At 60.0% G+C, this 57428-nt stretch carries 53 protein-coding genes (2 of these 53 only partly in view); 39 read left to right on the top strand and 14 right to left on the bottom strand.

Going from position 1 to position 57428, the window contains the following annotated elements:
• Positions 1-689: the 5' portion of a CYTH domain-containing protein gene (locus B0D71_RS17255; RefSeq protein WP_103395852.1), read on the bottom strand. Its footprint begins 679 nt before the window's first position; only the first 689 of its 1368 coding nucleotides appear in the window; the start codon lies at positions 687-689; its stop codon lies beyond the left edge, outside the window.
• Between the two features lie 157 nt (positions 690-846).
• Here B0D71_RS17255 and argE point away from each other — a divergent pair, with 157 nt between their 5' ends.
• Both argE and argA read left to right on the top strand, forming a co-directional pair.
• Entirely contained in the window at positions 847-1995 is a 1149-nt protein-coding gene (gene argE / locus B0D71_RS17250) for an acetylornithine deacetylase (RefSeq protein WP_103395851.1), read from the top strand.
• Between the two features lie 245 nt (positions 1996-2240).
• Complete coding sequence (argA, locus tag B0D71_RS17245) at positions 2241-3539, top strand: amino-acid N-acetyltransferase (RefSeq protein ID WP_007978929.1); 1299 nt, start codon at positions 2241-2243, stop codon at positions 3537-3539.
• 162 nt (positions 3540-3701) lie between these two features.
• On the opposite strand, the gene tauA is transcribed toward argA, so the two are convergent.
• Positions 3702-4691: a taurine ABC transporter substrate-binding protein gene (gene tauA / locus B0D71_RS17240; RefSeq protein WP_103395850.1), complete on the bottom strand. Its 990-nt coding sequence runs from the start codon at positions 4689-4691 to the stop codon at positions 3702-3704.
• Between the two features lie 363 nt (positions 4692-5054).
• Here tauA and B0D71_RS17235 point away from each other — a divergent pair, with 363 nt between their 5' ends.
• The 9 genes from B0D71_RS17235 to B0D71_RS17195 all read left to right on the top strand — a co-directional run bounded on the left by B0D71_RS17235 (position 5055) and on the right by B0D71_RS17195 (position 14034).
• Entirely contained in the window at positions 5055-6386 is a 1332-nt protein-coding gene (locus tag B0D71_RS17235; protein WP_103395849.1) for an OprD family porin, read from the top strand.
• A 412-nt stretch (positions 6387-6798) separates the two neighbouring features.
• The gene (locus B0D71_RS17230; RefSeq protein WP_103395848.1) at positions 6799-8139 is read left to right on the top strand and encodes an OprD family porin; all 1341 of its coding nucleotides are present in this window, start codon (positions 6799-6801) and stop codon (positions 8137-8139) included.
• Positions 8140-8430: 291 nt separating this feature from the next.
• Positions 8431-9069 carry a peroxiredoxin gene (locus B0D71_RS17225; RefSeq protein WP_103395847.1) on the top strand — a complete coding sequence of 213 codons (639 nt, stop codon included), beginning with the start codon at positions 8431-8433 and terminating at the stop codon, positions 9067-9069.
• Between the two features lie 297 nt (positions 9070-9366).
• Positions 9367-9960 carry an NADPH-dependent FMN reductase gene (gene ssuE, locus B0D71_RS17220; RefSeq protein ID WP_103395846.1) on the top strand — a complete coding sequence of 198 codons (594 nt, stop codon included), beginning with the start codon at positions 9367-9369 and terminating at the stop codon, positions 9958-9960.
• A gap of 90 nt (positions 9961-10050) precedes the next feature.
• Positions 10051-11016, top strand: a complete 966-nt coding sequence (locus tag B0D71_RS17215) for a sulfonate ABC transporter substrate-binding protein (RefSeq protein WP_103395845.1) — start codon at positions 10051-10053, stop codon at positions 11014-11016.
• A 25-nt stretch (positions 11017-11041) separates the two neighbouring features.
• Positions 11042-12190: an FMNH2-dependent alkanesulfonate monooxygenase gene (ssuD, locus tag B0D71_RS17210; RefSeq protein WP_103395844.1), complete on the top strand. Its 1149-nt coding sequence runs from the start codon at positions 11042-11044 to the stop codon at positions 12188-12190.
• Positions 12191-12199: 9 nt separating this feature from the next.
• Entirely contained in the window at positions 12200-12982 is a 783-nt protein-coding gene (gene ssuC, locus B0D71_RS17205) for an aliphatic sulfonate ABC transporter permease SsuC (protein ID WP_103395843.1), read from the top strand.
• Positions 12979-13785 (top strand): aliphatic sulfonates ABC transporter ATP-binding protein, encoded by an 807-nt coding sequence (ssuB, locus tag B0D71_RS17200; protein ID WP_103395842.1) that lies wholly within the window; start codon positions 12979-12981, stop codon positions 13783-13785. Before ssuC ends, ssuB begins: the two co-directional genes overlap by 4 nt.
• A gap of 33 nt (positions 13786-13818) precedes the next feature.
• On the top strand, positions 13819-14034 hold the full coding sequence (locus B0D71_RS17195) for a TOBE domain-containing protein (RefSeq protein ID WP_007967989.1): 216 nt from the start codon (positions 13819-13821) through the stop codon (positions 14032-14034).
• 168 nt (positions 14035-14202) lie between these two features.
• Here B0D71_RS17195 and B0D71_RS17190 read toward each other — a convergent pair whose 3' ends face one another.
• Entirely contained in the window at positions 14203-14841 is a 639-nt protein-coding gene (locus B0D71_RS17190) for a TetR/AcrR family transcriptional regulator (RefSeq protein WP_103395841.1), read from the bottom strand.
• 200 nt (positions 14842-15041) lie between these two features.
• Positions 15042-16418, bottom strand: a complete 1377-nt coding sequence (locus B0D71_RS17185) for a glutamine synthetase family protein (RefSeq protein ID WP_008026026.1) — start codon at positions 16416-16418, stop codon at positions 15042-15044.
• A 278-nt stretch (positions 16419-16696) separates the two neighbouring features.
• On the opposite strand from B0D71_RS17185, the gene B0D71_RS17180 reads away from it, so the two are divergent.
• The 8 genes from B0D71_RS17180 (at position 16697) to B0D71_RS17140 (ending at position 25526) form a co-directional block, all read left to right on the top strand.
• On the top strand, positions 16697-17047 hold the full coding sequence (locus B0D71_RS17180; protein WP_103395840.1) for a hypothetical protein: 351 nt from the start codon (positions 16697-16699) through the stop codon (positions 17045-17047).
• Between the two features lie 38 nt (positions 17048-17085).
• The gene (locus tag B0D71_RS17175; RefSeq protein WP_103395839.1) at positions 17086-18444 is read left to right on the top strand and encodes a glutamine synthetase family protein; all 1359 of its coding nucleotides are present in this window, start codon (positions 17086-17088) and stop codon (positions 18442-18444) included.
• Between the two features lie 58 nt (positions 18445-18502).
• Positions 18503-19867, top strand: a complete 1365-nt coding sequence (locus B0D71_RS17170; RefSeq protein ID WP_103395838.1) for an aspartate aminotransferase family protein — start codon at positions 18503-18505, stop codon at positions 19865-19867.
• Between the two features lie 187 nt (positions 19868-20054).
• Positions 20055-21167: a polyamine ABC transporter substrate-binding protein gene (locus B0D71_RS17165; protein WP_103395837.1), complete on the top strand. Its 1113-nt coding sequence runs from the start codon at positions 20055-20057 to the stop codon at positions 21165-21167.
• A 242-nt stretch (positions 21168-21409) separates the two neighbouring features.
• On the top strand, positions 21410-22507 hold the full coding sequence (locus tag B0D71_RS17155) for a polyamine ABC transporter substrate-binding protein (protein ID WP_103395835.1): 1098 nt from the start codon (positions 21410-21412) through the stop codon (positions 22505-22507).
• Positions 22508-22579: 72 nt separating this feature from the next.
• Positions 22580-23722, top strand: a complete 1143-nt coding sequence (locus B0D71_RS17150) for an ABC transporter ATP-binding protein (protein WP_103395834.1) — start codon at positions 22580-22582, stop codon at positions 23720-23722.
• 35 nt (positions 23723-23757) lie between these two features.
• Entirely contained in the window at positions 23758-24639 is an 882-nt protein-coding gene (locus B0D71_RS17145) for an ABC transporter permease subunit (protein ID WP_240635715.1), read from the top strand.
• Positions 24636-25526 (top strand): ABC transporter permease subunit, encoded by an 891-nt coding sequence (locus B0D71_RS17140; protein ID WP_103395832.1) that lies wholly within the window; start codon positions 24636-24638, stop codon positions 25524-25526. Before B0D71_RS17145 ends, B0D71_RS17140 begins: the two co-directional genes overlap by 4 nt.
• 135 nt (positions 25527-25661) lie before the next feature.
• Here the strand turns inward: B0D71_RS17140 and B0D71_RS17135 are convergent, their stop codons facing one another.
• Positions 25662-26303 carry an HD domain-containing protein gene (locus B0D71_RS17135; protein WP_103395831.1) on the bottom strand — a complete coding sequence of 214 codons (642 nt, stop codon included), beginning with the start codon at positions 26301-26303 and terminating at the stop codon, positions 25662-25664.
• A 306-nt stretch (positions 26304-26609) separates the two neighbouring features.
• On the opposite strand from B0D71_RS17135, the gene B0D71_RS17130 reads away from it, so the two are divergent.
• Positions 26610-27575 (top strand): GlxA family transcriptional regulator, encoded by a 966-nt coding sequence (locus B0D71_RS17130; protein ID WP_103395830.1) that lies wholly within the window; start codon positions 26610-26612, stop codon positions 27573-27575.
• A 146-nt stretch (positions 27576-27721) separates the two neighbouring features.
• On the opposite strand, the gene B0D71_RS17125 is transcribed toward B0D71_RS17130, so the two are convergent.
• Complete coding sequence (locus B0D71_RS17125) at positions 27722-30121, bottom strand: penicillin acylase family protein (protein WP_103395829.1); 2400 nt, start codon at positions 30119-30121, stop codon at positions 27722-27724.
• A gap of 103 nt (positions 30122-30224) precedes the next feature.
• On the bottom strand, positions 30225-30806 hold the full coding sequence (locus B0D71_RS17120; protein WP_103395828.1) for a DUF6436 domain-containing protein: 582 nt from the start codon (positions 30804-30806) through the stop codon (positions 30225-30227).
• A gap of 96 nt (positions 30807-30902) precedes the next feature.
• On the opposite strand from B0D71_RS17120, the gene bipL reads away from it, so the two are divergent.
• On the top strand, positions 30903-31850 hold the full coding sequence (gene bipL, locus B0D71_RS17115; RefSeq protein WP_103395827.1) for a phospholipase BipL: 948 nt from the start codon (positions 30903-30905) through the stop codon (positions 31848-31850).
• A 129-nt stretch (positions 31851-31979) separates the two neighbouring features.
• On the opposite strand, the gene B0D71_RS17110 is transcribed toward bipL, so the two are convergent.
• Positions 31980-32732 (bottom strand): DUF2059 domain-containing protein, encoded by a 753-nt coding sequence (locus tag B0D71_RS17110; protein WP_103395826.1) that lies wholly within the window; start codon positions 32730-32732, stop codon positions 31980-31982.
• A 108-nt stretch (positions 32733-32840) separates the two neighbouring features.
• On the opposite strand from B0D71_RS17110, the gene B0D71_RS17105 reads away from it, so the two are divergent.
• Entirely contained in the window at positions 32841-33473 is a 633-nt protein-coding gene (locus tag B0D71_RS17105; protein ID WP_103395825.1) for a 2OG-Fe(II) oxygenase, read from the top strand.
• Positions 33474-33475: 2 nt separating this feature from the next.
• Entirely contained in the window at positions 33476-33961 is a 486-nt protein-coding gene (locus tag B0D71_RS17100; protein WP_103395824.1) for a 2-thiouracil desulfurase family protein, read from the top strand.
• A 109-nt stretch (positions 33962-34070) separates the two neighbouring features.
• Here the strand turns inward: B0D71_RS17100 and B0D71_RS17095 are convergent, their stop codons facing one another.
• A complete protein-coding gene (locus tag B0D71_RS17095; protein WP_103395823.1) occupies positions 34071-34655 on the bottom strand; it encodes a transporter substrate-binding domain-containing protein in 585 nt (194 codons plus the stop codon).
• 135 nt (positions 34656-34790) lie between these two features.
• On the opposite strand from B0D71_RS17095, the gene B0D71_RS17090 reads away from it, so the two are divergent.
• Positions 34791-35216 carry a DUF4399 domain-containing protein gene (locus B0D71_RS17090; RefSeq protein WP_103395822.1) on the top strand — a complete coding sequence of 142 codons (426 nt, stop codon included), beginning with the start codon at positions 34791-34793 and terminating at the stop codon, positions 35214-35216.
• 120 nt (positions 35217-35336) lie between these two features.
• Here B0D71_RS17090 and serA read toward each other — a convergent pair whose 3' ends face one another.
• Complete coding sequence (gene serA / locus B0D71_RS17085; protein WP_007976393.1) at positions 35337-36566, bottom strand: phosphoglycerate dehydrogenase; 1230 nt, start codon at positions 36564-36566, stop codon at positions 35337-35339.
• Between the two features lie 204 nt (positions 36567-36770).
• Between serA and B0D71_RS17080 the strand changes: the two genes are divergently transcribed.
• The 4 genes from B0D71_RS17080 to B0D71_RS17065 all read left to right on the top strand — a co-directional run bounded on the left by B0D71_RS17080 (position 36771) and on the right by B0D71_RS17065 (position 41107).
• Positions 36771-38165 (top strand): FAD-binding oxidoreductase, encoded by a 1395-nt coding sequence (locus tag B0D71_RS17080; RefSeq protein WP_033052123.1) that lies wholly within the window; start codon positions 36771-36773, stop codon positions 38163-38165.
• 38 nt (positions 38166-38203) lie between these two features.
• Positions 38204-38869 (top strand): fumarylacetoacetate hydrolase family protein, encoded by a 666-nt coding sequence (locus B0D71_RS17075; protein WP_103395821.1) that lies wholly within the window; start codon positions 38204-38206, stop codon positions 38867-38869.
• 269 nt (positions 38870-39138) lie between these two features.
• The gene (locus B0D71_RS17070) at positions 39139-40065 is read left to right on the top strand and encodes an SdiA-regulated domain-containing protein (RefSeq protein ID WP_103395820.1); all 927 of its coding nucleotides are present in this window, start codon (positions 39139-39141) and stop codon (positions 40063-40065) included.
• A gap of 118 nt (positions 40066-40183) precedes the next feature.
• Complete coding sequence (locus B0D71_RS17065) at positions 40184-41107, top strand: SdiA-regulated domain-containing protein (protein ID WP_103395819.1); 924 nt, start codon at positions 40184-40186, stop codon at positions 41105-41107.
• 145 nt (positions 41108-41252) lie between these two features.
• Here the strand turns inward: B0D71_RS17065 and rpiA are convergent, their stop codons facing one another.
• On the bottom strand, positions 41253-41927 hold the full coding sequence (gene rpiA, locus B0D71_RS17060; protein WP_015097253.1) for a ribose-5-phosphate isomerase RpiA: 675 nt from the start codon (positions 41925-41927) through the stop codon (positions 41253-41255).
• A 267-nt stretch (positions 41928-42194) separates the two neighbouring features.
• Between rpiA and ilvA the strand changes: the two genes are divergently transcribed.
• Entirely contained in the window at positions 42195-43709 is a 1515-nt protein-coding gene (ilvA, locus tag B0D71_RS17055; RefSeq protein WP_103395818.1) for a threonine ammonia-lyase, biosynthetic, read from the top strand.
• 39 nt (positions 43710-43748) lie between these two features.
• Positions 43749-44174: a DUF2269 domain-containing protein gene (locus B0D71_RS17050; RefSeq protein WP_007976406.1), complete on the top strand. Its 426-nt coding sequence runs from the start codon at positions 43749-43751 to the stop codon at positions 44172-44174.
• Between the two features lie 104 nt (positions 44175-44278).
• Here B0D71_RS17050 and B0D71_RS17045 read toward each other — a convergent pair whose 3' ends face one another.
• Positions 44279-44935 (bottom strand): histidinol-phosphatase, encoded by a 657-nt coding sequence (locus tag B0D71_RS17045; protein ID WP_103395817.1) that lies wholly within the window; start codon positions 44933-44935, stop codon positions 44279-44281.
• 143 nt (positions 44936-45078) lie between these two features.
• On the opposite strand from B0D71_RS17045, the gene B0D71_RS17040 reads away from it, so the two are divergent.
• Together B0D71_RS17040 and ptsP are read left to right on the top strand one after the other, a co-directional pair.
• Positions 45079-45558: an RNA pyrophosphohydrolase gene (locus B0D71_RS17040; RefSeq protein WP_003229203.1), complete on the top strand. Its 480-nt coding sequence runs from the start codon at positions 45079-45081 to the stop codon at positions 45556-45558.
• Between the two features lie 22 nt (positions 45559-45580).
• Complete coding sequence (ptsP, locus tag B0D71_RS17035; protein WP_103395816.1) at positions 45581-47860, top strand: phosphoenolpyruvate--protein phosphotransferase; 2280 nt, start codon at positions 45581-45583, stop codon at positions 47858-47860.
• 59 nt (positions 47861-47919) lie between these two features.
• Here the strand turns inward: ptsP and B0D71_RS17030 are convergent, their stop codons facing one another.
• Positions 47920-48666: an NRDE family protein gene (locus B0D71_RS17030; RefSeq protein ID WP_103395815.1), complete on the bottom strand. Its 747-nt coding sequence runs from the start codon at positions 48664-48666 to the stop codon at positions 47920-47922.
• Between the two features lie 134 nt (positions 48667-48800).
• Here B0D71_RS17030 and B0D71_RS17025 point away from each other — a divergent pair, with 134 nt between their 5' ends.
• The 3 genes from B0D71_RS17025 to B0D71_RS17015 all read left to right on the top strand — a co-directional run bounded on the left by B0D71_RS17025 (position 48801) and on the right by B0D71_RS17015 (position 51514).
• Positions 48801-49583: a sulfite exporter TauE/SafE family protein gene (locus B0D71_RS17025; protein WP_103395814.1), complete on the top strand. Its 783-nt coding sequence runs from the start codon at positions 48801-48803 to the stop codon at positions 49581-49583.
• Positions 49584-49680: 97 nt separating this feature from the next.
• Entirely contained in the window at positions 49681-50493 is an 813-nt protein-coding gene (gene lgt, locus B0D71_RS17020) for a prolipoprotein diacylglyceryl transferase (RefSeq protein WP_103395813.1), read from the top strand.
• Positions 50494-50542: 49 nt separating this feature from the next.
• Positions 50543-51514, top strand: coding sequence for a thymidylate synthase (locus B0D71_RS17015; protein ID WP_103395812.1), 972 nt, complete (start codon positions 50543-50545; stop codon positions 51512-51514).
• 135 nt (positions 51515-51649) lie between these two features.
• Here the strand turns inward: B0D71_RS17015 and cadR are convergent, their stop codons facing one another.
• Positions 51650-52099, bottom strand: a complete 450-nt coding sequence (gene cadR / locus B0D71_RS17010) for a Cd(II)/Pb(II)-responsive transcriptional regulator (protein WP_103395811.1) — start codon at positions 52097-52099, stop codon at positions 51650-51652.
• A gap of 93 nt (positions 52100-52192) precedes the next feature.
• On the opposite strand from cadR, the gene B0D71_RS17005 reads away from it, so the two are divergent.
• The 4 genes from B0D71_RS17005 to B0D71_RS16990 form a co-directional block, all read left to right on the top strand.
• Positions 52193-54454: a heavy metal translocating P-type ATPase gene (locus B0D71_RS17005; protein ID WP_103395810.1), complete on the top strand. Its 2262-nt coding sequence runs from the start codon at positions 52193-52195 to the stop codon at positions 54452-54454.
• Positions 54455-54470: 16 nt separating this feature from the next.
• Positions 54471-55334, top strand: a complete 864-nt coding sequence (locus tag B0D71_RS17000) for a LysR family transcriptional regulator (protein WP_103395809.1) — start codon at positions 54471-54473, stop codon at positions 55332-55334.
• Positions 55335-55554: 220 nt separating this feature from the next.
• Positions 55555-56631 carry a putative 2-aminoethylphosphonate ABC transporter ATP-binding protein gene (locus B0D71_RS16995; protein ID WP_103395808.1) on the top strand — a complete coding sequence of 359 codons (1077 nt, stop codon included), beginning with the start codon at positions 55555-55557 and terminating at the stop codon, positions 56629-56631.
• Positions 56631-57428: the start of a putative 2-aminoethylphosphonate ABC transporter permease subunit gene (locus B0D71_RS16990; RefSeq protein ID WP_103395807.1), read on the top strand. It continues 927 nt past the right edge of the window; only the first 798 of its 1725 coding nucleotides appear in the window; the start codon lies at positions 56631-56633; the stop codon falls past the right edge of the window. The genes B0D71_RS16995 and B0D71_RS16990 overlap by 1 nt, the downstream gene beginning before the upstream one ends.

Here is a 57428-nt window from a genome sequence, read left to right as displayed (position 1 = left end):
GCGGCGAAGGCGTCGTCCAGCGGCGTTTCGGCGGTGATCTGCGGTGCCGGCAGGCTCAACGAATAGCTGTGGGCGTCGTACAGGCGATAACCGCGCTCGGCCTTGCTGATGTCGCATGGCATCAGGGCCAGTTTCTCGGCCAGTTCGGCGGCCAGTTCCAGCAGGGCTGCTGGCTCACCTTCGCGCAGTTCCAGTTCCAGCTCGCAGATTTCTTCTTTCTGCTTGCCGACCACAACGTGACCCAAGTCCAGCGCAGCTTCGATGACCACTTTGGTCTTGCCGCGACCCCAAGCGATTTCCGCGCGTTCGCGGACGAAGTCGGTGGTGAAGATCGGCTTCAGGGTTTTTTTGTCCAGTTCGGCCAGTTCTTCGGGCCAGCATTCGCCGTCGAGTTTCTTCAGGTCGAGCTTGGCTTTGGGCAGGTTCCAGTCGTACTCGTTACGTACTGACAAGCCAGCGACGCTCTGGCCGCGGGTCTTGAGGGTCTGAATCACTTCTTCGCCATCCTTGCGCAGGCGCAGGGCGACTTTGGCCTGCGCCAGGTCGCGCTCTGGCGTGTCGAAGTACTGGTTCATCAACTCACGGCGTTCCCAGCCACTTTTGTTGCGTTTTTTCAGTAACGGATGCTCGCGCAGGGCGGCGAGGGTTTCGCGGCTGACGCGGAGTTTGATTTCGGTTTCTTTCTGCATGGCCGGAAAATCCAGGATCGGGAGCGCAGCCGGGGGAATGTGTGGCTGCCAAGGTCGTGCAGTGTACAGGACTCAAGGTTAGTCCGCGCCGCGACGGTTTATTCCTGTCACCGGTTGGTTCTATGATGGACTTCAATTCGGGTGCCGGGAGTCAGCGATGCCATTGCCGTCTATGAAAGAACAATTCGCTGCGTTGATCGCTGCACCGTCCGTCAGTTGCACCCAACCCAGTCTCGATCAGACCAACCGCCCGGTGATCGATCTGTTGGCGACCTGGCTCGGCGAGCTGGGTTTTTCCTGCGAGATCCAGCAGGTCAGCCACGGCAAGTTCAATCTGCTGGCCAGTTTCGGTTCCGGCCCCGGCGGCCTGGTGCTGGCCGGGCACAGCGACACCGTGCCGTTCGACGGTGCGCTGTGGCAAACCGACCCGCTGAAACTGACTGAAGTCGACGGTCGTTGGGTCGGCCTGGGCAGTTGTGACATGAAGGGCTTTTTCGCCCTGGCCATCGAGGCGGTCAAACCGCTGCTCGATCAGCCGTTCAAACAGCCGTTGCTGATTCTCGCCACCTGCGATGAAGAAAGCTCGATGTCCGGCGCCCGTGCGCTGGCCGAAGCGGGGCGACCGCTGGGGCGGGCGGCGGTGATTGGCGAGCCGACAGGGCTCAAGCCGATCCGCATGCACAAAGGCATTATGATGGAACGCATCGACATCCTCGGTCAGAGCGGTCACTCCTCCGATCCGCGCCTGGGCCATAGCGCCCTGGAAGCCATGCACGATGCCATCGGTGAACTGCGAGGCCTGCGCTTGTTATGGCAGCGCGAATTCCGCAATCCACAGTTTGGCGTGCCGACGCCAACGATGAATTTCGGCTGCATTCATGGCGGCGACAACCCCAACCGCATCTGCGGCCAGTGTTCGCTGGAATTCGATTTGCGGCCGTTGCCCGGCATGGACCCCAAGGTCCTGCGCGCCGAGATCCTGCAGAAACTCAACCCGATAGCCGAACGACATCAGGTCAAGATCGATTACGCGCCGTTGTTCCCTGAAGTACCGCCCTTCGAGCAGGCCGAGGACGCAGAGTTGGTGCGAATTGCCGAAAAGCTCACCGGCCACAGCGCCGAAGCAGTAGCGTTCGGCACCGAAGCACCTTATCTTCAGCGCCTTGGCTGTGAAACGCTGGTGCTTGGCCCGGGTGATATCGCCTGCGCCCACCAGCCGGGGGAATACCTCGAAATGTCACGTTTGCAGCCTACGGTGCATCTATTAAGGCAACTGATCGAACACTATTGCCTGAACCCCCTGTAGGAGCGAGCTCGCTCGCGATGGACGTTAACGATGACGAGGGCTGCCTGGATAAACGCGGTGCCCTCACATCCATCGCGAGCAAGCTCGCTCCTACAGGGTTTTGCAGTTAAATTGCCGGTGTCCAAACCCGTATTCATGAGGAGAGCGCGCGTGTCGCCAAGCCTGTTCCGACGATAACCATCAGCCCGCTGTGCGTTTTCAGTTTCGCCCTTTTTTCGGCTGCTATTTATTACAGGCCCAGGTTCATGCCCGAATACGTTAATTGGCTTCGTCACGCTTCGCCTTACATCAACGCCCACCGCGATTGCACCTTTGTCGTCATGCTGCCCGGCGACGGCGTTGAACACCCGAATTTCGGCAATATCGTCCACGACCTGGTGCTGCTGCACAGCCTGGGTGTGCGGCTGGTGCTGGTTCACGGTTCCCGGCCGCAAATCGAAGCGCGCCTGGCGGCCCGTGGCCTGACTCCGCATTACCACCACGGCATGCGCATCACTGATGCCGCGACCCTGGAGTGCGTGATCGACGCGGTCGGCCAGTTGCGGATTGCCATTGAGGCTCGCCTGTCGATGGACATGGCTTCGTCGCCGATGCAGGGCTCGCGCCTGCGGGTGGCCAGCGGCAACCTGGTGACGGCGCGGCCGATCGGCGTGCTTGAAGGTGTCGACTACCACCATACCGGCGAAGTGCGCCGGGTCGATCGCAAGGGCATCAACCGTCTGCTGGACGAGCGCTCCATCGTGCTGCTGTCGCCGTTGGGCTATTCGCCGACCGGGGAGATTTTCAACCTCGCTTGCGAAGACGTCGCCACGCGAGCGGCCATCGACCTGGGCGCGGACAAGCTGCTGCTGTTCGGCGCCGACCTGGGCCTGATCGACGAACACGGGCGCCTGGTGCGCGAGCTGCGTCCGCAGCAAGTGCCGGCGCATCTGCAACGGCTGGGCAGTAACTATCAGGCGGAATTGCTGGATGCCGCGGCCGAAGCGTGCCGTGGCGGCGTGGCCCGCAGCCATATCGTCAGTTACGCCGAAGACGGTGCACTGCTGACCGAGCTGTTCACCCGCGACGGTGGCGGTACGCTGGTGGCCCAGGAACAGTTCGAAGTGGTGCGCGAAGCGGCCATTGAAGATGTTGGTGGTTTGCTGGACTTGATCAGTCCGCTGGAAGAGCAAGGCATCCTGGTGCGCCGTTCCCGCGAGGTGCTGGAACGCGAAATCGAGCAGTTCAGTGTGGTTGAACGCGAAGGCATGATCATCGCCTGTGCGGCGCTGTATCAGATCGCCGATTCGGACGCGGGCGAGCTGGCGTGCCTGGCGGTCAATCCGGAGTATCGCCATGGCGGTCGCGGCGATGAGCTGCTGGAACGTATTGAAACCCGCGCCCGGGCGCAGGGGTTGAAAACCTTGTTCGTCCTTACCACCCGCACCGCGCACTGGTTCCGCGAACGTGGCTTCGAACCCAGCAGTGTCGACCGACTGCCGTCGGCGCGGGCGTCGCTGTACAACTATCAGCGTAATTCGAAGATCTTCGAAAAAGCCCTTTGATGTTGGAGCAGCAGAGGTCCCTGTGGCGAGGGGGCTTGCCCCCGTTGGGCTGCGGAGCAGCCCCAAAACCTGCCCGACCAAGTCGCATGGTTTGCGGCCGCTTCGCGACCGAACGGGGCGGTTCGGCGCTCCGACAAGCCCCCTCGCCACAAGGTTTTACATTCACTCCTGCACAAACTTCGCACTGACATACGGCGAGTAATCCGGCAGCACCGTTTCAACCTTCCCTTGCTCCTTCAAGAATTTCGCCGTCTCGCCAATGGCCTTGGCCGTACCGCCATCCAGCAGCGCGGTGCTCTGTTGCGCCTTGGCATCCGGGAAGGCGGAACCGGCCAACAGTTCAGGTACATCGGCGGCGTTGGCACCGGTCAGTTTGGCGATTTTCTGGACGGGTACCGAATCAACGGTCCATTGGTCCTTATGAGCGGCATAGTCGGCGAACGAATCCAGGGTAACCCGGGCGAACTTTGCCACGACCTCCGGATGTTTCTCGGCGTAATCCTTGCGCGCCACCCAGACCTCAAAGGTTGGCGCACCCCATTGGCCTACCTGCGCAGCGTCGGTCAGGGTCTTGCCGGTCTTGCGGATTTCCCCCAGGGCGGGTGACCAGACAAACGCGCCATCAATATCACCACGCTTCCAGGCTGCTGCGATTTCCGCTGGCTGCAGGTTCACCACTTTGACTTTCGAGCTGTCCAGGCCCCAGTGCTTCAGCGCGCCAAGCAGGCTGTAGTGGGAGGTTGAAACGAACGGGGTGGCGATGGTCTTTCCGATCAGATCTTGCGGTTTTTCGATGCCGCTGCCGTTGCGCACCACCAGCGCTTCGGCGGCATTGATCTGGGCCGAGACGATGAACGCGACAATCGGCAGGTTGCGCGAGGCGGCGGCGGCCAGCGGGCTGGAGCCCAGATTGCCGATTTGCACATCGCCCGAGGCTATCGCCGTGACCACTTCCGGGCCGCTGTTGAAGCGCCGCCAGTCGATGGGCTGGCCGATGGTTTTTTCATAAAGGCCATCGGCCTGGGGGACTTTGCTGGGGTCGATTCCGGTTTGGTAACCGACGGTGAGATTCGCCGCCTGAGCCGCGAAAGAAAATGCCAGGGATACACAAACTGTAACAATTGGTCTGGATAGTGCGCGTTTGGTCGTCATGGGGTCGCCTTTCGGTAAAGGATTTGTTTCCGAATTGCGTCTGAAACTAATCGATCTAAAAAAACTAAAATAAATACCGTTTAGGAATTAGCTTATGAGCCGAACCTTGTATTCCGGGGTGATCGAGCAGTGGGGAGCTAAATTCCTAAAGGGTATTAGAAAAGAGTCGGGTAATTCTTTTCAGGCTTATGACGAACTCATGACCTGCAGGGACCAAAAAATCGGGGGTTAGACCATGGTCGTAGACACACAAAGTTACGATTGACTTGTGGGTCACGGTCTGGCGCTAATCGCGCATCTTAGGATTTCGGGCGACGACTCGAGACCAGGAATACAAGAATTAGAATCGAGAGGAGCTACACAATGAACAAGTCCACCTTGGCTTTGGCCGTGGCCGTAGGGGTTTTGGCGCAGCAGGCAGGCGCCGCAGGTTTCCTGGAAGACAGCAAGGCTTCCATCAGCTCTCGCACCATGTATTACAACAACGATAACCGTGAAGGCGGTGCGGATCAGAAAGAGTCCGCAGAAGGCCTGAAATTCGATTATCTGTCCGGTTTCACTCAAGGCACTGTCGGTTTCGGTATCGACGCCCAGGCACTGCTGGGTATCCACTTGGACGGCGGCAAGGGTCACCACCCAGACAACAACACCTTCTTCCCAAGCGACAGCGATGGTTCGGCCGTGTCCGAATGGAGCCGTGCAGCCGCTAACGTCAAGGCGCGCTTCTCGAAGACCGAGGCCCACCTGGGTGGCGCCCTGGCACCCAACTTGCCGATCCTGGTCGCGAACGACAGCCGTCTGCTGCCACAGACCTTTGACGGTGGCACCATCACTTCGAAAGAAATCGACAACGTGACCTTCAACGCAGGTCAGTTGGAGCATTCGGCGGGGCGCGCCTCTTCGAACTCCACGGGCCTGGCCGTGGCTGGCGGTACAGAGGACAGCAACAAGTTCTACTACGGTGGTGCTGACTGGAAGGTCACCAAGGACCTGACCCTGCAGTACTACCACTCGAATCTGAAGGACTACTACAAGCAGGACTTCCTGGGCTTGATCCACGTGTTTCCGATCGATGCCACCCAGTCCTTCAAGACGGATATTCGCTACTTCGACAGCAGCTCCGACGGCAAGAACGGTGATCCGGGTTTCCGTTTCAACAACAACAACGGTTTCGCCAAGAACCCGGGCGAGGTCGATAACAAGACCTGGAGCGCCATGTTCACCTACACCCTGGGTGGCAACGCCTTCCTGCTCGGTCATCAGCGCGTCAACGATGACGGTGGTTTTGTCTACCTGAACCAGGGCAACGTGGTCGATGGCAATGGCCGTCCGGAAGGCAACGGCGGCGCCAGCTTCTACCTGTTCACCGACTCCATGATCAACGGTTTTGTTCGTGCCGGTGAAAACACCACCTTCGGTCAGTACTCCTATGACTTCGCCGGACTGGGCGTGCCGGGCCTGAAAACTTCGATCGCCTACCTGCATGGCGACAACATCAAGGCTACCAACGGCCGCGGCCCTGATGGCTCCGAGTGGGAACGCGACATGCGGGTCGACTACACCATCCAGCAGGGCGCTCTCAAAGGCTTCGGCGTAACGCTGCGTAATGGTGTCTACCGTGGCAGTGAAGTCTCCAACAACCCTGATGTTGACCAGACCCGCCTGATCTTCAACTACACCTACAGCTTCCTGTAACCAGCCTTGCGGAAAAACCTCGCCTGTCGGCGGGGTTTTTTTTGAGCTGACGTTTATATTCCATAATGATCTTTGCTGATTATTTATTATTCTTTTTAGTTTTTATCCATCCCGCTTAAAGTGCGTCTGTCCGACACTCATCCCTGAGCTCGGATTTGGCAATTTCGTCCCTCGACAATTGATCAGGTTAAGGAATCGGCCCTGCCGTCGATACCTCGGTTCTGCCGTGGGAAGTCATATTCCATAGTGGTATTAAAAACACTTAAAAAATACTTTTTGGCATTAAGGCCATGTATCCTGCGGCCCGCCAAACGACCGGCTTAGACGGTTTGTCGCGAATTTATGCATTCAGGATCCCGGGCAATCGATTCGGGACCAGGAACATCAGAATTAGAAACTAGAGGAGCGAAACATGAACAAGTCCACCTTGGCCATGGCTGTGGCCGTCGGGGTATTGGCCCAGCAGGCAAGCGCCGCGGGTTTTATCGAAGACAGCAAGGCAACACTGGGGCTGCGTAACTTCTACATCAACACCGACAACCGCGACGGTGCCGGTGCCAACAAAAACGAAGAGTGGGGCCAAGGCTTCGATCTGCGCTTCATCTCCGGCTACACCCAAGGCACCGTCGGCTTCGGTATCGATGCGATCGGCCTGTTGGGCGTCAAGCTGGATTCGGGCGGCGGTACCAACGGCGCCACGGCGACCTCTTACGGCGGCACGGTTTTCCCGAGCAAATCCAACGGCGAGGCGGTTGATGACTTCTCCAGCCTGGGCCTGACCGCCAAGGCCAAGGTTTCCCAGACCGAACTGAAACTGGGCACCCTGCAGCCGAAAAATCCGGTGATCGTGACCAACGATGGTCGTCTGCTGCCGCAAACCTGGCAGGGTGGCCAGATCACTTCCGCCGAGATCAAGGACCTGTCGCTGGTCGGTGGCCAGATCGAAGCCGTCAAAGGCCGTAACTCCAGCAACAATGAGCAGATGTCGATTTCGGGCGCGAACTCTCGCGGCACCAAGTTCCGCGACAGCAACAAGTTCATCTATGCCGGTGGCGACTACAAGATCACCAAGGACCTGACTGCCCAGTACTACTACGGCAACCTGGAAGAGTTCTACAAGCAACACTTCCTGGGTCTGGTGCACAACTGGGCCATCGGCCCGGGCGTGTTGAAGTCGGATTTCCGTTATTTCAACAGCTCTGATGATGGTGCCAACGGTCACGACCCGCTGTACTACACCACTGGCAACTACAACGCGCCAAACGGTAAAGGCAAGGTCGACAACAACCTGTACAGCGGCCTGTTCCTGTATTCGGTTGCCGGTCATACCTTCGGTGGCGGTTACCAGGTCAGCAACGGCAGTAGCGACTTCCCTTGGCTGAACCAGGGTGACGGTTCGTCGAACTACACCATCACCGATTCACAAATCCAGAAGTTCGGCCGTGCTGGCGAGCGTACCTGGCAGGCACGTTACGCGTATGACTTCGCCAAGGTCGGCGTACCTGGCCTGACGGCGGGTCTGGTGTATCTGCATGGCGACAACATCGACACCGTTAACTCTAAAGGTGGCGTGGCAGCCAATGGTGCTTCCGAGTGGGAGCGCGATCTGAGCGTGGCTTACGTCGTTCAGGAAGGTGCGTTGAAGAACCTGGGCCTGGCGTGGAAAAACGCTACCTGGCGCACCGACCTGCCGAACACCCGTTCGCAGGATGAAAACCGCCTGATCCTCAGTTACTCGATCCCGCTGTTGTAATAGCGCTCGCGTAACCGAGACAAAAAAACCCCGCCCGGTATTGCACCGGGCGGGGCTTTTACATGTTCAAGACGGGTTCACCCCCGTAATCCCGCCCTGAAGTTCCCTCTTTGCAGCAACTCAAGGCCTTCTCGAACCTTGTGGCCGATGTTCGGCGGGTTGCGCGTGCACGTCCAGTGAACAGATTTTTAATATTTCTTAATGATCTAAATAAATCGATATTTATTCTTTTTAATAGATAAAAAACACAGGCACAGTTGAACCCATCAAGCACTCACAAGGAGCAGCACCATGGGTCTCAGACTTGGCGATATCGCCCCCGATTTCGAACAGAACTCCAGCGCCGGCATCATCCGTTTCCATCAGTGGCTGGGCGATAGCTGGGGCGTGCTGTTCTCCCATCCGGCGGACTTCACCCCGGTGTGCACCACCGAACTGGGTTTCACCGCCAGACTCAAGGATGAATTCGCAGCGCGCGGCGTCAAGGCTATCGCACTGTCCGTGGACCCTGTCGAGTCGCACCACAGGTGGATCGAGGACATCAATGAAACCCAGGTCACCGTGGTCAACTTTCCGATCCTCGATGACGCCGACCGCAAGGTCTCGGACCTCTACGACCTGATCCACCCCAACGCCAACGACACCTTGACCGTGCGCTCGCTGTTTGTGATCGACCCAAACAAAAAGGTCCGGCTGACGATTACCTACCCGGCGAGCACCGGCCGCAACTTCAATGAAATCCTGCGGGTGATCGACTCGCTGCAACTCACCGACAACTACAAGGTGGCCACGCCGGCCAACTGGCAGGACGGTGATGAAGTGGTGATCGTGCCGTCGCTCAAGGATGAGGATGAAATCAAACAGCGTTTTCCCAAGGGTTATCGTGCGGTCAAGCCTTACCTGCGCCTGACGCCGCAGCCTAATCGCTAATCGCTTTTGTAGGAGCTGGCTTGCCGGCGAACCAGGCGACGCGGTGATTCAGGCACACCGCAATCGCTGGCAAGCCAGCTCCTACAGGTATGTGTTCGGATGTTCTCTAAGCAGGGGATTTCAGGCCGTTTCGACGGCCTGTTTTTTTGCCTGGAAGAAGTGAACTTGCATATCTCTTAAATGCATAACCAAATGAATAAATATGATTTATGGATATATAAATCAGCTGTTAAGGTCACTCCATTGAAGCGAGATCGCAAACCGCGAATCGCCAACGCCGAGCAAGGAATCCTCTGAATGTTGGTTGTCTCACTCGGTGGCAGTCCCAGTCAGCGCTCTCGTTCAGGGGTGCTGCTGGACCGCTCCCGGCAATGGTTACAAGAGCAGGGCGTGGAAGTAGTGAGTTATCAGGTACGTGACTTCCCGGCCGAAGACCTGCTGCACGCACGCTTCGACAGCCCCAAGGTGATCGACCTGCTGCAACAGATTGAAAACGCCGATGGCCTGCTGATCGCCACACCGGTTTACAAGGCATCGTTTTCCGGGGCACTGAAAGTCCTGCTGGATCTGCTGCCCGAACGCGCCTTGAGCCACAAGGTGGTTTTGCCGATGGCCACGGGTGGCAGCATCGCCCACATGCTGGTGGTGGATTACGCGCTCAAGCCGGTGCTGTCGGCATTGAAGGCCCAGGAAATGCTGCAGGGGATTTTCGCCGTCGACAGCCAGATCGCCTACGGTGAAGGCAGCGCCCAGGCGCAGTTGGCGCCGGAGCTGGAGCAACGTTTGTATGAAGCGCTGGAGCAGTTCTCCGGTGCCATGGCGCGACGGCCCAGGCCGCTCGATCCGAACCTGTTGAATGAACGTTTGTTGAGTGCTCGCTGGAGCATTTAAGCCCCACCGAAAAATTGAAGTACTGGCCTTACTCGCCCGCCAACGGGCAAGCAGGTGCAGCCAAAACCCAACTGCAAAAAGGAGAGCGCCATGCGCCCTGTCATTTTGCGTCGTGGTCTGGTCGCTCTGTTTGCTGCGGCTGTCACCTTCGGCGCCATTACTCAAGCTCAGGCCGAGACATTACGAATCGGTTATCAGAAGTACGGCACCCTGGTGCTGCTCAAAGCCAAGGGCACCCTGGAAAAACGCCTCGCCGCCCAAGGCGTTGACGTGCAATGGACGGAATTCCCCGGTGGCCCACAACTGCTTGAAGGCTTGAACGTCGGCTCCATCGACTTCGGCGTGACCGGTGAGACGCCGCCCGTGTTCGCTCAAGCGGCTGGCGCAGATTTGCTCTACGTCGCTTATGAACCGCCAGCGCCGCACAGTGAGGCGATCCTGGTGCCGAAGGACTCGGCGATCAAGTCGGTGGCAGAGCTCAAGGGCAAGAAAGTCGTGCTCAACAAGGGCTCCAACGTGCACTACCTGCTGGTGCGCGCACTGGAAGACGCCGGCCTCAAATACACCGACATCCAGACTGTATTCCTGCCGCCGGCCGATGCCCGCGCCGCGTTCGAGCGTGGCAGCGTCGACGCCTGGGTGATCTGGGACCCATACCAGGCTGCCGCCGAACAACAACTGCAAGCGCGCACCCTGCGTGATGGTCAGGGCATCGTCGACAACCATCAGTTCTACCTGGCGACCAAGCCTTATGCGCAGAAAAATCCCGAGGTGATCAAGACCCTGGTGGAAGAAGTGCGCGCGGTCGGTGAGTGGTCCAAGGCTAACCCGCAAGACGTGACCCAACAGGTTTCGCCGCTGCTCGGCCTGCCGACGGATATCACCCTGACCTCGGTGAAACGCCAGGGCTACGGCGCGTTGTTCCTCACCCCGGAAGTGGTCGCCGCGCAGCAGAAAATCGCCGACAGCTTCTACCAGCTCAAGCTGATTCCCAAGCCGTTGAGCATCAAAGACGTGATCTGGACGCCGCCGGCTGCCGTTGCAAAAGCCCAATAATTCGATTCCCCAAGGAGACCACTCCATGAGCCTCAATATCTTCTGGTTCCTGCCAACCCACGGCGACGGCCATTACCTTGGCACCGCCGAAGGCGCCCGCGCCGTCGATCACGGTTATCTGCAACAAGTCGCACAGGCAGCGGATCGCCTGGGGTTCGGCGGGGTACTGATCCCTACCGGCCGTTCGTGCGAAGACTCGTGGCTGGTGGCGGCATCGCTGATTCCGGTGACCCAGCGCTTGAAGTTCCTTGTCGCCCTGCGCCCCGGGATCATTTCCCCGACGGTGGCGGCGCGTCAGGCCGCGACCCTGGATCGACTGTCCGGCGGGCGTGCATTGTTCAACCTGGTGACTGGCGGTGATCCGGAAGAATTGGCTGGTGATGGCCTGTTCCTCAGCCACGAAGAGCGCTATCAGGCCTCGGTGGAATTCACCCGCATCTGGCGCCGTGTGCTGGAAGGAGAAACCGTCGATTACGACGGTCAGCACATCAGCGTGAAAGGTGCGAAGTTGCTCTATCCGCCGATCCAGCAACCGCGTCCGCCGCTGTACTTCGGTGGCTCCTCGGAAGCGGCACAAGACCTCGCGGCAGAGCAGGTGGAGATGGTTTTGACCTGGGGCGAACCACCGGCCGCCGTCGCGGAAAAAATCGAACAGGTCCGCGCCAAAGCCGCCAAGCTTGGCCGCACCGTGCGCTTCGGTATTCGCCTGCATGTGATCGTGCGCGAAACCAATGAAGAGGCCTGGAAAGCCGCCGACCGGTTGATCTCGCATCTGGACAACGACACCATTGCTCGTGCCCAGGCCTCGCTGGCACGTTTCGATTCGGTTGGTCAGCAACGCATGGCCGCCTTGCATGGCGGTAGCCGCGACAATCTGGAAGTCAGCCCGAACCTGTGGGCCGGTGTCGGCCTGGTGCGCGGTGGTGCCGGTACGGCGCTGGTGGGCGATGGTCCGACGGTAGCCGCTCGCGTGAAGGAGTACGCGGACCTGGGCATCGACACGTTCATTTTCTCCGGTTATCCACACCTGGAAGAGTCGTACCGCGTCGCTGAACTGCTGTTCCCGCACCTCGATGTCGAGCGTCCCGAGTTGCCGAAAAGTGCCGGTTACGTCAGCCCGTTCGGCGAGATGGTGGCCAACGACATTCTGCCCAAAGCCTTGTCCCAGAGCTGAGGCGCGGTCATGAAGAAAATCATCCACAGCCTGGCGCCCTGGGCGTTGCCGGTGTTGCTGCTGGCGGTGTGGCAGTTGAGTGTGTCGGCGGGCTGGTTGTCGACGCGGATCCTGCCGGCACCGATCGCCGTGATCGAAGCCGGCGTGAGCCTGGTGCGCAGCGGCGAAATCTGGACGCACCTGGCCATCAGCGGCTGGCGTGCCGCGCTGGGTTTCACCATTGGTGGCGGCATCGGTTTGACCCTGGGCTTTATCACTGGCCTGTCGAAGTGGGGTGAGCGCCTGCTCGACAGTTCGGTGCAGATGATCCGCAACGTGCCGCACCTGGCGCTGATTCCACTGGTGATCCTGTGGTTCGGTATCGACGAGTCGGCGAAGATTTTCCTGGTAGCGCTGGGCACCTTGTTCCCGATCTACCTCAACACCTATCACGGCATCCGCAATGTCGATCCGGCGCTGGTGGAGATGTCGCGAAGTTATGGCTTGTCCGGTTTCAGCCTGTTCTGGCAGGTGATCCTGCCGGGGGCGCTGCCTTCGATCCTGGTCGGCGTGCGCTTCGCTTTGGGTTTTATGTGGCTGACGTTGATCGTGGCGGAAACCATTTCCGCGAGTTCCGGCATCGGCTATCTGGCCATGAATGCCCGGGAGTTTTTGCAGACTGACGTGGTGGTGCTGGCGATTCTGCTGTACGCGGTGCTCGGCAAATTGGCCGACCTCGCGGCCCGTGGGCTTGAGCGTGTGTGGCTGCGCTGGCACCCGGCGTATCAGGTTACCAAGGGAGGTGCGGCATGATCGCGGAGCAACCTCTACGCCTGCTGCGCGGGATTCCGCTGGCGGTGCGCAAGCTGCAAAAAACCTTTGGCTCGCGGCAGGTGCTGCGCGAGATCGACCTGCACATTCCGGCGGGCCAGTTTGTCGCCGTGGTGGGTCGCAGTGGTTGCGGCAAAAGTACCTTGCTGCGATTGCTCGCCGGCCTCGACCAGCCCACGGGCGGTGAATTGCTCGCCGGTGCCGCGCCATTGAGTGAGGCGCGGGAGGACACGCGGTTGATGTTTCAGGAAGCGCGTTTGCTGCCCTGGAAAAAGATCATCGACAACGTCGGTCTGGGCCTCAAGGGCAACTGGCGGCCGCAAGCGCTTGACGCGTTGGAAGCGGTGGGCCTGGCCGATCGCGCTAACGAGTGGCCGGCAGCGTTGTCCGGTGGACAGAAACAACGCGTGGCTTTGGCTCGTGCGTTGATTCATCAGCCGCGCTTGCTGTTGCTCGACGAACCCTTGGGGGCTTTGGATGCCCTGACCCGAATCGAAATGCAGCAGCTGATCGAACGGCTCTGGCAGCAACACGGTTTCACGGTGTTGCTGGTGACCCATGACGTCAGCGAAGCGGTGGCGATTGCCGATCGGGTGATCCTGATCGAAGACGGTGAAGTCGGCCTCGACCTGCACGTCGAACTGCCGCGCCCTCGGGTGCGCGGCTCCCATCGGCTGGCGGCGCTGGAAACCGAAGTGCTCAATCGCGTGCTGGCGCTGCCCGGCCAGCCGCCGGAACCGGAACCTGTTTCACCCTTGCCCACGCAACTGCGCTGGGCTCAATAACTCAAGTCTTATCCCACGACAGGAATCAACATCATGACTATCAAGGCCATCAACGTTCGCAACCAGTTCAAAGGCTCCATCAAGGAAATCGTCCTCGGCGACGTGCTGTCGGAAATCGACGTGCAGACTGCATCCGGCATCGTCACTTCGGTGATCACCACGCGCTCGGTGAAAGAGCTGGAGCTGGCGGTCGGCAGTGAAGTGATCGCGTTTGTGAAATCCACTGAGGTGTCGATCGCCAAGTTGTAAACCACATGCGTAAACAACAACCCCGAAGGGTTTGAGCCCTTCGGGGTTTTTTGTGTGTGCTTGTCTTGAACTGAGCGGTGCTGCCGTCGCTCACAGAATCTGATTTCACTGAAGATCCTTGTGGGAGCGAGCTTGCTCGCGATGAGGCCAGAGGGACTAGCACAAGAGTCAGGCTGGAAGGCTGCGCTTTGGCAGGTAAGGCGGCAAATACAACCCCACATAAGCATCAAACACCCGCATCCCTTCCTCTGCCATGCGCGGCGTAATCTGCCCATGCTGCTGGACCGAACGCGCATACACCCGGTCGCCAAGCTCCATGGCCAGGGCGAACACGTCGACATCACTCGGCAATGTCGGCAGTTCGAAGTGATGGTCGAACAGCTTGTGCATCAAGTCGCCCAGTTCGATGTCGTGCTGACGGTCGGCCTGGGTCACTTCGGTCAGGCCGTGCTGGGCCAGGATGAGTTGGCGGGCGGCAGCGTCCTCTGCGTAGATGTCCAGCATGCGTTGTTCCACCAGTCGCGACAGATCGCGCCAGCCGTTCAAGGCATGGTGATCGATGGGGGCTTGCAGGCAGGCGCGGAACGCGGCGTGGATGTCGGCGGTCAAGGCCTCCAGTAACGCCGGCACGCTGGCGAAGAAATGGTAGACCGAGGAGGGCGGAATCTCCGCGCGCTCGGCGACGCTGTAGATCGACAGACTGGCCACGCCCTCGGCCGCCAGCAATGTGCGGGCCGCATCGAGTATCGAATCGATCCGCGCCTGGCTGCGGGCGCGGGGTTTGCGGGGGGTGGCAACGCGTGTCATTGGAGTCTCCTGCGGGGCAGCGGGCATTGTACGAGCAGGGTTTGATGTTGTCTGCCCGGACGCCATCGCCGGCAAGCCGGCTCCTACAGTTGAATGCATTCCCCCTGTAGGAGCTGGCTTGCCAGCGATCCGCCGAAGGCGGCCATAAAAAAACGCCGCCGACTGTGAGGCCGGCGGCGTTTCTTCACGACTGCAACCGATTAAACGGTATGCAGGTACCAGTTGTACTCGAGGTCGGAGATGGAGTGTTCGAACTCCTCCAGCTCGCTCTCTTTACAGGCCACGAAGATATCGATGTATTTCGGATCGATGTACTTGGCCATGACTTCGCTGTCGTCCAGCTCGCGCAGGGCATCGCGCAGGTTGTTCGGCAGGCTCTGCTCGTTTTGCTCGTAGCTGTTGCCTTCGACCGGAGCGCCCGGCTCGATCTTGTTGGTCAGGCCGTGGTGCACGCCTGCCAGGACCGAAGCCATCAGCAGGTACGGGTTGGCATCGGCGCCGGCCACACGGTGTTCGATACGCACGGCATCGGCGGCACCGGTCGGTACGCGAATCGCTACGGTGCGGTTGTCCAGGCCCCAGCACGGCGAGTTCGGCACGTAGAACTGTGCGCCGAAACGACGGTAGGAGTTGACGTTCGGGCAGAGGAAAGCCATCTGCGCCGGCAGGGTCTCGAGCACACCGCCGATCGCGTGACGCAGTGCGGCGTTCTGCTCGGGATCCTCGCTGGCAAAGATGTTCTTGCCGTCTTTGTCGAGAATCGAGATGTGGACGTGCAGACCATTACCCGCCTGGCCTGGGTAAGGCTTGGCCATGAAGGTGGTGTCCATTTCATGGTCGTAGGCGATGTTCTTGATCAGGCGCTTGAGCAGGACCGCGTAGTCGCAGGCCTTGATCGGGTCGGCCACGTGGTGCAGGTTCACTTCGAACTGCGCCGGGGCACTTTCCTTGACGATGGCGTCGGCCGGAATGCCTTGCTCTTTGGCACCTTCCAGAATGTCCTGGAGGCAGTCGACGTATTCGTCGAGGTCGTCGATCAGGTAGACCTGTGTCGAGTGTGGACGTTTGCCGGAAACCGGCGAGCGAGGTGGTTGCGGTCGACCGTTCACGTTCTCCTGGTCGATCAGGTAGAACTCCAGTTCGAACGCGGCGCAGATGGTCAGGCCCATTTCGTCGAACTTGCGTACCACGTTGGCCAGCACTTCACGCGGGTCGGCGAAGAACGGCTCGCCTTCGAGTTCGTGCATGGTCATCAGCAGTTGCGCGGTCGGGCGCTTCTGCCATGGCTCGTTGCATAGGGTATCGGGAATTGGATAGCAGATTCGGTCAGCATCGCCGATGTCCAGGCCCAGGCCGGTGCTTTCCACCGTGGAGCCATTGATATCCAGAGCAAATAGAGAGGCCGGCAGGTTGATGCCTTTCTCGTAAACCTTGTGGAGGCTGGTGCGTTCGATGCGCTTGCCGCGCACCACACCATTCATATCCGCAATCAGAAGGTCAACGTACAGAACCTCAGGATGTTCCTTAAGGAACGCGTTCGCTTCGTTAAGCTGAACGGCACGCGGGGGTACCGACATGATGCAACACCTTTGTTGTTAAAAATATCAATCATTGATCTTTTCTGGTTTCAGTCAACCCGAACGGCATGCCGAAGTCAAGCGAGGCCTTTTTTGCCCTAAAAAAGCGCCCGTGTGGCTTTTTTGAGGCACTTTGGGGCGTTTTTATGCCCTTGGCCTCTATGGCGCCCGCAGGCTTGAGCGGGCCGTGTTGTATTTTTTACGGGGGTGTTGTGTAAAAAAATGAACAAGGCTAAGCTCGAATCAAACCCATAACAGCAATAATACCGGGGTGCTTCATGTCTCGCCTGCCGATAATCGGCATCATCGACTGCTCAAGACAGGTCGGTCGGCATGTTTATCACATCAGTGATGACACGACCGTACGCTCCGTGGCTTCAGCGGTTGCGATGATCCTTCCGTCCCTGACGGTTCGACCGTCCCCGTCCGATATTCTGGACGGTCGCGATGGCACCCCCATTACGGTTACTCCATTCAATATAGAACCGATTCACAATAGCGGCCTGACCATCGTTCAGGGCACCGCTCGCGATTCTGCACGCCCGGCCTCTGCAGCAGTGTTGGCACACACGATAATCTGCCGCAGAAACGCTCTACAACGCGACGCCGATGCGTCAAACAACGCCTGACCTTAAAAAGGTCAGACAACTCAAGCCTAGAGGCATTTATGAGTAACAACCTCGACCAGCTCACCGATTGGTTGAAAAACCACAAGATCACAGAAGTCGAATGCATGATCGCCGACTTGACCGGGATTACCCGGGGCAAGATTTCGCCGACCAACAAATTCATCGCCGAAAAAGGCATGCGTCTGCCAGAAAGCGTGCTGTTGCAGACCGTGACCGGCGATTACGTCGAAGACGACATCTATTACGAGCTGCTCGACCCGGCCGACATCGACATGATCTGCCGCCCCGACCAGAGCGCGGTGTACATGGTGCCTTGGGCCATCGAGCCGACCGCCATCGTCATCCACGATACCTACGACAAGCAAGGCAACCCGATCGAGCTGTCGCCGCGTAACGTGCTCAAGAAAGTCCTGAAACTCTATGCCGACAAAGGCTGGCAGCCGATCGTGGCGCCGGAAATGGAGTTTTACCTGACCAAGCGCAGTGACGACCCCGACTACCCGCTGCAACCGCCGATCGGTCGCTCCGGTCGTCCGGAAACCGGTCGCCAGTCGTTCTCCATCGAAGCGGCGAACGAATTCGATCCGCTGTTCGAAGACGTATACGACTGGTGTGAACTGCAGGAGCTGGACCTCGATACGCTGATCCACGAGGACGGCACCGCGCAGATGGAAATCAACTTCCGTCACGGCGATGCCCTGTCCCTGGCCGACCAGATCCTGGTGTTCAAGCGCACCATGCGCGAGGCCGCGCTCAAGCACAACGTGGCCGCGACCTTCATGGCCAAGCCGATGACGGGCGAGCCTGGCAGTGCCATGCACTTGCACCAGAGCATCATCGACATCGAGACCGGCAAGAACATCTTCTCCAATGAAGACGGGACCATGAGCCAGCTGTTCCTGCACCACATCGGTGGCTTGCAGAAACTCATTCCCGAGCTGTTGCCGCTGTTCGCCCCGAACGTGAACTCGTTCCGCCGCTTCCTGCCGGACACTTCGGCACCGGTGAACGTGGAGTGGGGCGAGGAGAACCGCACCGTGGGCCTGCGGGTGCCGGATGCGGGGCCGCAGAACCGTCGGGTGGAAAACCGCCTGCCGGGCGCCGATGCAAACCCGTACCTGGCGATTGCCGCGAGCCTGCTCTGCGGTTACGTCGGCATGGTCGAAGGCCTGAACCCGAGTGCGCCAGTGGTGGGGCGTGGCTATGAACGCCGCAACCTGCGCCTGCCGCTGACCATCGAAGACGCGCTGGAACGCATGGAAAACAGCGCGACCATCGAGCGTTACCTTGGCAAAAATTTCATCACTGGCTACGTCGCGGTCAAACGGGCCGAGCATGAAAACTTCAAGCGCGTCATCAGTTCGTGGGAAAGGGAATTCCTGCTCTTTGCCGTCTGATACGCCGGGCGCCGCCGCTGCCTGGCGGCGCTTTCACCTGATTTTTTAGGAGATTCGTATGACCAGCAACAATCCGCAAACCCGTGAATGGCAAACCCTGAGCAATGACCACCACCTGGCTCCGTTCAGCGACTTCAAGCAGCTGAAAGAGAAAGGTCCGCGGATCATTACCAACGCCAAGGGCGTTTACCTCTGGGACAGCGAAGGCAACAAGATCCTCGACGGTATGGCCGGCCTGTGGTGTGTCGCGATTGGTTATGGTCGCGATGAACTGGCCGATGCCGCCAGCAAACAGATGCGCGAGCTGCCTTACTACAACCTGTTCTTCCAGACCGCGCATCCACCGGTACTTGAGCTGGCCAAGGCCATCGCCGACATCGCGCCGCAAGGCATGAACCATGTGTTCTTCACCGGTTCCGGTTCCGAAGGCAACGACACCATGCTGCGCATGGTCCGTCACTACTGGGCGATCAAAGGCCAGCCAAACAAGAAAGTCATCATCAGCCGCAAGAACGGCTATCACGGTTCCACCGTGGCCGGCGCGAGCCTGGGCGGCATGACCTACATGCACGAACAGGGCGACTTGCCGATCCCGGGCATCGTCCACATTGCCCAGCCGTACTGGTTCGCCGAAGGCGGCGACATGACCCCGGAAGAATTCGGTGTATGGGCGGCCAACCAGCTGGAAGAAAAAATTCTGGAAGTCGGTGTCGACAACGTCGGAGCCTTTATTGCCGAGCCGATCCAGGGTGCCGGCGGCGTGATCATTCCGCCAGACACCTACTGGCCGCGCATCAAGGAAATCCTCGCCAAGTACGACATCCTGTTCGTGGCTGACGAAGTGATTTGCGGTTTCGGCCGTACCGGCGAGTGGTTCGGTGCCGATTTCTACGACCTCAAGCCCGACATGATGACCATCGCCAAGGGCCTGACCTCGGGTTACATCCCAATGGGTGGCCTGATCGTGCGTGACGAAGTGGTGGACGTGCTCAACGAGGGCGGCGACTTCAACCACGGTTTCACCTACTCCGGTCACCCGGTTGCCGCTGCAGTGGCGCTGGAAAACATCCGCATCATGCGCGACGAGAAGATTATCGAGCGCGTTCATGCAGAAACGGCACCGTATTTGCAGAAGCGTCTGCGGGAACTGAATGATCACCCGCTGGTGGGTGAAGTTCGTGGGGTGGGTCTGTTGGGGGCCATCGAACTGGTTCAGGACAAGGCCACTCGCAAGCGTTACGAAGGCAAGGGCGTCGGCATGATCTGCCGTCAGTTCTGCTTCGACAACGGCCTGATCATGCGCGCGGTCGGCGACACCATGATCATCGCTCCGCCACTGGTGATCACACCGGCGGAAATCGATGAACTGGTGACCAAGGCTCGCAAGTGTCTTGACCTGACCCTGAGTGCATTGCAGGGCTAAGTGCTAGGCTCTGAGCGTGAGTTGCTGAGGTTTGTATCAAAACAGCTACTTTCGCTCAGAGCTGTCAGAAAGCGTGGCCTTTCCTTGAAAGACCGATGTGGATCTTGCCAGACTAGCCGCGGTTCCAGTTGCCCGGGTTCGGTCGCTGAACAAGTGGTTCAAAAAAGAAAAATTTGGAGCATTACGCATGAAGGCACTAGGTAAAAAGCTCGCTGGTAAGACTCTCCTTGCCATGTCGCTGATGGGGTTGATGGCGGGCGCGGTTCAGGCCGATGACAAAGTACTGCACGTGTACAACTGGTCCGACTACATTGCACCGGACACCATCAAGAAGTTTGAAGACGAGTCGGGCATCAAGGTTGTCTATGACGTCTTCGACAGCAACGAAACGCTGGAAGCCAAGTTGCTGGCAGGCAAGTCCGGTTACGACATCGTTGTACCGTCGAACAACTTCCTGGCCAAGCAGATCAAGGCCGGCGTTTACCAGAAGCTGGACAAGTCCAAGCTGCCTAACTGGAAGAACCTGAACACCGACCTGCTCAAGGCCGTTTCCGTGAGCGACCCGGGTAACGAGCACGCCTTCCCGTACATGTGGGGTTCGATCGGTATCGGCTTCAACGCCGAGAAGGTCAAGGCTGCACTGGGTGCCGACGCACCGGTCGATTCCTGGGACCTGATCTTCAAGCCTGAAAACGCCGCCAAGTTGAAATCGTGCGGTATCAGCCTGCTGGACTCGCCAACCGAGATGATTCCGGTGGCGCTGCATTACCTGGGCCTGCCAACCGACAGCCAGAAGAAAGAAGACATCGACAAGGCTGAAGCGCTGATCATGAAGGTCCGTCCTTCGATCGCCTACTTCCACTCGTCCAAGTACATCTCCGACCTCGCCAACGGCAACATCTGCGTGGCCGTGGGTTACTCGGGTGACATCTACCAGGCCAAGTCCCGCGCTGCTGAAGCCGGTGACAAGGTGAAAGTCAGCTACAACATTCCGAAAGAAGGTGCAGGCAGCTTCTACGACATGGTCGCCATCCCTAAAGATGCCGAAAACGTCGAAGGCGCCTACAAGTTCATGACCTTCCTGCAGAAGCCGGAAATCATGGCTGAAATCACCAACGCCGTGCGCTTCCCGAACGGTAACGCGGCTGCGACGCCACTGGTGGATAAAGACATCACCAGCGACCCGGGCGTTTACCCGCCGGCGGACGTGCTGGCCAAGCTGTACGCGATTGCCGACTTGCCGGCCGCGACCCAGCGGATCATGACCCGCAGCTGGACCAAGATTAAATCGGGTAAATAAGAAGTAACCCTGTAGGAGCGAGCCCGCTCGCGATGAACCAGAGAGCATCGCGGGGTGCCAGGCACCCCGCGTCATCGTTGACGACCATCGCGAGCAGGCTCGCTCCCACAGGTGTAACTGCATAAAAGTTTTGCTGGAACGGTTTTTCGAGGGTAAGTTGCGCGCCGGTTTTGTTGCTGGGCAACCATGGTTGTCATGTAACGCGGGGCAACTTGGGCCCAACTAATTTAGAGGACCTCCACTTGCCTATTTTTTCTATGTTGCGCAATGCCATGCTGGTCGGTGCCGGGCTGACGATTGCTGTCAGTGTCCAGGCGGCCGGCACCGTGCATATTTATAACTGGTCGGACTACATCGGCGAGACCACTCTGGCCGACTTCCAGAAAAAGACCGGAATCAAGCCGGTTTATGACGTTTTCGACTCCAACGAAACCCTGGAAGGCAAGCTGCTGGCCGGGCGTACTGGCTATGACGTGGTCGTGCCGTCGAACCACTTCCTCGGCAAACAGATCAAGGCCGGGGCATTCCAGAAACTCGACAAGTCGCAATTGCCGAACTATTCGAACCTCGACCCGGTGCTGCTCAAGCGCCTGGAACAGAACGATCCGGGCAACCTGTACGCCGTGCCTTACCTGTGGGGTACCAACGGCATCGGCTACAACGTCGACAAGGTCAAGGCAGTGCTGGGTGTCGACAAGATTGATTCCTGGGGCGTGTTGTTCGAGCCGGAAAACATCAAGAAGCTACACAGCTGTGGCGTTGCGTTTCTCGACTCCGCCGATGAAATGATGCCGACCGTGCTTAATTACATGGGCCTGAATGCCAACAGCACCAACCCTGAAGATTACAAAAAGGCCACTGACAAGTTACTCGCTGTGCGCCCTTACGTGACTTACTTCCATTCCTCCAAGTACATCGCGGATCTGGCCAACGGCGATATCTGCGTGGCGATCGGTTTCTCCGGCGACATCTTCCAGGCCAAGCACCGTGCCGAAGAAGCCAAGAAGGGCGTGAACATCGCCTACTCGATCCCGAAAGAGGGCGGCGCGCTCTGGTTCGACATGCTGGCAATTCCAAAAGACTCGAAAAACGTCAAAGAAGCCCATGCCTTCATCAACTATTTGCTGAAGCCTGAGGTGATTGCCCAGGTCAGTGATTACGTCGGCTATGCCAACCCTAACCCGGGGTCGGACAAACTGATGGAGCAGTCCATTCGCACCGACGAAGCGGTTTATCCACCGCAAGAGGTTCTCGACAAGACCTATGTGTCCATCGAGTTACCACCAAACATTCAACGTTTGATGACCCGCAGCTGGACCACGGTCAAGACGGGTAAATAGTTTCAAGGCTCAAACTATCCAGGTTGGCTCACCTTGAGCGAACTGCACTCTTTTTTTCTGGGAGTTTCGTAAATGGCAGTTGCCTCCGGCGCCTATAAGAAAGCCCTCGAGGGCGACCAGCAACCTAAACAGGTGCTGGTCAAAATCGACCGGGTCACGAAGAAGTTCGACGAGACGATTGCCGTGGACGATGTGTCCCTGGAAATCAAGAAAGGCGAAATTTTCGCCCTGCTCGGCGGTTCGGGATCGGGCAAGTCCACTTTGCTGCGCATGCTCGCAGGTTTCGAACGGCCCACGGAGGGGCGCATCTTCCTCGATGGCGTAGACATCACCGACATGCCGCCCTACGAGCGGCCGATCAACATGATGTTTCAGTCCTACGCCTTGTTCCCGCACATGACCGTGGCGCAGAACATCGCCTTCGGCCTCAAGCAGGACAAGATCCCGGCCGCTGAAGTCGACGCCCGTGTGGCAGAAATGCTCAAGCTGGTGCAGATGAGCCAGTACGCCAAGCGCAAGCCGCACCAGTTGTCCGGTGGTCAGCGTCAGCGTGTAGCCCTGGCCCGTTCCCTGGCCAAGCGACCGAAGCTGCTGCTGCTCGACGAACCGATGGGCGCGCTGGACAAGAAACTGCGTTCGCAAATGCAGCTGGAGCTGGTCGAGATCATTGAGCGCGTCGGCGTAACCTGCGTCATGGTGACCCACGACCAGGAAGAGGCCATGACCATGGCCGAGCGCATCGCGATCATGCACCTGGGCTGGATCGCTCAGATCGGCAGCCCGATCGACATCTACGAAACTCCGACCAGCCGTCTGGTCTGCGAATTCATCGGTAACGTGAACATCTTCGAAGGCGAAGTGATCGACGACGCCGAAGGCCACGCGACCATCACCTGCAAGGACCTGGACCGCCAGATCTACGTCGGCCACGGCATCAGCACCTCGGTGCAGGACAAGTCGGTCACCTACGCGATCCGTCCGGAAAAACTGCTGGTCACCGCTGACATGCCGACCTGCGAGTACAACTGGTCGAGCGGCAAGGTGCACGATATCGCCTACCTCGGCGGGCACTCGGTGTTCTACGTCGAACTGCCAAGCGGCAAGCTGGTGCAGTCGTTCGTGGCCAACGCCGAACGTCGCGGGCAGCGTCCGACCTGGGGTGATCAGGTCTACGTGTGGTGGGAAGACGACAGCGGCGTGGTACTTCGCTCATGAACATGCGCAAATTCAAACGCCGCCTCAATCGAATAATTCCCGGTGGCCGTCAGGTGGTCATCGGCATTCCATTCATCTGGCTGTTCCTGTTCTTCATGCTGCCGTTCTTCATCGTTCTGAAGATCAGCTTCGCCGAAGCAGACGTGGCCATTCCGCCGTACACCGAAATCTACAGCTACGCCGAACAGAAGCTGCAGCTGCTGCTTAACCTGGGCAACTACGTGATGCTGGGCGGTGACGAGCTGTACATCGCCGCTTACCTCGGCTCGTTGAAGATGGCATTGTTCAGCACCATCCTCTGCCTGCTGATCGGCTACCCGATGGCCTACGGCATCTCCGTTGCACGCAAGGAAATGCAAACGGTGCTGGTGTTGCTGATCATGATGCCGACCTGGACCGCGATCCTGATCCGCGTTTATGCGTGGATGGGCATCCTCAGCAACAACGGCCTGCTCAACGGTTTCCTGATGAGCATGGGCTGGATCAACGAACCGCTGCAGATCCTCAACACCAACCTGGCGGTGTACATCGGCGTGGTCTATTCCTACCTGCCGTTCATGATCCTGCCGCTTTACGCCAACCTGGTGAAGCACGATCAGAGCCTGTTGGAAGCTGCATCGGACCTGGGGTCGAGCACGTTCAACAGCTTCTGGAAAATCACCGTGCCGCTGTCGAAAAACGGCATCATCGCCGGCTGCATGCTGGTGTTCATCCCGGTGGTGGGCGAGTTTGTGATCCCGGAACTGCTCGGCGGTCCGGAAACCCTGATGATCGGTAAAGTGCTCTGGCAAGAGTTCTTCAACAACCGTGACTGGCCGGTGGCGTCTGCCCTGGCGGTGGTGATGCTGGCGATCCTGATTGTGCCGATCATTCTGTTCAACCGCAGTCAGGCCAAGGAAATGGAGGGTAAAGAATGAAGCGCTTCCGTTTCTCCAGCCTGATGCTGGTAGTGGGTCTGTTGTTCATCTACCTGCCGATGCTGATCCTGGTGATCTACTCGTTCAACGCCTCCAAGCTGGTAACGGTGTGGGGTGGCTGGTCGATCAAGTGGTACGTCGGCCTGCTCGACAACTCGCAACTGATGGGCTCGGTGGTGCGCTCGCTGGAAATCGCCTGCTACACGGCGGTGGCGGCGGTGGCCTTGGGTACGCTGGCGGCATTCGTGCTGACCCGCATCACCCGCTTCAAGGGCCGCACGCTGTTCGGTGGCCTGGTCACCGCGCCGCTGGTGATGCCTGAGGTGATCACCGGTCTGTCGCTGTTGCTGCTGTTCGTGGCCATGGCGCAGATGATCGGCTGGCCGCAGGAACGCGGCATCGTCACCATCTGGATCGCCCACACCACGTTCTGTGCGGCGTATGTGGCGGTGGTGGTTTCGGCGCGCTTGCGTGAGCTGGACCTGTCCATCGAAGAAGCGGCCATGGACCTCGGTGCGAAACCGTGGAAGGTGTTCTTCCTGATCACCATTCCGATGATCGCGCCGTCGCTGGCAGCGGGGGGCATGATGTCCTTCGCGTTGTCCCTCGATGACCTGGTGCTGGCAAGCTTCGTGTCGGGTCCGGGCTCCACGACCCTGCCGATGGAAGTGTTCTCGGCGGTACGTCTGGGGGTTAAACCCGAGATCAACGCCGTGGCCAGCCTGATTCTGCTGGCGGTGTCGATCGTGACCTTCCTGGTCTGGTTCTTCAGCCGCCGCGCCGAAGAAAGCCGCAAGCGTGCGATCCAGCTGGCGATCGAAGAAGCGGCAGCCGATTCGTGGAAGCAACCGGACGTGCGTCGCGCACAGGCACCGGAAGCGGCATAAGCCTGAAATCGGGTTGACCACGATCTTGTGATCAACCCGAATCCACTGTAGGAGCCAGCTTGCTGGCGATGGTGTGTCAGTCACATTGATTTCGACTGACACACCATCGCCAGCAAGCCGGCTCCTACAGGGGTTTTAGGCGACCCAAGGGGATTTGCGAATGACCTCGACGAAATTCATCGGCTTGAACCCCGGCTCCTGATCCATCAGCACATCGGTCTTCACATTGCCGAACGTGGTCTGTGGACGATGACGCAAGCCATCGGCAAACGCACAGATGATGCACGCCTTGAACCCCTCGCCCCGTGGATGCGCATGCACCACCGCTTCACGCTGCACGGTGGAAAACGCTGCGTAGTCCATGCCCAGTACGTCCATCTCGACCCCCGCCGTGACCAGTGCCACGGTGGGCCGCAAGTGCTGGGGTACGCCCGGTGTGGTGTGCAGGGCAATCGATAACCAGACCTGTTCGATATCGTCGTCGCTGAACCCGTAAGGCTTGAGAAACGCCGCGGCCGCATTGGCACCATCGACTTCGAAGCGCTCGTTGTCGCTGCGATGACCTTCCACCAGGCCCAGGTCGTGGAACATCGCGCCGACGTACAAAAGCTCGGGGTTGTAGGCCAGTTGCTTGCGCTCACCGCTCAGTGCGCCGAACAGGAATACCCGGCGCGAGTGGTGGTAGAGCAGGTCCGATTCGATGTCGCGGATGTATTCGGTGGTGGCCCTGGCCAATGCGCTGTCGGGGATTTTGATGCCGGCGATGGTGGTGCTCATGGAGTTTTCCTCGTCGTGAACGCCTTGGTGGCGCTGAGGGTTCCAGTCTGTTCCGGCCCCTGAAACCGGACAATCGATCCATGGCTGCGATCCCGGCCAATGAGCGTGCATATCGTGCCAACCTCGCTTGTTGGGTGTGGATTGGCTAGGGTGCATGCATACCTTGTAGGAGCGAGCTTGCTCGCGATGGTCGTCAACGATGACGAGGGCTGCCTGAATGTACGCGGCACCCTCACGTCCATCGCGAGCAGGCTCGCTCCTACAAGGTGTGCGTTGCAATCAGTGCCATGAGAGGCTCTTCGAACCATGAGTAAAACCGTTGCCATCCTGGTGTTCGCCGGCGTCCAGTCGCTTGACGTCACCGGCCCCATGGATGTGTTTTCCGAGGGCAACCGTTTCCTTGCTCCGCAGGACCACTATCGGTTGGAGGTGATCGGCGTCGAACGCGGGATGATGGCGTGCTCCAACGGCCTTTCGCTCAACGCCCATCGACATTTCAGCGAAGCGCTGGAGGCGTATGACCTGTTGCTGGTGGCCGGCGGACCGCAGTTACCGTTCATGAGTTTCGGCTCGACATTCGATACATGGCTGCGCGGTGCCTGTGGGCGGGCCAAGCGCTTTGGCTCGATCTGCAATGGCGCCTTCATGCTCGCCCGGGCCGGGTTGCTGGAGGGGCGCACGGTCACCACGCATTGGCAGGACGCGTCGGATCTGGCAGCGCTGTGCCCCTCGTCCCGGGTGGAAGCGGATCGCCTTTACGTAGAGGACGGGGACCTGTTCACCTCGGCCGGGGTCACTGCGGGCATCGATTTGTCCCTGTATCTACTGGGCCGGGATCACGGGCCGGAGGTGGCGCTGAATGTCGCCAAGCGACTGGTGGTGTTCACCCAGCGTTCGGGCGGGCAATCGCAGTTCAGCCCCTTCCTCACGCCCCACGCCGAACCGACTTCGGCGGTGGCGATGGTTCAGCATTATGTGTTGGCCAACCTGACCGGTGACTTGACCATTGCCGATCTGGCCAACGCGGCCAACATGAGTGCGCGCAATTTTTCCCGGGTGTTTGCCAAGGAAGCGAAAATCACCCCGGCCGAGTTCGTCGAGCGCGCGCGGGTCGATGCGGCGAGGGTTATGCTCGAAAGCACTCGCGCGCCGCTCAAGACCGTGGCCTATCAATGCGGTTTTCGCGATGCCCAGCATATGCGCAGTGTGTTCAATCGCAGGCTTGGGGTGACGCCGCAGCAGTTCAGGTTGAATTTTGCGGCGATGGTTTGAGCAGACATTTTTGTTGTCTGTCAGGTCCCCATCGCGAGCAGGCTCGCTCCTACAGGGATCGCTGTCGAACACAAATTTTGTGAACAACAGAAAAACCTGTGGGAGCGAGCTTGCTCGCGAAGGGGCCGGTCCAGCCAGCAACAAATCTAGGGCGCAGCCCGCACCGGCAACAGCCTCAAGGTAGTGCGGGTATTGGCCGTGACTTCTTCATCATTCAGATGCGCCTGGAAATACATCCCCTCGACGTAAGCCTCGGCCTGATCATCATAGTGACTGTCGAACAGGACGCCGCTCTGGCCGACCGGGTTGACGGTCAGGCTGTGGGCCGGGTCGGCGAAGTCGATCAGGCGCCGGGTCGAGGGGCCGTAGGTGACAGGCCACGGAGCCGGGCCGATCTTCGCCGAGAGGTTGTTCGGCACTTCATGGGTGCCGGGTGCGGCGAAGGGACCGACATTGAAGACCAGGTCCAGCGGCTTCTGCTGCCCCAACGGATGGCCATGGGTCAAGGTGTGCGCCGTGCCCCACTGCCATTGTGTGAAGTCCGCGCCGAGCGTGGTCTTGAGGTGGGCAATGGAGGCCAGCCACGCAGCCTTGACCGTATCGGCGCGGGTTTCTTTGCCGAGGGTGTTGCGGTTGTCCCACCACGGCGAATCGGCAGTGGCGGCCAGGCGGGGTAGCGCGGCGTCGATCACCCGGGTCGAAAGCAGCGTTTCGAAGAAGTCGCTACCCAGCTCATCGCGCATCGTCGCCTCAGCCAGGTTGAACAGGAGCTGGTTGAACAGCGTTGCGCTGGTGGAGTCGAGCGGGTAGTCGCCTTTCCATTGGGCCAGTTGCTCCACCATTTTGAGTTCGGCGGGATCGCTCACCACTTCGCGCAACACTGGCAACAGCGGCACCAACAAACGTGGGCCGTAGGCCGTCGTGGTGCCCAGTTGCAGCTTCTGGCTGTTTTCCAGGTCCCATTTGACGGCCTTGTCACTGAGTTGGCGATTGAGCTGCTGGCCACGATCGGCGAGGTTGTAATAGCCGGGAATCTCCATGCCGGTCGGTGACACCGGCTGGAAGTTGGCCGAGACGATGTAGCCCCGCGCCGGGTTTTCTTCCTGAGGATTGGCGCTGAAAGGGTAGAAGCCATCCTTGTCCGACTCGGCGCTGCTGCCGTCGAGGATGAACCACGGGCGTACCCCCGCCGGACGTTTAGGCAATTGCGCCGCCGCCCACCAGCCGATGTCACCTTTGGCATTGGCCCAGACCACGTTCAGGCCCGGTGCCTGGATTTTCGCGGCGGCACCACGGGCCTTGGCCAGGGTGTCGGCGCGATTGAGCTGATAGAAGCCCTCCAGGATCGGGTTCTGGCTTTCGAGAAACGCCCACCACATGGCAATCGGTGTCTTGCCGACGCCGCTGCCCAAGGCATCGTTGACGATCGGACCGTGGGGCGACTGGCGCAGCACCAGCGTCACCGGTGCCTGGCCCTTGACCGCGATCTGTTGCTCGCTGGTCGTCATGTCCACCCACTTGCCGCGATACCAGACCTGATTGGAATTGTCCGGGTTGACCTTCTCGGCAATCAGGTCGAGGTCATCGTTCTGGAACATGGTGATGCTCCAGCCGAAGTCGTGGTTCATGCCCAGGGAGGCGAACGGCATCAAGGCCTGATAGTGGCCGTAGAGTTCAAAGCCCGGTGCCGAGAGGTGCGCTTCGTACCACACCGACGGCGCGGAAAAGCGGATATGCGGATCGCCCGCCAGCAGCGGCTTGCCGCTTTGGGTCCGACTGCCCGCGACGACCCAGGCGTTGCTGCCCTCGAACTGGGGCAGGCCGTTGTCAGCCAGGGCTTGATCGCTCAGGCGGGCGAGGGCGTTGAGGTCTTTCCAGTCGGCGCTGGCCAAGGTGGTGCCGGCCCCGTTGAGCACGCCTTTAGGCTGCCAGTCGAGATCGAAGATGTTCAGGTATTCGGCGCCCAGTTGATCGCGCACGAATGTCAGCAAGGGTTCGGTACGAAAGGCCGCGGCAAAACTGTAGGCCATGTAGCCGGCGATGCTGATGGTGTCCTGGGCCGTGAACGGGCGTTTTGGAATGCCCAGCACATCGAACTCCACGGGTTTGGCGTGGCTATCCTGATACTGGTTGATGCCGTCCAGATAGGCTTGCATGGCGATGAAGGAGGGCGACTGTTTGTCGAGGTTCGCGAAATAGGTTTCGGCGCGTTCGCGAATGCGCAGGCTGCGCATCAGTTTGTCGGTGTCGAGCAGTTTCGGCCCGAGCACTTCGGCCAGCTCGCCACGGGCCAGGCGCCGCAGGACCTCCATCTGGAACAGGCGGTCCTGGGCATGCACATAGCCGAGTGCGCGGTACAGGTCAGTTTCGTTTTCGGCGCGGATATGCGGAACGCCGCGCTCGTCGTAGCGCACGCTGACCGAGCCTTGCAGGTGTTGCAGTTCCACCATGCCCTGCCGTGACGGCTGCTTGCTGTAGAGATACCAGCCGGCCCCGGCGGCCAGCACGACGATCAACAGAGCGAGAGCGGTCAGGCTGCGTTTCATGGCGACTCCTTGTTGTTATTGTGATTCCTGAGGGCACTGTGTAACACGGTGCGCCAGTCTGACGCATCGCCCGTAGGAGGGATTCGTATTGGCGCGTCTTTGCCTATTTCGCTGGACCGACAGGCCACGGGCAGTAACACCCCACGGCCAGTGTGTGGGTTGCACTCACCGCACGTCCCTCATCCAGCGCCTGCAGGATCGGTTCGATAAAGCTGTTGCTGGAGTTGCAGGTCAGGCCTTCGCTGTACGGGCCGAAGTACGCCAGTTTGCCGCTGCGATCCCAGATCGCCACAGCCGGGCTGGCGGGGATCTGTTCGGAGCCGGGCAGGATGTCGATGGATTTGAGGCTGCTCAAGGTGCCCGGCAACTGGCCGTGACTGCCGGGTTTCTGCACTGCATAGAATTCCACGCCATGGGGGACGTAGCGCTCGACCAGTTCGGTCAGGTGCTGTTGATTGCCGACATTGCACGGGCAGGCCGGGTCCCAGAAATGCACCAGGCGGATGGCACCAGGGCCTGCGAGGTCATCGGGAAGGCGCAGCGGATCACCGGAGAACATCGCCGTGTGCTCGCTGAATGCCCGCAGGTAACGCCCCTGAAACCAGTCGTAGGCCGCCCACAATACGCCGGCACACACCACGGCGAGCAGGCTGGCAAACAATGTGGCGCGAAAGGGCGGGCGCATCGGTTCAATCCTCGAAGGTCGGTTAGCTTGCCATGCTTGCCGCGACAGAAGAATATCGCAGGCCTATAAAGTCCGTTTCACGCTCTGGAATCGTCCATGCCGGCTACTTTCGATCCTGATCTTCTACGTGCAAGTCTGCTGCCATTGGCCGCTGGCCAGCCGTTGTCGGCGCAGGCGCAGGCCTACCAGCGATTCTACGGGCTGGATTTTGCCCCGCGTCAGGTGCGCAGTGGCCTTGGGCGATTCGAGGTCGATGGATATGAACTGGTCAGCCAGTTCTGGTGGCCCGAGCAGGCGAAGGCGACGCTGTTTGTCATCCACGGTTTCTACGACCACACCGGGCTCTACCGGCATGTGATCGAGTGGGCGCTGGACCAGGGCTTTGCGGTGATTGCCTGCGACTTGCCGGGGCATGGGCTGTCCAGCGGCGAGCGGGCCAGCATCAAGGATTTCGCTGAGTACCAGGACACGTTGCAAGGCTTGTTCAGTGAGGCGCAATCCCTCGACTTGCCGCAACCGTGGCACCTGTGCGGGCAGAGTACCGGCGGGGCGATCGTGATCGATCATGTGTTGAATGCGGGGGCGAACAGTCCGGCCCAGGGGCAGGTGATTCTGCTGTCGCCGCTGGTGCGGCCGCGGGCCTGGGGTTGGTCGCAACTGAGTTACTACGTGCTCAAGCCTTTCGTCAAAGCCATCGCCCGGCGTTTCAGCGAGAACTCCAACGACCCGGCTTTTCTGCCGTTCCTGCAAGCCGATCCGTTGCAGCCTCTGCGTCTGCCGACCGCCTGGGTGGGCGCGTTGGCGCGCTGGATCAAACGCATCGAGGCCGCCCCCATGAGCACCCGCCGGCCACTGATCGTGCAGGGGCAGGCCGACATGACGGTCGATTGGGAGCACAACCTGGAGGTGTTGCGGGGCAAGTTTGATCGACCGCAGGTGCTGATGCTGCCCGAGGCGCGGCATCATCTGGCGAATGAGACGCTGGTGATGCGGCAGGAGTATTTCGGGTTTTTGACCAAGCGGATCAAGGGCCGCAATCCCTAGTGACTGTGCCGGCCCCATCGCGAGCAAGCTCGCTCCCACAGGTTTTGCGGTGATCACAAAATTGTGGGGTGACTCAAAACACTGTAGGAGCTGGCTTGCCAGCGATTGCGATCTATCAGCCGACGAAGATTATTGGGTCAGGTTCGAATTGCTCTGCCCCACCGCCAACCCCGCCCGAATTGCCGCCAGCGCCGCTTGATAATAAGCCTGGCCTTCCGCCGATTCGGCAAAGGTCGCGAACTCTTCCAGCTCTTCGTCCGACAGATCGCGGTAGACATACAGCAGTGTGTTGTTGAGGTCGCTGCCGATCTGGTCCATCAGGCGCTGGCGTTGCCCGTTGAGCATACCCTGGGCCTGACCTGCACCAAGCAACCCCGGGATCATCGAGCTCAAGCTGTCGGCGGCAACGCCGGCAATCGCCAGGCTGACTTCCGCGCCGGCCTCGCGTGCGGGCAGCGCTTGTGCCAAATGGCCGATGATCAGCAGGCGGCTGTCGCTGGCCTGCATCTTCGGCAGGCCCTTGGCGTTTTTCGCCAGTTGGTCGCGACGTGTCGCCAGCAGCTCGGCGGCGACGATTTTCTTGCCCAGGGGCGACTGGAAAAACGTCAGCGCGGGTTTGGGATCGGCGAGATTTTTGCGCAATTGCGCTTCGGCGCGCTGGTCCACGGCCTGGGCAGAAAAACGTTGATTGCTGTTGCTGACCAGTGCCTGAAACACCGCCGGAGGCAGGCTGCCCTGATAGCGTTGTTGGGCAGCCGAGAGGGCGTCGCTGAAATGCGCGCGTTGTTCCGGCCAGCCGGCGACCTTGTACAACTGGTCGTGGCCGTCTGCCCAGGCGGGCAAAACGCAGAACATCAGCAGTGATAAAAGCAAACGGCGCATAGGGACTCCACTCAGCAGGCGACTATTCTCCGTGGGGTATCGGTACTTGTCGAGAATTCGTATCAACCCGCTGCGCGGCTCTGTCGGATTTCCGGGCACAGGAATACTATGCGCGCCATGCAAATATCCTCTGATCACCCGCTGCTGCTGCGAATCGTCGACGACCTGGCCGAACACGGCTGGTCGCAGCAGAATATTTTCCTGCCTCTGGATCTGACCCGGGCGCTGGCGGCCGAGTGTCGCAAACGTGCTGCCGAGGGTGAACTGGCTCCGGCTGCCGTGGGCCGTGGGCCGTCATCGGAGATCCGCGAAGGGATTCGTGGCGACCATATCCAGTGGATCGACCCCGGCCAGGCCGAGGCTTGCGACAGCTACCTGAGCCTGATGGACAGCCTGCGCGAGGCGATCAATCGCGGTCTGTTTCTCGGCCTCGAGGATTTCGAAAGCCATTTTGCGATGTACCCACCGGGTGCCTTCTACCTGAAGCACGTCGACCGCTTTCGTGATGACGACCGGCGCATGGTTTCGGCGGTGGTTTACCTCAATGACGCCTGGCTTCCCGAAAACGGTGGCCAGTTGCGCATGTACCTCGACAGCGATCGCGTCCACGACGTGCAGCCTACCGGCGGCTGCCTGGTGGTGTTTCTCTCCGGTGAAGTCCCCCACGAAGTCCTGCCCGCGACCCGCGATCGCCTGTCTCTGACCGGCTGGTTCCGTCGGCGCGGCAACGAGCCGTTCTGAGCATGCAGAAAATTCTCGTCAGCCGTTGCCTGTTGGGCCACCGTGTCCGATACGACGGCGGGGCCAGCGGGCCGTTCGATCAGCTTCAGCAGTGGCTTGATGACGGTCGGGTCGTGCCGTTGTGCCCGGAGGTCGCTGGTGGCTTGCCGACGCCTCGGGCAGCAGCGGAGATTCCAGGCGGGCAGGGCGCGCAAGTCCTCGATGGCCAGGCGTTGGTGATCACTAGCGAAGGCGAGGACGTCAGTGCGCAGTTCCTGTCCGGGGCGTATCAGGCGTTGGAACTGGTGCAAAAACATGGCATCCGCATCGCCATCCTCAAGGCCAACAGCCCGTCCTGCGGCAATCTGCTGACCTATGACGGGACGTTCAGTGGCGTGAAGGTCAGCGGAGAGGGCGTGACGGCGGCACTGCTCAATCGCCATGGGGTGCGGGTGTTCAGTGAGTTGGAGCTGGCGCAAGCGGCGCAGGCATTGGCCGCACTCGACTGACGCTCCACACAAGACCCTGTAGGAGCTGGCTTGCCAGCGAAGACGACGTAACAGGCAACACAAGCGTTGAATGTTAAGGCCTCATCGCTGGCAAGCCAGCTCCTACAGGTTATTGTTTCGGCATTACTCCCGCATCCGCCCCCAGCCACTTCTGCTCCAGCGCTTGCAGCCGTCCGTCATCCTTGATGCGCTGCAACGCGTTTTCCAGGCTGGCATGGAACGCCGGATTACCCTTCTGAAACGGAATCGCCAGGCTCACGGCCGGATTGGTCTTGGGCTTCTCCTCTGTCAGCGACTGCACTAGCAAAATAGAGCGCGGCTCTTCTTTCTGCGCGATCAATTGCGTATGAGTTTGAATGTAAGGTTCGCTGAAGTCGAAACGATCCTTGAGATCCGGGGTCACTGCTATGTGGTTGATGGCGATGTCGTATTTGCCGCTTTCGACGCCGGTCAGCAGATCGCTGCCGTCGGTGACGACAAAGTCGGCCCGGACATCGAGTTCACTTGCCAGCAGTTGGCCCAGCTCGACTTCGAAGCCGGTGAGCTTGTCGTCATCCTTGAAGTTGAACGGGGGGGTATTGGCTTCAACGGCAATGCGCAATTCACCCCGGTCATTGATGTCATCAATCAGTTCGGCGTGAGCCAGCGGGCTCAAAAGGGGTAGCAGGCAGATCAGGCCAGGCAGAAAGCGCATGGTCACTCCTTTGAATTTATTATTGCGACCCTCTGATTCAGGCTCGCTTTGCTATGGTTGTCGAGTGCCTTCGACAACAAATGGCCATGAAGTTGTCATGGTCACGCGGATTTTACGGAAAAACTGGAGAAGAGAATGAAAACCTTTATGTCACGTGCTGCTTTGGCTGGCCTGTTGATGGGTGTTTCGGTGCTGGCCAGTGCTGCAACGCCAGCTCCGAATGGCGCCGAAGTGTCCATCGTGTCTCCCAAGGACGGCGCGACGGTTCCCCAGACTGTCGTCGTGAAGTTCGCCGTCGAGAACATTGCCTTGGCTCCAGCGGGCAATACCACCAAGAACACCGGTCATCACCATTTGCTGATCGATGTCGATGAGCTGCCAGCCGCCGGTGCGCCGATCCCCAAAGATGCCAACCACCAGCATTTCGGCGCCGCGCAGACCCAGGCTGAAGTGACGCTGACGCCGGGCAAGCACACCTTGCAGCTCGAACTGGGCGATAGCAACCACATGCCGTTCGATCCGCCGATCGTTTCCGAGAAGATCACCGTCAATGTGAAATAAAAAAAGGGAGCCCCTTCGGAGGGGCTCCCTTTTTTATAGCTGAGAGCTTCAAGCTATAAACATCAAGTCAAAGCAAAAGCGAACTCGACTTGCCGCTTGAAGCTGCTGCTTTAGCTGCTCTTAGAACAACACGCGGCTACGGATGGTGCCTTTGACGTGTTGCAGCTTCTCTTGCGCCAGGTCCGAGTACTCGGCGTCGACGTCGATTACCACGTAGCCGACCTTCTCGTTGGTCTGCAGGAACTGACCGGAGATGTTGATGCCGTTTTCGGCGAAGACCTTGTTGATCTCGCTGAGTACGCCCGGAATGTTTTCGTGGATGTGCAGCAGGCGGTGCTTGCCAGGGTGAGCCGGCAGGGCCACTTCCGGGAAGTTCACGGACGATACCGAAGTACCGTTGTCGCTGTACTTGACCAGCTTCTCTGCGACTTCCAGACCGATGTTGGCCTGGGCTTCGGCGGTAGAGCCACCGATGTGCGGGGTCAGGATCACGTTGTCCAGGCCACGCAGCGGGCTTTCGAACTCTTCGTCGTTGGAACGTGGCTCCACCGGGAATACGTCGATGGCCGCGCCAATCAGGTGCTTGTCCTTGATGGCCGCAGCCAGGTGGTCCAGCTCGACCACGGTGCCGCGGGCGGCGTTGATCAGGATGCCGCCTTTCTTGATGGCGCGGATTTCCTTCTCGCCCATCATCCACTGGGTGGCGGCGGTTTCCGGTACATGCAGCGAAACGATGTCGGACATCGCCAGCAGCTCGTGCAGGTTGCCTACCTGGGTGGCGTTGCCCAATGGCAGCTTGGTGATCGTGTCGTAGAAGTACACCTGCATCCCCAGGCCTTCAGCCAGGACCGACAGTTGAGTGCCGATCGAGCCGTAACCGACGATGCCCAGCTTCTTGCCACGGATCTCGAAGGAGTTGGCCGCGCTCTTGATCCAGCCGCCACGGTGGCAGGAAGCGTTCTTCTCAGGGATGCCGCGCAGCAGCAGGATCGCTTCGGCCAGCACCAGCTCCGCTACGGAACGGGTGTTGGAGTACGGCGCGTTGAACACGGCAATACCGCGCTCGCGAGCAGCGTCCAGGTCGACCTGGTTGGTGCCGATGCAGAAACAGCCGACTGCGACCAGCTTCTTCGCGTGATCGAAGATCTCTTCGGTCAGCTGCGTGCGGGAGCGAATGCCGATGAAGTGAGCGTCAGCGATCTTTTCCTTGAGCTGGGCTTCCGGCAGAGAACCAGTGAGGTACTCGATGCTGGTGTAGCCCGCCGCCTTGAGGACGTCGACAGCCGATTGGTGGACGCCTTCGAGAAGAAGGAACTTGATCTTGCTCTTATCGAGAGAAGTCTTGCTCATCTGCGTAAACCTGTATCCCGGAGAAAAATGGCAGGAAGTGGTCAACAGATGCTGACCCGGACGGCAACTAAACCGTCGCCGCAGAACTGCCCTTGGGCACTATCCTGCGGGGTCGGTATGCTAGCATATGCACCCCGCTAAACACTCATTCCTGCGACGTGAAGCGTTCTCAGGATGACCATGAATTGTTCGAGAGTTCTGTCGATGACCAATCCTGCCCTGATTGAAGAGCTGAAGACCCTGGTTGAGCCTGGCAAGGTGCTGACCGATGCCGACTCCCTGAATGCTTACGGAAAGGATTGGACCAAGCATTTCGCCCCGGCCCCAACCGCCATCGTGTTCCCAAAGACCACCGAGCAGGTCCAGGCCATTGTCCTGTGGGCCAATAAACACAAGGTGGCGCTGGTGCCGTCCGGCGGTCGTACCGGGTTGTCCGCCGCTGCCGTGGCAGCCAATGGCGAAGTGGTCGTGTCGTTCGACTACATGAACCAGATCCTCGACGTGAACCTCACCGACCGCACCGCCGTTTGCCAGCCGGGCGTGGTCACCGAGCATCTGCAGAACGTGGCCGAAGAAAAAGGCCTGTACTACCCGGTGGACTTCGCTTCGGCGGGTTCGAGCCAGATTGGCGGCAATATCGGCACCAATGCCGGCGGGATCAAGGTGATTCGCTACGGCATGACCCGTAACTGGGTGGCCGGCATGAAAGTCGTCACCGGCAAGGGCGATGTGCTGGAGTTGAACCGCGACCTGATCAAAAACGCCACCGGCTACGACATGCGTCAGCTGTTCATCGGCGCCGAAGGCACCCTCGGTTTCGTGGTCGAAGCGACCATGCGCCTGGACCGCGCGCCGAAAAACCTCACCGCGATGGTTCTCGGCACCGCCGATTTCGACTCGATCATGCCGGTGCTGCACGCCTTCCAGAGCAAGCTTGACCTGACCGCCTTTGAATTCTTCTCCGACAAGGCCCTGGCCAAAGTCATGGCTCGGGGCGATGTCCCGGCGCCGTTCGAATCCGACTGCCCGTTCTACGCACTGCTGGAATTCGAAGCGACCACTGAAGAAGTGGCCAACCACGCCCTGGAAACTTTCGAGCACTGCGTCGAGCAGGGCTGGGTACTGGACGGTGTGATGAGCCAGAGCGAAACCCAGTTGCAGAACCTGTGGAAGCTGCGCGAATACATCTCCGAAACCATCTCCCACTGGACGCCGTACAAGAACGACATATCGGTCACTGTGTCGAAAGTCCCGGCGTTTTTGAAGGAAATCGACGCGATCGTCGGCGAACACTACCCGGACTTCGAAATCGTCTGGTTCGGTCACATCGGCGACGGCAACCTGCACTTGAACATCCTCAAGCCGGATAACCTGAGCAAGGACGAGTTCTTCGCCAAGTGCGCCACCGTCAACAAGTGGGTGTTCGAAACCGTCGAGAAGTACAACGGCTCGATTTCCGCCGAACACGGCGTGGGCATGACCAAGCGTGATTACTTGACCTACAGCCGTTCCCCGGTCGAGATCGAGTACATGAAAGCGGTCAAGGCAGTGTTCGACCCGAACGGCATCATGAACCCGGGCAAGATTTTCGCTGTTTGATTTTCGAACTTTAAGAGCCAACGAAGCAGGAGTCGGTAATGAGCTATCAGCACCAGTATGTCGACGGTACGCGCATTCACTTCCCGCTGGGGAAAGTGGTGTGCATCGGCCGTAACTACGCCGAACACGCCAAGGAACTGGATAATCCGGTGCCGACCGAGCCGCTGCTGTTCATCAAGCCGGGCAGTTGCGTGGTGCCGCTGGAAGGCGGTTTCAGCATTCCGACCGAGCGCGGTTCGGTGCATTACGAAGCGGAAATCGCGGTGTTGATCGGCAAGCCGTTGTCGACCAAGCCGAGTGTTGAAGAAGTGCTCGACGCCATTTCCGGTTTTGCCCCCGCCCTGGACCTGACCCTGCGCGACAAGCAGGCCGAGCTGAAATCCAAGGGACTGCCGTGGGAAATCGCCAAATCCTTCGACGGTGCGGCGGTGATTGCTCCCTTTGTCTCTGGCAGTACCTTTGCCGACCTGACCGACATCGGCATCCGCCTGACCATCAACGGCGAAGTTCGCCAGGACGGCAACAGCAGCGCCATGCTCAACCCGATCGTGTCGATGATCCAGCACATGGCCGGTTGCTTCTCGCTGCAGGCCGGTGATGTGATCCTCACCGGCACGCCAGTGGGTGTTGGTCCGCTGAATGTCGGTGACGAGATCGTCCTGGAACTGCCTGGCGCCAGCAGCTTCACCAGCAGCGTCCGCTAGTTGTAACACCGCTGTGCCCTGTGGGAGCGGGCTTGCTCGCGATTGCGGTGTGTCATTCAACATCTCTATTGGCTGACACGGCCTCATCGCGAGCAAGCGCGCTCCCACAGTAGTGTGTGGTGGGCTGAGGTTCGGAATCCACACAGCTCCACCCTGTCATTTCCCGTTTTTTTCACATTCGGTCTGGATAATTTCAGGCTTTCGGCCTCTGAGCCGCCCCCAAATTGTGCTATTACCCCTAGCCTGAATTTCTGGAACGCATTCCCCCGATGGCCACTCCTCCGCTCTCCGCGCTTAAACCTGCTCGCCGCTCTCGCTTCAGCCTGCGTTGGCACACCTGGCTACTGCTGGTGGCCGTTGTCGCCTACGGCGTTGCATTTGCCATGCACTGGGATGCGCGGGCCGCGCTCTGGGTGAAAGAGCAATTCAAGAGCCCGGCCGAGCGCCAGGCGAGCATCTGGCTTCCGGACTATCGGGCGGTGATCGATGCCAAGCCGTTGCCGGGCATGGAGAAGGACGAAGCATCGGATGTGTCTTATGACCCTCAGACCAAAACCCTGTTTTCGGTCATGGGCAAGAACCCGTTCCTGGTCGAACTGAACTTGCAGGGCGATGTGCTGCGCAAAATGCCGCTGGTGGGTTGGAGCAACCCTGAGGGCGTCACCGTGCTGGGCGATGGCCGGCTGGCCATAGTCGATGAGCGCGAGCATCTGATCGTTATCGTCAAGGTCGATGCCGATACCCGCGAACTGAACATCGCCGATTTCCCCAAATACGACCTCGGCCCTTCCAAGGACCAGAACAAGGCCTTCGAAGGTGTCACCTGGGATCCGCGCAATCAGCAACTGGTGCTGGGCGAAGAGCGCCCGCCGGCATTGTTTACCTGGAGCGGAGACGGCAAGGTCCTTACCGGCGACAAGCTGAAGCTGGCCAGTCATGCGCTGGACATGCGCAACCTGTCTGCCCTGGCCATCGACCCGCGCACCGGCCACATGCTGGTGCTGTCCGCCGATTCGCACCTGTTGCTGGAGCTGGACAAGAAGGGCGAGCAAGTCAGTTTCATCGCCCTGCTGCGCGGCTTCAACGGCCTGAAAAACACCATTCCCCGCGCCGAAGGCGTGACCATGGACGAAGCGGGGACGCTGTACATGGTGAGTGAGCCGAACCTGTTCTATCGCTTCGAAAAGCAGCGCTGACGTTTACGGTTTATAGGATTTCTTGCGCTCGGTTGTAGGACTGGGCCAGTGGCCATTAAGCTTCAGTTCAGACAGGCGTGATATTTCATCCGCCTGTTTTGACCCTGAGCATGCCCGAATGCGTCGATTTACCCGCCCCAAATCCCTGATTCTGATCCTTTCGGTGATCTCGCTGATCGTATTGATTGCGCTCGGCCAATACCTGCGCCTGTTCGAGCGTGCCTGGTTCAATCTGCATACGCTGTGGCAGGCGGCGAGTTCCCAGTCCATGGCGCTGGACCAGTATCGGGTCGTGACCGAGGCGCAGGTGATCGATGGTCTGGCTGACAATGTATCGGCATTGACCTATGACCCGGTGCGCAAAAGCCTGTTCACCGTCACCAACAAACGAAGCGAGTTGATCGAGTTGTCCCTGGACGGCAGGGTTTTGCGCCGTGTGGCACTGGTCGGATTCGGCGATCCGGAAGCGGTTGAATTCATTAATGCCGACACTTACGTGATCGCTGAAGAAAGCCAGCAGCGGCTGATCAAGGTTCGTCTGGAGCCGGACACTACGTTCCTCGATGCGGCAGACGCCGAGCAAATGACCCTGGGCGTGCACATGGATAAGGGCGGCAACAAGGGTTTCGAGGGGCTGGCATACGATTCAGTGGGCAAGCGCCTGTTCGTGGCCAAGGAGCGCAACCCGATGCTGATCTACGAGGTGCACGGTTTTCCGCGCTTCAATCCCGAAGAGTCCTACTCGGTGCATGTGATCAACGACCCCAAGCGCGATGCGGGGATGTTTGTGCGGGACTTGTCGAGCCTGCAATACGACGAGCGCAGCGGGCATTTGCTGGCGCTGTCGGATGAGTCGCGATTGATTCTGGAGCTGGATGTGAGCGGGCGTCCGCTGAGCACGATGTCATTGAACAAGGGGCGCCAGGGCCTGCAAAAAAACGTGCCGCAAGCGGAGGGGATCGCCGTGGATGACGACGGTACGCTGTACCTCGTCAGTGAGCCGAACCTGTTCTACGTGTTCAAAAAACCATCGCAACTCTAATCAAAACCACAAAGCACTGTGGGAGCGAGCTTGCTCGCGATAGCGGCGGATCAGTCGACATAGATATCAACTGACCGTCAGCCATCGCGGGCAAGCTCGCTCCCACAGGTTTTTCATCTGCCCACAAAAGTGTGGGACGTCCAGGTTACTCGGCGCGCAGTGTCTTCACGCCTTCGCTCGTACCCAGCAGCAACAGATCCGCCGGACGCGCCGCGAACAAACCATTGGTGACCACGCCGACGATCGCATTGATCTGCGTCTCCAGTTCCACTGGGTTGGTGATCTGCATGTTGAACACATCGAGGATGATGTTGCCGTTGTCGGTCAGTACGCCCTCACGGTAAACCGGGTCGCCGCCGAGCTTCACCAGCTCGCGGGCCACGTGGCTGCGGGCCATCGGGATCACTTCTACCGGCAGTGGGAATGTACCGAGGACCGGCACCAGTTTGCTGGCGTCGGCGATGCAGATGAACGTCTTGGCCACGGCCGCGACAATCTTCTCGCGGGTCAGGGCAGCGCCGCCGCCCTTGATCAGGTTCAGGTGCTCGTCGCTTTCATCGGCACCGTCGACGTAGAACTCCAGGTCGCTGACGGTGTTCAGTTCGTACACCGGAATCCCGTGGCCCTTGAGGCGCGCGGCGGTGGCTTCGGAACTGGCGACGGCGCCATCGAATGCGCCCTTGTGTTGGGCCAGTGCATCGATGAAGCAGTTGGCGGTGGAGCCGGTGCCGACCCCGACGATGCTCTTGTCGTCGAGTTTCGGAAGGATGAAGTCGACGGCGGCCTGGGCCACTGCCTGTTTGAGTTGATCCTGGTTCATGCGGGCTCCGGGGTGCCGAGGAGGGGACGAAAGGCCGGCATTATAGGCTTCGGGGCGGGGAAGGTCATTGCCCGATTGGCAGATCGACCGTTCCTTGTAGGAGCGAGCTTGCTCGCGATGGTCGTGAACGATCACGCGTGAAAATTGATGTGCAGCGGTGCCATTGCGTTTTTCGCGAGCAAGCTCGCTCCTACAACAGGTGGTCGTGCGGCCAAAATGCGGGTTAGACTCCATGGTCCTGCCCAACCCGCTCAGTGATGCTTTCCGATGCTTGAACAGTACGTCAAAAAGATCCTCACCTCGCGCGTTTATGACGTTGCCGTAGAAACCCCGTTGCAGACTGCCCGCCAGCTCTCCGAGCGGCTGGGCAACAGCATTTTGCTCAAGCGCGAAGACTTGCAGCCGGTGTTCTCGTTCAAGATTCGCGGCGCCTACAACAAGTTGACCCAGTTGAGCGACGAAGAGCGCGCTCGCGGCGTGGTCACCGCATCGGCGGGCAACCATGCCCAAGGCCTGGCCCTGGCGGCCAAGGTACTGGGTGTGAAAGCGACCATCGTCATGCCCAAGACTACCCCGGAGATCAAGGTCGAAGGCGTGCGCTCCCGTGGCGGTAAAGTGGTACTGCATGGCGATTCGTTCCCGGAAGCACTGGCGTACTCGCTGAAGCTGGTCGACGAAAAAGGCTACGTCTACATTCACCCCTACGACGATCCCCACACCATTGCCGGGCAGGGCACCGTGGCCATGGAGATTCTGCGCCAGCACCCGCAGCCATTGGATGCGATTTTCGTCCCTGTGGGCGGTGGCGGCCTGATCGCCGGTATTGCGGCGTACGTGAAGTACCTGCGTCCGGACATCAAAATCATCGGCGTCGAACCCGATGATTCAAATTGCCTGCAAGCGGCCATGGCCGCCGGCGAGCGCGTGGTGTTGCCGACCGTGGGCATCTTCGCCGACGGCGTCGCGGTGGCGCAGATCGGTCAGCATACCTTCGAAATCTGCAAAGATTATGTCGATGAAGTGATCACCGTCAGCACCGACGAAATCTGCGCCGCCATCAAGGACATCTACGACGATACCCGCTCGATCACCGAACCTGCCGGCGCCTTGGGCGTGGCCGGGATCAAGAAATATGTCGAGCAGCGCGGCGTCAGTGGCCAGACCTTCGTCGCCATCGACTCCGGGGCCAACGTCAACTTCGACCGCCTGCGCCACGTCGCCGAGCGCGCGGAGCTGGGCGAGGGCCGCGAAGCCATCATCGCCGTGACCATTCCCGAGAAACCGGGCAGCTTCAAGGCGTTCTGCGAAGCCATCGGCAAGCGCCAGATCACTGAATTCAACTACCGCTACAACACCGGCAGCGAAGCGCACATCTTTGTCGGCGTGCAGACGCACCCGGAAAACGACCCGCGCAGCGCACTGATCGCCAGCCTGAGCGAGCAAGGCTTCCCGGTGCTGGATCTGACCGACAACGAACTGGCCAAGCTGCACATCCGTCACATGGTCGGTGGGCGTGCGGCGCATGTGGTCGATGAAGTGATCCTGCGTTTCGAGTTCCCGGAACGTCCGGGCGCGCTGTTCAACTTCCTCAACAAGCTCGGCGGGCGCTGGAACATCTCGATGTTCCACTACCGCAACCATGGCGCCGCCGATGGCCGTGTCGTCGCGGGCCTGCAAGTGCCTCACGATGAGCGCCACCTGGTGCCGGCGGCGCTGGAAGAAATCGGCTACCCGTACTGGGACGAAAGCGATAACCCGGCCTATCAGCTGTTTCTTGGCTGAGGGGCTACGCTGATGGGCAGGTAATAAGGAAATCTGACAATGGAAACGTTAACTGCCCTGAAAGCGGCGCACATGGTGGCAACTGTTGTGCTGTTGGCTTGTGCGCTGGGGCTGGGAGTCTGGGTTTTGCTTGCGCGGCGCAAGGGTGACGCGACGGCGGGTAGTCGCACCCTGCAGCGGCCGAGGGTGTTTGTCTGGCTGCTGATGGGGTTGGCGCTGTTGAGTATGCCGTTCACCGGCTGGTGGATGGTGCATCTCGTGGGCTGGCCGCTGGGGCAGACCTGGCTGCTGGCCTCCAGCGTGCTGTACACCGTGGCGGCGCTGGCGTGGTTCTGGCTGCTGGTGCGGCTCAATAAACTGCGCAAGGCGCCGGGTGGGGTGGGGAAATTCACCTTTGCCTTGGCGTTGTTCAGCTTTGTGTGTTTTATCGCGATTGCCGGATTGATGGGGGCCAAGCCTGTGTAGGAGCGAGCCTGCTCGCGATGGACGTTAACGAAAACGCGGGGCACCTGACTTCCCGCGGTGCCCTTGAGTTTTTCGCGAGCAAGCTCGCTCCTACAGTTTTGTAATCAGTCGCGCAGACTGATCACCGGCCAACCACGCTTCTCGGCCTCGGCACGCAAATTCGGATCAGGGTCGACCGCTACCGCATGGGTCACCTGCTCCAGCAACGGCAGGTCATTCATCGAGTCGCTATAGAAGTAGCTGTCTTCCAGCGTATATCCGGTTTCTTCCAGCCAGCGATTCAGGCGCGTCACTTTGCCCTCGCGGAAGCACGGCACATCGGTGCTGCGGCCGGTGTAGCGGCCGTCGGCCATTTCGCATTCGGTGGCGATCAGGGTTTCGACGCCCAGGCGTACGGCAATCGGCCCGGTGACGAAGCGATTGGTCGCGGTGATGATCACCAGTTTGTCGCCAGCGGCGCGGTGCTTGGCCAGCAACTCGATGGCCTTGGGCAGCATGATCGGTTCGATGCAGTCGCGCATGTAATCGCTGTGCCACTGATCCAGTGTGGTCATTTCGGTGCGGCCGAGGACTTCCAGGCAGAAGTTCAGGTAAGCAGCGTTATCCAGTTTGCCGGCCAGGTAATCCTGGTAGAACGCATCGTTGCGAGTCTTGTAGGCGACGGCGTCGAGGAAGCCGCGCTCGCACAGGTAGTCACCCCAAGCGTGATCGCTGTCACCGCCCAGAAGGGTGTTGTCCAAATCGAATAAAGCCAGGCGCATCGCAGTTACCCGCTGAAAAGTCAGTAAAAAGGCGACAAGAATACGGTCTTTTCACAAGAGTGCACATAAGGTAGGAACCTTCGTTGCCGCCTTCACAACCTTTGTGGAACAATGCGGCGACATGCGTTTGCGAGGTTGTTGCCGTGATCGACCCCGATGGTTTTCGCCCCAATGTCGGGATCATTCTGACGAATGACGCCGGCCAGGTGCTATGGGCTCGCCGAATCAATCAAGATGCCTGGCAGTTTCCGCAGGGGGGAATCAACCCCGAAGAGACGCCGGAAGACGCCTTGTACCGCGAGTTGAACGAAGAAGTAGGCCTGGAGCGCGAAGATGTTGAAATTCTCGCCTGCACCCGGGGCTGGTTGCGCTATCGTTTGCCGCAACGTCTGGTGCGTACCCACAGCCAACCGCTGTGCATCGGCCAGAAACAGAAATGGTTTCTCCTGCGCCTGATCTCCAACGAGCAGCGGGTGCGGATGGATTTGACCGGTAAACCGGAATTCGATGGCTGGCGCTGGGTCAGCTATTGGTATCCGTTGGGCCAGGTGGTGACATTCAAGCGCGAGGTGTATCGACGCGCTCTCAAAGAGCTTGCCCCGCGCCTTTTAGCGCGCGACTGACGACGGAGTTCGACCCCGAGCCATGCTCAATACGCTGCGCAAGATCGTCCAGGAAGTTAACTCCGCCAAGGATCTCAAGGCGGCGTTGGGGATTATTGTGTTGCGCGTCAAAGAGGCCATGGGCAGCCAGGTCTGCTCGGTCTACCTGCTTGACCCGGAGACCAACCGCTTCGTGCTGATGGCCACCGAGGGCTTGAACAAGCGCTCGATCGGCAAGGTCAGCATGGCACCCAACGAAGGTCTGGTTGGCCTGGTCGGTACGCGCGAAGAACCCCTGAACCTCGAAAACGCTGCGGACCACCCGCGCTACCGCTACTTCGCCGAGACCGGTGAAGAGCGCTTCGCCTCCTTCCTCGGCGCGCCGATCATTCACCACCGCCGCGTTGTCGGCGTATTGGTCATCCAGCAAAAGGAACGTCGCCAGTTCGATGAAGGCGAAGAAGCCTTCCTCGTGACCATGAGCGCGCAGCTCGCCGGCGTTATCGCCCACGCCGAAGCCACCGGTTCGATCCGCGGTCTCGGTCGTCAGGGCAAAGGCATCCAGGAAGCCAAGTTCGTCGGCGTGCCGGGTTCGCCGGGTGCGGCAGTCGGTACGGCGGTGGTCATGCTGCCCCCGGCCGATCTGGACGTGGTGCCGGACAAGGCCATCGCTGACATCGACGCCGAGCTCAAGCTGTTCAAGACCGCCATCGAAGGCGTACGCGCCGACATGCGCGCGTTGTCCGCCAAGCTCGCCACGCAGTTGCGCCCGGAAGAACGGGCCCTGTTCGACGTCTACCTGATGATGCTCGACGATGCCGCGCTGGGCAGCGAAGTCACCACCGTGATCAAGACCGGCCAGTGGGCCCAGGGCGCGTTGCGCCAGGTGGTCACCGATCACGTCAACCGTTTCGAATTGATGGACGACGCCTACCTGCGCGAGCGTGCCTCGGACGTCAAGGACCTCGGTCGACGCCTGCTGGCTTACTTGCAGGAAGAGCGTCAGCAAACCCTGGTCTACCCCGACAACACCATTCTGGTCAGCGAAGAACTGACGCCGGCGATGCTCGGCGAGGTGCCGGAAGGCAAGCTGGCCGGCCTGGTGTCGGTACTCGGCTCCGGCAACTCCCACGTCGCCATCCTTGCCCGCGCCATGGGCATCCCGACCGTGATGGGCCTGGTCGACCTGCCGTACTCCAAGGTCGACGGCATCCAGATGATCGTCGACGGCTACCACGGCGAGGTCTACACCAACCCCAGTGACGTGCTGCGCAAGCAGTTCGCCGAGGTGGTCGAGGAAGAGAAACAACTGGCCCTCGGCCTGGATGCGCTGCGCGATCTGCCGTGCGTGACGGTCGATGGCCACCGCATGCCGCTGTGGGTCAACACCGGCCTGCTGGCGGATGTGGCGCGCGCGCAGAAGCGCGGTGCCGAAGGCGTTGGCCTGTACCGCACCGAAGTGCCGTTCATGATCAACCAGCGTTTCCCGAGCGAAAAGGAACAACTGGCGATCTACCGCGAACAACTGGCCGCGTTCCACCCGCAACCGGTGACCATGCGAACACTGGATATCGGCGGCGACAAATCGCTGTCGTACTTCCCGATCAAGGAAGACAACCCGTTCCTCGGCTGGCGCGGCATTCGCGTCACTCTTGATCACCCGGAAATTTTCCTGGTGCAGACCCGCGCCATGCTCAAGGCCAGTGAAGGCTTGAACAACCTGCGCATCCTGCTGCCGATGATTTCCGGCACCCACGAGCTGGAGGAAGCCCTGCACCTGATCCACCGTGCCTGGGGCGAAGTGCGTGACGAGGGCTGCGACGTTCCGATGCCACCGATTGGCGTGATGATCGAGATTCCGGCGGCGGTGTATCAGACCAAGGAACTGGCGCGGCAGGTGGATTTCCTGTCGGTCGGCTCCAACGACCTGACCCAGTACCTGTTGGCCGTGGATCGCAACAACCCACGGGTGGCCGATCTTTACGACTACCTGCATCCGGCGGTGCTGCAAGCGCTGCAGAACGTGGTGCGTGATGCCCATGCCGAAGGCAAGCCGGTGAGCATCTGCGGCGAGATGGCCGGTGACCCAGCGGCGGCGGTGCTGTTGATGGCGATGGGTTTCGACAGCCTGTCGATGAACGCCACCAACTTGCCGAAAGTGAAGTGGATGCTGCGCCAGATCAACCTGAGCAAGGCCAAGGAGTTGCTGGCCGAGCTGATGACCATCGACAACCCGCAAGTGATTCACAGCTCGTTGCAGCTGGCGCTGAAGAACCTCGGGCTGGCGCGGATGATCAATCCGGCGGCGATCAAGCCCCTCTAAAGCGCTGACGGCCTCATCGCGAGCTTGCTCGCGATGAGGCCCGTCCTGGCAACATAAAGCTAAAGCCTGATCTCCACTTCCCCAAGATGCCCACCAAACGGCCCGAAACTCCTTTCGACCAAATGCCGTGAGCCATCCGCCTGCACAATCAACGCCGTACTCGCCCGCGTCCCATAACTCTGGCTGGCAATGAACACACTCGACAGCAACGTCTCGGTGGCCAGTCCCACTCCGGTATCCGGCAGCTCGGCAAACGGCGCGGTCTGCGCATCGCTCAACAACGCCAACAGCGCCTGAGGCCGCGGATCATCCAGTACCTCGTTCAATGCAGCCTTGGCCTTGAGCAACTTCGGCCACGGCGTGTCCAGCCCGGCATTGGATAACCCGTAGACCCCTGGGGCCAGCATCACCGCTTCCGATTCCCGTTGATTGAAGTGCCAGAGCTCGTTGGTATTGCCGACCAGCAGATTAAAGCCTCCATATTCCATCGAACGGGCGACAACGTCGGCTAAATAGTCGTCAATTGGCAATTCCCCGGTGAGAAATCGTGCGACCAGCTCCCCACGAGACTTGCGCCCTGGTGGTCGATGGGGGTCACGGATGTTGGTCAGCGCCGCAAAACGTCCGTTGGCACCAACACCGAGCCAGGTGCCACCGGCCTCGAGGTCGCGCCCCGCATGGACGTGCGGTACTTCGGGCCATGGTGCCAGAGGCAGGCTGGGGCGGGCGTAGAACTCATCGCGATTGGCCGCCACGACCAGCGGCCGGGCATGACCAGGGCGCCAGGCAAAAACAATCAGGCACATAAGGCTGTCCTTGTGTGTTTTTTGCTCACTCTACGCAGACATCGCTCATCGATCCATCGCCTTGCACAGTGGAGCTTGAGGCCATGCATCCGTTACCATGCCGCTCCGGTTTTGGGGATGCGGGCGCTACGACCATGGAATTTCTGCTCTATCTGGCGCTCGGCGCCTGTGCAGGTGTGCTCGCCGGGCTGTTTGGCGTGGGTGGCGGGATCATCATCGTCCCGGTGCTGGTGTTCAGCTTCCAGGCCCAAGGGTTCGATCCGTCGATTCTCACTCACCTGGCGGTGGGGACGTCCCTGGCGACGATCATTTTTACCTCGGTCAACGCGGTACGCGAGCATCACCGCCGTGGCGCCGTGCTTTGGCCGATATTCAGGTGGATGACCGTCGGCATTTTGATGGGTGCCGGGTTCGGCGCCCTGACAGCGGAAGCGATTTCCGGCCCCAACCTGCAGAAACTCATTGGTGTATTCGCCCTGGTGATCGCCGCTCAACTGGCGCTGGACGTAAAACCCAAAGCCAGCCGAACCGTACCGGGCAAACTCGGCCTGACCTTGGCCGGCAGCGTGATTGGCTGGGCTTCGGCGATTTTCGGCATTGGCGGCGGTTCGTTGACCGTGCCGTTCCTGACTTGGCGTAGCGTGCCGATGCAGCAAGCCGTGGCCACTTCATCGGCCTGCGGTCTGCCGATTGCCCTGGCCAGTGCATTAAGTTTCATGATTCTGGGCTGGCACGATCCGTTGCTCCCGGCCCATAGTCTCGGTTTCATTTATTTGCCGGCGTTGCTGGGCATTGCCCTGACCAGCATGGTGTTCGCCCGCTTGGGCGCGAGATTGGCTCACAGGTTGTCGCCGAAGTTGCTGAAACGGCTGTTTGCCGCTTTGCTGTTCTGCGTCGGCCTGAACTTTCTAGTCTGAAGCATCTGCTCTGACGGGCAGCGCAATCCTGGCTTAATCCTGAGGTGGCAGCGTCGCCCGGGAATTTTTAAGATTTGAACTCTAACGAGGAGTCGCAATGCTGCCTTACCCGCAGATCGACCCGGTGGCCCTGGCCATCGGTCCGCTGAAAATCCACTGGTACGGCCTGATGTACCTGATCGGCATCGGCGGCGCCTGGCTGCTGGCGTCCCGCCGGTTGAACCGCTTCGACCCGACCTGGACCAAGGAGAAACTCTCCGACATGGTGTTCTGGATGTCGATGGGGGTGATCGTCGGCGGGCGACTGGGTTATGTGCTGTTCTACGATCTGAGCGCTTATCTGGCCAACCCGACACTGATTTTCGAGGTGTGGAAGGGCGGCATGTCGTTCCACGGCGGTTTCATCGGCGTGATGCTGGCGGCGTTGTGGTTCGGTAAAAAGAACAACAAGTCGTTCTTCCAGCTGATGGATTTTGTTGCACCGATGGTGCCGATTGGCCTGGGTGCCGGGCGTATCGGCAACTTCATCAACGCCGAGTTGTGGGGCAAGCCGACCGACGTGCCGTGGGCGATGATCTTCCCGCCGTTCAGCGACCCGGCGCAGTTGCCGCGTCACCCGTCGCAGCTTTATCAGTTCGCCCTCGAAGGTGTGGCGCTATTCCTGATCCTCTGGCTGTTCTCGCGCAAGCCGCGACCCACCATGGCGGTCTCGGGGATGTTCGCACTGTTCTACGGCATCTTCCGTTTCATCGTCGAGTTCGTCCGCGTACCGGACGCGCAACTGGGCTATCTGGCCTGGAACTGGCTGACCATGGGGCAGGTGCTGTGCGTGCCGATGATCCTCGGCGGTCTGTTCCTGATCTGGCTGGCGTATCGCCGCGCTCCGGCGGCTCCAGCGGCAGCCGTATAAAATTCGAACCCCGCAGCGATGGCTGCGGGTTCAAGGACACAGGTAATTCATGAAGCAATATCTCGAACTGGTCGCCCACGTCATCAAGAACGGCACCAAGCAGGCCAACCGTACCGGCGTGAACACCATCAGTTTTCCCGGCGCGATGCTGCGTTATGACCTGCAGGAAGGTTTCCCGGCGATCACCACGCGCAAGATGGCGTTCAAGTCGGCCATCGGCGAAATGTGCGGGTTCCTGCGTGGCGTGAACAACGCTGCCGAATTCCGGGCATTGGGCTGCAAGGTCTGGGACCAGAACGCCAACGAAAACGCTCAGTGGCTGGCCAACCCGTTCCGCCAGGGCGAAGACGACCTCGGCGAAATCTACGGTGTGCAATGGCGCAAGTGGCCGGCGTACAAGCAGATCCCGCTCAGCAACCCGGCCGCCATCGAGCAGACCCTGAAGCAAGGCTATCGCCAGATCGCTGAAGGCGAAGAAAACGGCCAGGCCTACGTGGTGCTGTACAAGGCCATCGACCAGGTCCGCCAGTGCGTCGACACCATCATCAAAGACCCGGGCAGCCGTCGCATCCTGTTCCACGGCTGGAACTGCGCCCAACTGGATGAAATGGCCCTGCCGCCGTGCCACCTGCTGTACCAGTTCCACCCGAATGTCGAGACCAAAGAGATCTCTCTGACCCTCTACATCCGCTCCAACGACCTGGGCCTGGGCACGCCGTTCAACCTCACCGAAGGCGCTGCGCTGCTGAGCCTGATCGGTCGCCTGACGGGCTACACGCCGCGCTGGTTCACCTATTTCATCGGTGATGCCCACGTCTACGAAAATCACCTGGACATGCTTAACGAACAGCTCAAGCGCGAGCCGTTCCCGATGCCGAAACTGGTGATTTCCGACCGTGTGCCGGAGTTTGCCAAGACGGGCGTGTATAAGCCGGAATGGCTGGAGCTGGTGGAACCGGGCGATTTCTCCCTGGAAGGCTACGAGCACCACGCGCCGATGACCGCGCCGATGGCGGTTTAACGCCTCACGCCGTCCCCCTGTAGGAGCGAGCCTGCTCGCGATGGACGTGAACGATGACGCGTATTGTCTGAAAAAATGCGTCGTCCTTGAGTTCATCGCGAGCGAGCTCGCTCCTACAGGGGGTGGTTGGTGTTTTTAGTGGCCGTGACTACGGCCAACATGAGAATGCTCAACCTCCGTCGCCACAACCCCGCCGCTCACTTCCAGCCGTTGCAAGATCCCGCATTGATCGACACCCGGCCCTTCGCCACAGCGTTGGCGCAGGTCGAGCAGTTGTGCCTGCAAGGCCAGCAAGCCGTCGATCCGCGCCTTTACATGGTGGATGTGCTCGTCGATCAGCGCGTTGACGCTTTCGCACTGGTCCTGCGGACTGTCGCGAAATGCCAGCAGACTGCGGATTTCCTCGAGGGTCATGTCGAGGGTGCGACAGTTGCGAATGAAGGTCAGGCGCTCGGCGTGGGCCTGGGTGTAGACGCGATAATTGCCGTCACTGCGGGCTGGTTCCGGCAGAAGGTTCTCGCGCTCGTAGTAGCGGATCGTCTCCACGGCACAGTCCGTGAGCTTCGCCAATTCTCCAATCTTCATGAAAGCAATCTCCAAATCTCCAAAATGGGTGCTTGACCCTATAGTGGCTACAGGGTCTTTACTTGGCAACAGGCACTCTTATGGACGCAACCAATGAGCGATTCCCTGCACTCCCACAAACCCGGGGCTGAACACGAGCACAGCCACAAGCTCAAGCCCGTGCAAAAACATGGCCACGGCGGTCACGGCGATTCCTGCTGTTCATCCAGTGCGACGGCGCCAGCGATAATCATGCTGAACGAAGCACCGACGGCCGGGGCCAGGCTGAGCAGCTTTCGCATTGAAGCGATGGACTGCCCGACCGAGCAGTCGCTGATCCAGAATAAGCTAAGCAAGATGACCGGCGTGCAGCAGCTGGAGTTCAATCTGATTAATCGTGTGCTGGGCGTGACCCACGATTTGCCCGGTATCGAGCCGATCATCGAGGCCATACAGTCCTTGGGCATGCATGCCGAGCCGCTGGACCAGGGGGCTGAAACGCCGACGCCGGTGCCCCGGAAAAAGCCATGGTGGCCTCTGGCGATGTCCGGTATTGGTGCAATTCTGGCTGAAGTCATCCACTTCACCGGTTCCGCGCCGAACTGGGTGGTGGCGGTTATTGCGCTGGTATCGATCCTCAGCGGTGGTCTCGGCACCTACAAAAAAGGCTGGATCGCCCTTAAAAACCGCAACCTGAACATCAATGCGTTGATGAGCATTGCCGTGACCGGCGCGGTGCTGATCGGCCAGTGGCCGGAAGCGGCCATGGTGATGTTCCTGTTCACCGTGGCCGAGTTGATCGAAGCCCGGTCCCTGGACCGCGCGCGCAACGCCATCGGCGGCCTGATGCAGATGACCCCGGACACGGCAACGGTGTTGCAGGCTGACGGGAGCTGGCTTGAGCAGGACGTCAAAACCATTGGGCTCGGCGCGCGGGTACGGACCCGTCCCGGTGAGCGCATCGGCCTGGACGGCGAAGTGCTGTCCGGTCGCTCGACCATCGATCAGGCGCCAATCACCGGTGAAAGCCTGCCGGTGGAGAAAACCGTCGGCGACAAAGTATTCGCTGGCACCATCAATCAGGCTGGCTCACTGGAATACGCGGTGACTGCCGCGGCGGATAACTCGACCCTGGCGCGCATCATCCACGCCGTCGAGCAGGCCCAAGGGGCGCGGGCGCCGACCCAGCGTTTTGTTGACAGCTTCTCGAAAATCTACACCCCGGCGGTGTTCGTCCTGGCCTTGGCCGTGGCGGTAATCCCGCCATTGTTCATGGGCGCGTTGTGGTTTGACTGGATCTACCGAGCGCTGGTGCTGCTGGTGGTGGCCTGCCCGTGTGCGCTGGTGATTTCCACGCCAGTGACCATCGTCAGCGGCCTCGCGGCGGCAGCGCGCAAAGGCATTCTGGTCAAGGGTGGCGTCTATCTGGAGGGTGGTTACAAGCTCGACGCCCTGGCCCTGGACAAGACCGGCACCATCACCCACGGCAAACCGGTGCAGACCGATTACCTGTCGCTGGACCCGACTGCGGACGAATCGGCACCCGCCATTGCCGCCGCGCTGGCCGGGCGCTCGGATCACCCGGTTTCCCTGGCCATCGCCAAAGCGGCTGTGGATAAGCAAATCGCGCGACTGATTGTGGATAACTTTGAAGCGCTTGGCGGGCGCGGTGTACGCGGCGAGATCAACGGCCAGCTCTACCATTTGGGCAACCATCGCCTGGTGGAGGATCTGGGGCTGTGCTCGCCTGCGCTGGAAGAAAAACTGTTCGCCCTGGAAAAACAGGGCAAGTCGGTGGTGCTGCTGCTGGATTCGTCCGGCCCGTTGGCGCTGTTCGCTGTCGCCGATACGGTAAAAGAGTCCAGCCGCGAAGCCATCCGGCAATTGCATGATCTGGGCATCAAAACCTTGATGCTGACCGGCGATAACGTCCACACCGCGCAAGCGATTGCTGAGCAGGTCGGCATCGACGAGGCCAGGGGCGACCTGTTGCCGGGTGACAAATTGCAGGCTATCGAGGCCCTTTATGCCCAAGGGCACCGGGTTGGCATGGTCGGTGATGGCATCAACGACGCCCCGGCACTGGCGCGTTCAGAGATCGGTTTCGCCATGGCCGCCGCTGGCACCGATACTGCCATCGAGACCGCCGATGTCGCCCTGATGGACGATGATCTTCGCAAGATCCCGGCATTCATTCGCCTGTCGCGGCAGACATCCAGCATCCTCAAGCAGAACATCGCCCTGGCATTGGTCATTAAGGCGATCTTTCTTGGGGTAACCTTCGCCGGGGTCGCTACCATGTGGATGGCAGTGTTCGCCGACATGGGCGTGAGTCTGTTGGTGGTGTTCAACGGTTTGCGCCTTCTGCGCAAATAAAGGATGAGGGAAGGTTGTGCTGAGTGCCGAGCTGAAGGCGTTTTACATGGTGGCCCGCCTGGGCAGTATTACCCAGGCTGCAAAAAAGCTCGGCCTGAGCCAACCGACGGTGACGACGCAAATCCGCAACCTCGAAAGCCAGTATTCGGTCGAGCTGTTCTACCGTGGTGGCCGCCGTCTCAGCGTCAGCGAAGAAGGTGCGCGGCTGTTGCCGATGGTCAAGGCGCTGATGCAGCAGGAAGCCGACATCGAGTTTTTCCTGCGTAACAGCGGCCAGGTCCAGGGCACATTGCGCATTGCCGCCACGGCGCCGTATTACATCCTCGACCTGGTGAAAACGTTTCGCGAGCGCCTGCCGCAGGTTGAGGTCTCGGTGGAAATCGGCAACTCCCAGCAGGTGCTCGAAGCGCTGGAAGATTACCGGGTCGATGTCGCCGCATCGTCGCAGCTGCTCGATGATGCGCGGCTGGTGCGCCGGGTACTCGGCAGCGATCCGCTGGTGCTGGCGGTGCATCGCAATCATCCGCTGGCGGTTCACGATCACGTACCGCTCGGCGCCTTGGCCGGGCATACCCTGTTGATGCGCGAACCGGGCTCGACCACCCGACGCCTGACCGAAGAGTTGCTGGCCAGCGCTGGAGTGGGTTTTGGGCCGCTGCTGGAGATCGGCAGCCGCGAATCGATCCGCGAAGCGGTGCTGCGCAATATCGGCATCAGCATCATTGCCCGCCAGGAAGTGCCCCACGATCCGCAATTGCGGGTGCTGACCATCGAGAATGCGCCGCAGATACCCGAATATCTGTACTGCCTCAAGGAGCGCAAAGGCGCGCGGCTACCGGCGGCGTTCCTGGGGTTGGCGCAGGAAATGGCGCCGGCCTGAGATTTGTGGTGCCTGTCCTGGCCTCATCGCTGGCAAGCCAGCGCCTACAGGGAGTGCGATAACTTGTAGGAGCTGGCTTGCCAGCGATGGCGTCAGTCCTGACAACACAGAACTTGAACCAAAATCCTCGAATACCACTATCGGCAGTTTTTGCCTTACTGCCACATGACGGACTCATTACAACTCTAGGATGGCCCCATCTGCTAGATGAGGTCCGTCCATGAACAACTCGATCACAACTGCCCTGACCAACCCCGGCGCACCGATGAAGGTGCGCGGCGTACAGAAACGTTTTGGCGCTTTCACGGCGCTGGATAACGTTTCCCTTGATGTCGCGGCCGGTGAACTGGTGTGCCTGCTGGGCCCGTCGGGCTGTGGCAAAACCACCTTGCTGCGCTGCATCGCCGGTCTGGAAAAGCAGGACAGCGGCGAGTTGTACCTCGGTGATCGCGACGTTTCCCACCTGGCACCCCAGGCGCGGGACTACGGCATTCTGTTCCAGTCCTACGCGTTGTTCCCCAATCTCACCGTCGAAGCGAACATTGCCTACGGCCTCGCGGGCAATGGGCGTGATCAGGTTCGCCAACGTGTCGGTCAAATGCTGGAATTGGTTGGCCTGAGCGGCAGCGAGAAAAAATACCCGGGCCAGTTGTCCGGCGGCCAGCAACAACGCGTCGCCCTGGCTCGTGCCCTGGCCCCGGCGCCTTCACTGTTGCTGCTCGACGAGCCGATGTCGGCCCTCGATGCCCGGGTACGTGAGCATCTGTGCACCGAACTGCGTCAACTGCAACGCAACCTCGGCATCACCACCCTGATGGTTACCCACAATCAGGACGAAGCCATGCTGATGGCCGACCGCATCGCCGTGATGAACAACGGCAAGGTCGAGCAATACGCCACGCCGCAGGAAATCTACAACCGTCCGGCCACGCCATTCGTGGCCGAGTTCGTCGGCCAGGGCAACTGGTTGCCGTTCCAGCGCAGCAGCGACAGCCACGCCCGGGTCGGCGGGATGAACGTGCGTCTGGCCGATGGCGGCGCCAAGACCGCGTCGGGCCGTTTGTTCTGCCGTCCGGAAGCGATCAACGTCAACCCGCTGGTGCACGAGGAAAACCTGTTCCCGGCCAAGGTTCGTGAAATCACCTTCCTCGGTAACCGCTGCCGCATGAGCTTCGAACTCGATCATTTGCCGGGCCATGCGCTGTTGGCGGAGCTGGCACCGGAAGCCATGCCGCGCCTTGGCGCCCAGCAGATCATGGTTGCCTTGCCGCCGCGCAGCCTGCAGGTGTTTGCCTGATGAGCGCGAACATCGCGCTGCCGCTGCCGCAAAAGCAGGTTCGGCAGATATCCCGTGCCGAGATCGGTGACCGGCTGTTCGTGGTCGGCGGCAAGGTCCTGCTGCTGGTGTTGCTCGGCGTCGCCGTGTTGATGCCGTTGCTGGCGATCTTCTGGCGTGGTTTCAGCGCCGAGGCCGGGCAGGGCGGTGGCTGGCTCGCAGCGAAAGAATTGGTAACCAGCGAAAATTTTCACTGGTTGCTCGGTAACAGCCTGAAGGTTTCCCTCAGCGTCGCCGCCATTGTCGTACCGCTGGCCTATCTGTTTGCCTACGCCCTGCAACGCACCTTGATTCCGGGCAAAGGCATCTGGCGCGGCATCTCATTGCTGCCATTGATGGCGCCGTCGATGTTGCCCGGCATCGCACTGGTTTACCTGTTCGGCAACCAGGGCATGTTGCGTGGCCTGCTCTCGGACAACATCTACGGCTTCTGGGGCATTGTGCTCGGTGAGGTGATCTACACCTTCCCGCATGCCCTGATGATTCTGCTGTCGGCCTTGTCCCTGGCCGATGCGCGACTGTTCGATGCCGCCTCCAGCATGGGCGCCAGTCCGGCAAAAGCATTCCGCAGCATCACCTGGCCGGCAACCCGTCAGGCAGTGTTCGCCGCGTTCTGCCTGGTGTTCACCCTGACCATCACCGATTTTGGTGTGCCCGTGGTGGTCGGTAGCGACTATCAAGTGCTGGCGCTGGAAGCCTACAAGGCTGTGGTGGGTCAGCAACAGTTCGGCCGCGGTGCGTTGATCGGCATGGTGTTG

The sequence above is a fragment of the Pseudomonas laurylsulfativorans genome (assembly GCF_002906155.1).
In the GTDB taxonomy this organism is placed as follows: Bacteria; Pseudomonadota; Gammaproteobacteria; order Pseudomonadales; family Pseudomonadaceae; genus Aquipseudomonas; species Aquipseudomonas laurylsulfativorans.
The sequence above is the reverse complement of the archived record's forward strand: the minus strand, read 5'-3'. Positions and strand labels throughout refer to the sequence as shown.

Bases quoted from the DNA above. Each gene is read 5' to 3' on its own strand.
- argE (WP_103395851.1), top strand. From the start codon at position 847: ATGCCATTGCCGTCTATGAAAGAACAATTCGCTGCGTTGATCGCTGCA.
- argA (WP_007978929.1), top strand. From the start codon at position 2,241: ATGCCCGAATACGTTAATTGGCTTCGTCACGCTTCGCCTTACATCAAC.
- tauA (WP_103395850.1), bottom strand. From the start codon at position 4,691: ATGACGACCAAACGCGCACTATCCAGACCAATTGTTACAGTTTGTGTA.
- B0D71_RS17235 (WP_103395849.1), top strand. From the start codon at position 5,055: ATGAACAAGTCCACCTTGGCTTTGGCCGTGGCCGTAGGGGTTTTGGCG.
- B0D71_RS17230 (WP_103395848.1), top strand. From the start codon at position 6,799: ATGAACAAGTCCACCTTGGCCATGGCTGTGGCCGTCGGGGTATTGGCC.
- B0D71_RS17225 (WP_103395847.1), top strand. From the start codon at position 8,431: ATGGGTCTCAGACTTGGCGATATCGCCCCCGATTTCGAACAGAACTCC.
- ssuE (WP_103395846.1), top strand. From the start codon at position 9,367: ATGTTGGTTGTCTCACTCGGTGGCAGTCCCAGTCAGCGCTCTCGTTCA.
- B0D71_RS17215 (WP_103395845.1), top strand. From the start codon at position 10,051: ATGCGCCCTGTCATTTTGCGTCGTGGTCTGGTCGCTCTGTTTGCTGCG.
- ssuD (WP_103395844.1), top strand. From the start codon at position 11,042: ATGAGCCTCAATATCTTCTGGTTCCTGCCAACCCACGGCGACGGCCAT.
- ssuC (WP_103395843.1), top strand. From the start codon at position 12,200: ATGAAGAAAATCATCCACAGCCTGGCGCCCTGGGCGTTGCCGGTGTTG.
- ssuB (WP_103395842.1), top strand. From the start codon at position 12,979: ATGATCGCGGAGCAACCTCTACGCCTGCTGCGCGGGATTCCGCTGGCG.
- B0D71_RS17195 (WP_007967989.1), top strand. From the start codon at position 13,819: ATGACTATCAAGGCCATCAACGTTCGCAACCAGTTCAAAGGCTCCATC.
- B0D71_RS17190 (WP_103395841.1), bottom strand. From the start codon at position 14,841: ATGACACGCGTTGCCACCCCCCGCAAACCCCGCGCCCGCAGCCAGGCG.
- B0D71_RS17185 (WP_008026026.1), bottom strand. From the start codon at position 16,418: ATGTCGGTACCCCCGCGTGCCGTTCAGCTTAACGAAGCGAACGCGTTC.
- B0D71_RS17180 (WP_103395840.1), top strand. From the start codon at position 16,697: ATGTCTCGCCTGCCGATAATCGGCATCATCGACTGCTCAAGACAGGTC.
- B0D71_RS17175 (WP_103395839.1), top strand. From the start codon at position 17,086: ATGAGTAACAACCTCGACCAGCTCACCGATTGGTTGAAAAACCACAAG.
- B0D71_RS17170 (WP_103395838.1), top strand. From the start codon at position 18,503: ATGACCAGCAACAATCCGCAAACCCGTGAATGGCAAACCCTGAGCAAT.
- B0D71_RS17165 (WP_103395837.1), top strand. From the start codon at position 20,055: ATGAAGGCACTAGGTAAAAAGCTCGCTGGTAAGACTCTCCTTGCCATG.
- B0D71_RS17150 (WP_103395834.1), top strand. From the start codon at position 22,580: ATGGCAGTTGCCTCCGGCGCCTATAAGAAAGCCCTCGAGGGCGACCAG.
- B0D71_RS17140 (WP_103395832.1), top strand. From the start codon at position 24,636: ATGAAGCGCTTCCGTTTCTCCAGCCTGATGCTGGTAGTGGGTCTGTTG.
- B0D71_RS17135 (WP_103395831.1), bottom strand. From the start codon at position 26,303: ATGAGCACCACCATCGCCGGCATCAAAATCCCCGACAGCGCATTGGCC.
- B0D71_RS17130 (WP_103395830.1), top strand. From the start codon at position 26,610: ATGAGTAAAACCGTTGCCATCCTGGTGTTCGCCGGCGTCCAGTCGCTT.
- B0D71_RS17125 (WP_103395829.1), bottom strand. From the start codon at position 30,121: ATGAAACGCAGCCTGACCGCTCTCGCTCTGTTGATCGTCGTGCTGGCC.
- B0D71_RS17120 (WP_103395828.1), bottom strand. From the start codon at position 30,806: ATGCGCCCGCCCTTTCGCGCCACATTGTTTGCCAGCCTGCTCGCCGTG.
- bipL (WP_103395827.1), top strand. From the start codon at position 30,903: ATGCCGGCTACTTTCGATCCTGATCTTCTACGTGCAAGTCTGCTGCCA.
- B0D71_RS17110 (WP_103395826.1), bottom strand. From the start codon at position 32,732: ATGCGCCGTTTGCTTTTATCACTGCTGATGTTCTGCGTTTTGCCCGCC.
- B0D71_RS17105 (WP_103395825.1), top strand. From the start codon at position 32,841: ATGCGCGCCATGCAAATATCCTCTGATCACCCGCTGCTGCTGCGAATC.
- B0D71_RS17100 (WP_103395824.1), top strand. From the start codon at position 33,476: ATGCAGAAAATTCTCGTCAGCCGTTGCCTGTTGGGCCACCGTGTCCGA.
- B0D71_RS17095 (WP_103395823.1), bottom strand. From the start codon at position 34,655: ATGCGCTTTCTGCCTGGCCTGATCTGCCTGCTACCCCTTTTGAGCCCG.
- B0D71_RS17090 (WP_103395822.1), top strand. From the start codon at position 34,791: ATGAAAACCTTTATGTCACGTGCTGCTTTGGCTGGCCTGTTGATGGGT.
- serA (WP_007976393.1), bottom strand. From the start codon at position 36,566: ATGAGCAAGACTTCTCTCGATAAGAGCAAGATCAAGTTCCTTCTTCTC.
- B0D71_RS17080 (WP_033052123.1), top strand. From the start codon at position 36,771: ATGACCAATCCTGCCCTGATTGAAGAGCTGAAGACCCTGGTTGAGCCT.
- B0D71_RS17075 (WP_103395821.1), top strand. From the start codon at position 38,204: ATGAGCTATCAGCACCAGTATGTCGACGGTACGCGCATTCACTTCCCG.
- B0D71_RS17070 (WP_103395820.1), top strand. From the start codon at position 39,139: ATGGCCACTCCTCCGCTCTCCGCGCTTAAACCTGCTCGCCGCTCTCGC.
- B0D71_RS17065 (WP_103395819.1), top strand. From the start codon at position 40,184: ATGCGTCGATTTACCCGCCCCAAATCCCTGATTCTGATCCTTTCGGTG.
- rpiA (WP_015097253.1), bottom strand. From the start codon at position 41,927: ATGAACCAGGATCAACTCAAACAGGCAGTGGCCCAGGCCGCCGTCGAC.
- ilvA (WP_103395818.1), top strand. From the start codon at position 42,195: ATGCTTGAACAGTACGTCAAAAAGATCCTCACCTCGCGCGTTTATGAC.
- B0D71_RS17050 (WP_007976406.1), top strand. From the start codon at position 43,749: ATGGAAACGTTAACTGCCCTGAAAGCGGCGCACATGGTGGCAACTGTT.
- B0D71_RS17045 (WP_103395817.1), bottom strand. From the start codon at position 44,935: ATGCGCCTGGCTTTATTCGATTTGGACAACACCCTTCTGGGCGGTGAC.
- ptsP (WP_103395816.1), top strand. From the start codon at position 45,581: ATGCTCAATACGCTGCGCAAGATCGTCCAGGAAGTTAACTCCGCCAAG.
- B0D71_RS17030 (WP_103395815.1), bottom strand. From the start codon at position 48,666: ATGTGCCTGATTGTTTTTGCCTGGCGCCCTGGTCATGCCCGGCCGCTG.
- B0D71_RS17025 (WP_103395814.1), top strand. From the start codon at position 48,801: ATGGAATTTCTGCTCTATCTGGCGCTCGGCGCCTGTGCAGGTGTGCTC.
- lgt (WP_103395813.1), top strand. From the start codon at position 49,681: ATGCTGCCTTACCCGCAGATCGACCCGGTGGCCCTGGCCATCGGTCCG.
- B0D71_RS17015 (WP_103395812.1), top strand. From the start codon at position 50,543: ATGAAGCAATATCTCGAACTGGTCGCCCACGTCATCAAGAACGGCACC.
- cadR (WP_103395811.1), bottom strand. From the start codon at position 52,099: ATGAAGATTGGAGAATTGGCGAAGCTCACGGACTGTGCCGTGGAGACG.
- B0D71_RS17005 (WP_103395810.1), top strand. From the start codon at position 52,193: ATGAGCGATTCCCTGCACTCCCACAAACCCGGGGCTGAACACGAGCAC.
- B0D71_RS16995 (WP_103395808.1), top strand. From the start codon at position 55,555: ATGAACAACTCGATCACAACTGCCCTGACCAACCCCGGCGCACCGATG.